Origin of the sequence: Pseudomonas graminis, from assembly GCF_004364335.1 — a bacterium.
Taxonomy (GTDB): Bacteria; Pseudomonadota; Gammaproteobacteria; order Pseudomonadales; family Pseudomonadaceae; genus Aquipseudomonas; species Aquipseudomonas graminis_D.
On sequence record NZ_SOCR01000002.1, the window covers coordinates 461,019 to 518,689 of the forward strand.

General features: G+C 59.0%; 46 protein-coding genes and 5 pseudogenes (2 of these 51 cut by a window edge). 19 read left to right on the top strand and 32 right to left on the bottom strand.

Annotated features, from left to right (window positions below; all coding sequences use genetic code 11):
• The 8 genes from sucC to sdhC all read right to left on the bottom strand — a co-directional run.
• Positions 1–557: the beginning of an ADP-forming succinate--CoA ligase subunit beta gene (gene sucC, locus EC919_RS04520; RefSeq protein WP_004882574.1), read on the bottom strand. Its footprint begins 610 nt before the window's first position; only the first 557 of its 1,167 coding nucleotides appear in the window; its start codon is at positions 555–557; its stop codon lies beyond the left edge, outside the window.
• A 199-nt stretch (positions 558–756) separates the two neighbouring features.
• Positions 757–2,193, bottom strand: a complete 1,437-nt coding sequence (gene lpdA, locus EC919_RS04525) for a dihydrolipoyl dehydrogenase (RefSeq protein ID WP_122538408.1) — start codon at positions 2,191–2,193, stop codon at positions 757–759.
• A 172-nt stretch (positions 2,194–2,365) separates the two neighbouring features.
• On the bottom strand, positions 2,366–3,610 hold the full coding sequence (gene odhB, locus EC919_RS04530) for a 2-oxoglutarate dehydrogenase complex dihydrolipoyllysine-residue succinyltransferase (protein ID WP_133771626.1): 1,245 nt from the start codon (positions 3,608–3,610) through the stop codon (positions 2,366–2,368).
• A 42-nt stretch (positions 3,611–3,652) separates the two neighbouring features.
• Entirely contained in the window at positions 3,653–6,484 is a 2,832-nt protein-coding gene (locus EC919_RS04535; protein WP_065986295.1) for a 2-oxoglutarate dehydrogenase E1 component, read from the bottom strand.
• 269 nt (positions 6,485–6,753) lie between these two features.
• Complete coding sequence (locus EC919_RS04540) at positions 6,754–7,458, bottom strand: succinate dehydrogenase iron-sulfur subunit (protein WP_133771628.1); 705 nt, start codon at positions 7,456–7,458, stop codon at positions 6,754–6,756.
• An 11-nt stretch (positions 7,459–7,469) separates the two neighbouring features.
• Positions 7,470–9,242: a succinate dehydrogenase flavoprotein subunit gene (gene sdhA, locus EC919_RS04545; protein WP_133771630.1), complete on the bottom strand. Its 1,773-nt coding sequence runs from the start codon at positions 9,240–9,242 to the stop codon at positions 7,470–7,472.
• A gap of 3 nt (positions 9,243–9,245) precedes the next feature.
• A complete protein-coding gene (gene sdhD, locus EC919_RS04550) occupies positions 9,246–9,614 on the bottom strand; it encodes a succinate dehydrogenase, hydrophobic membrane anchor protein (protein WP_133771632.1) in 369 nt (122 codons plus the stop codon).
• Entirely contained in the window at positions 9,608–9,982 is a 375-nt protein-coding gene (sdhC, locus tag EC919_RS04555; RefSeq protein ID WP_133771634.1) for a succinate dehydrogenase, cytochrome b556 subunit, read from the bottom strand. The genes sdhD and sdhC overlap by 7 nt, the downstream gene beginning before the upstream one ends.
• Positions 9,983–10,344: 362 nt before the next feature.
• Here sdhC and gltA point away from each other — a divergent pair, with 362 nt between their 5' ends.
• Complete coding sequence (gene gltA, locus EC919_RS04560) at positions 10,345–11,634, top strand: citrate synthase (protein ID WP_037009384.1); 1,290 nt, start codon at positions 10,345–10,347, stop codon at positions 11,632–11,634.
• A gap of 86 nt (positions 11,635–11,720) precedes the next feature.
• Here gltA and EC919_RS04565 read toward each other — a convergent pair whose 3' ends face one another.
• The 9 genes from EC919_RS04565 to EC919_RS04605 form a co-directional block, all read right to left on the bottom strand.
• Positions 11,721–12,329 carry an START domain-containing protein gene (locus EC919_RS04565; protein ID WP_133771636.1) on the bottom strand — a complete coding sequence of 203 codons (609 nt, stop codon included), beginning with the start codon at positions 12,327–12,329 and terminating at the stop codon, positions 11,721–11,723.
• Between the two features lie 45 nt (positions 12,330–12,374).
• Complete coding sequence (locus EC919_RS04570; protein WP_133771638.1) at positions 12,375–12,632, bottom strand: YkgJ family cysteine cluster protein; 258 nt, start codon at positions 12,630–12,632, stop codon at positions 12,375–12,377.
• Positions 12,633–12,727: 95 nt separating this feature from the next.
• Entirely contained in the window at positions 12,728–13,435 is a 708-nt protein-coding gene (locus tag EC919_RS04575) for a translation initiation factor 2 (RefSeq protein WP_133771641.1), read from the bottom strand.
• Between the two features lie 114 nt (positions 13,436–13,549).
• A complete protein-coding gene (locus EC919_RS04580; protein ID WP_122538388.1) occupies positions 13,550–14,989 on the bottom strand; it encodes a PLP-dependent aminotransferase family protein in 1,440 nt (479 codons plus the stop codon).
• 318 nt (positions 14,990–15,307) lie between these two features.
• Entirely contained in the window at positions 15,308–16,123 is an 816-nt protein-coding gene (locus EC919_RS04585; protein WP_133771643.1) for an OmpA family protein, read from the bottom strand.
• On the bottom strand, positions 16,120–16,473 hold the full coding sequence (locus EC919_RS04590; RefSeq protein WP_133771799.1) for a DUF4398 domain-containing protein: 354 nt from the start codon (positions 16,471–16,473) through the stop codon (positions 16,120–16,122). Before EC919_RS04590 ends, EC919_RS04585 begins: the two co-directional genes overlap by 4 nt.
• A gap of 21 nt (positions 16,474–16,494) precedes the next feature.
• Positions 16,495–17,316 carry a substrate-binding periplasmic protein gene (locus tag EC919_RS04595; RefSeq protein ID WP_432213790.1) on the bottom strand — a complete coding sequence of 274 codons (822 nt, stop codon included), beginning with the start codon at positions 17,314–17,316 and terminating at the stop codon, positions 16,495–16,497.
• A gap of 137 nt (positions 17,317–17,453) precedes the next feature.
• On the bottom strand, positions 17,454–18,383 hold the full coding sequence (locus EC919_RS04600; RefSeq protein WP_133771647.1) for an electron transfer flavoprotein subunit alpha/FixB family protein: 930 nt from the start codon (positions 18,381–18,383) through the stop codon (positions 17,454–17,456).
• On the bottom strand, positions 18,383–19,132 hold the full coding sequence (locus EC919_RS04605; protein WP_133771649.1) for an electron transfer flavoprotein subunit beta/FixA family protein: 750 nt from the start codon (positions 19,130–19,132) through the stop codon (positions 18,383–18,385). The genes EC919_RS04600 and EC919_RS04605 overlap by 1 nt, the downstream gene beginning before the upstream one ends.
• A 583-nt stretch (positions 19,133–19,715) precedes the next feature.
• Here EC919_RS04605 and EC919_RS04610 point away from each other — a divergent pair.
• A complete protein-coding gene (locus EC919_RS04610) occupies positions 19,716–21,380 on the top strand; it encodes an electron transfer flavoprotein-ubiquinone oxidoreductase (protein WP_133771651.1) in 1,665 nt (554 codons plus the stop codon).
• A 145-nt stretch (positions 21,381–21,525) separates the two neighbouring features.
• Here the strand turns inward: EC919_RS04610 and EC919_RS04615 are convergent, their stop codons facing one another.
• Complete coding sequence (locus tag EC919_RS04615; RefSeq protein WP_133771653.1) at positions 21,526–22,431, bottom strand: AraC family transcriptional regulator; 906 nt, start codon at positions 22,429–22,431, stop codon at positions 21,526–21,528.
• Between the two features lie 178 nt (positions 22,432–22,609).
• Between EC919_RS04615 and EC919_RS04620 the strand changes: the two genes are divergently transcribed.
• Positions 22,610–23,662 carry an NAD(P)-dependent alcohol dehydrogenase gene (locus EC919_RS04620; RefSeq protein WP_133771655.1) on the top strand — a complete coding sequence of 351 codons (1,053 nt, stop codon included), beginning with the start codon at positions 22,610–22,612 and terminating at the stop codon, positions 23,660–23,662.
• A 98-nt stretch (positions 23,663–23,760) separates the two neighbouring features.
• Here the strand turns inward: EC919_RS04620 and EC919_RS04625 are convergent, their stop codons facing one another.
• Positions 23,761–24,393, bottom strand: coding sequence for an AlgP family protein (locus tag EC919_RS04625; RefSeq protein WP_243842202.1), 633 nt, complete (start codon positions 24,391–24,393; stop codon positions 23,761–23,763).
• Positions 24,394–24,611: 218 nt separating this feature from the next.
• Entirely contained in the window at positions 24,612–25,415 is an 804-nt protein-coding gene (locus tag EC919_RS04630; protein ID WP_133771657.1) for an IclR family transcriptional regulator, read from the bottom strand.
• A 1,283-nt stretch (positions 25,416–26,698) separates the two neighbouring features.
• Between EC919_RS04630 and EC919_RS04635 the strand changes: the two genes are divergently transcribed.
• Both EC919_RS04635 and EC919_RS04640 read left to right on the top strand, forming a co-directional pair.
• The gene (locus EC919_RS04635; RefSeq protein WP_133771659.1) at positions 26,699–29,701 is read left to right on the top strand and encodes an autotransporter serine protease; all 3,003 of its coding nucleotides are present in this window, start codon (positions 26,699–26,701) and stop codon (positions 29,699–29,701) included.
• 150 nt (positions 29,702–29,851) lie between these two features.
• The gene (locus tag EC919_RS04640) at positions 29,852–32,962 is read left to right on the top strand and encodes an autotransporter domain-containing protein (RefSeq protein ID WP_133771661.1); all 3,111 of its coding nucleotides are present in this window, start codon (positions 29,852–29,854) and stop codon (positions 32,960–32,962) included.
• Positions 32,963–33,230: 268 nt separating this feature from the next.
• On the opposite strand, the pseudogene EC919_RS04645 reads toward EC919_RS04640, so the two are convergent.
• Both EC919_RS04645 and EC919_RS04650 read right to left on the bottom strand, forming a co-directional pair.
• Positions 33,231–33,507 (bottom strand): annotated as a pseudogene (locus tag EC919_RS04645) (MFS transporter); the annotation flags it as partial.
• A gap of 332 nt (positions 33,508–33,839) precedes the next feature.
• Positions 33,840–34,535: an ArsR/SmtB family transcription factor gene (locus EC919_RS04650; protein ID WP_133771663.1), complete on the bottom strand. Its 696-nt coding sequence runs from the start codon at positions 34,533–34,535 to the stop codon at positions 33,840–33,842.
• A 70-nt stretch (positions 34,536–34,605) separates the two neighbouring features.
• On the opposite strand from EC919_RS04650, the gene EC919_RS04655 reads away from it, so the two are divergent.
• Together EC919_RS04655 and EC919_RS04660 are read left to right on the top strand one after the other, a co-directional pair.
• A complete protein-coding gene (locus EC919_RS04655; protein WP_133771665.1) occupies positions 34,606–35,856 on the top strand; it encodes an MFS transporter in 1,251 nt (416 codons plus the stop codon).
• Positions 35,857–35,988: 132 nt separating this feature from the next.
• Positions 35,989–36,263: pseudogene (locus EC919_RS04660) on the top strand (N-acetyltransferase family protein); the annotation flags it as partial.
• Here EC919_RS04660 and EC919_RS04665 read toward each other — a convergent pair.
• Positions 36,262–36,765 carry an NTF2 fold immunity protein gene (locus EC919_RS04665; RefSeq protein ID WP_347876976.1) on the bottom strand — a complete coding sequence of 168 codons (504 nt, stop codon included), beginning with the start codon at positions 36,763–36,765 and terminating at the stop codon, positions 36,262–36,264. The pseudogene EC919_RS04660 and the gene EC919_RS04665 overlap by 2 nt on opposite strands.
• Before the next feature lie 252 nt (positions 36,766–37,017).
• Here EC919_RS04665 and EC919_RS04670 point away from each other — a divergent pair, with 252 nt between their 5' ends.
• The gene (locus tag EC919_RS04670; protein WP_133771669.1) at positions 37,018–37,212 is read left to right on the top strand and encodes a hypothetical protein; all 195 of its coding nucleotides are present in this window, start codon (positions 37,018–37,020) and stop codon (positions 37,210–37,212) included.
• A gap of 49 nt (positions 37,213–37,261) precedes the next feature.
• Positions 37,262–38,617, top strand: coding sequence for a HEAT repeat domain-containing protein (locus EC919_RS04675; RefSeq protein WP_133771671.1), 1,356 nt, complete (start codon positions 37,262–37,264; stop codon positions 38,615–38,617).
• A 79-nt stretch (positions 38,618–38,696) separates the two neighbouring features.
• Here the strand turns inward: EC919_RS04675 and EC919_RS04680 are convergent, their stop codons facing one another.
• Positions 38,697–39,140 carry a GNAT family N-acetyltransferase gene (locus EC919_RS04680; RefSeq protein ID WP_133771673.1) on the bottom strand — a complete coding sequence of 148 codons (444 nt, stop codon included), beginning with the start codon at positions 39,138–39,140 and terminating at the stop codon, positions 38,697–38,699.
• A gap of 542 nt (positions 39,141–39,682) precedes the next feature.
• On the opposite strand from EC919_RS04680, the pseudogene EC919_RS04685 reads away from it, so the two are divergent.
• The 4 genes and pseudogenes from EC919_RS04685 to EC919_RS04700 form a co-directional block, all read left to right on the top strand.
• Positions 39,683–39,865 (top strand): annotated as a pseudogene (locus EC919_RS04685) (transposase domain-containing protein); the annotation flags it as partial.
• A gap of 29 nt (positions 39,866–39,894) precedes the next feature.
• Positions 39,895–40,533, top strand: coding sequence for a DUF2625 family protein (locus tag EC919_RS04690; protein WP_133771675.1), 639 nt, complete (start codon positions 39,895–39,897; stop codon positions 40,531–40,533).
• A gap of 109 nt (positions 40,534–40,642) precedes the next feature.
• A pseudogene (locus EC919_RS04695) lies at positions 40,643–40,750 on the top strand (IS3 family transposase); the annotation flags it as partial.
• 644 nt (positions 40,751–41,394) lie between these two features.
• Positions 41,395–42,111, top strand: coding sequence for an SDR family oxidoreductase (locus EC919_RS04700; RefSeq protein ID WP_133771801.1), 717 nt, complete (start codon positions 41,395–41,397; stop codon positions 42,109–42,111).
• Between the two features lie 273 nt (positions 42,112–42,384).
• Here EC919_RS04700 and EC919_RS27340 read toward each other — a convergent pair whose 3' ends face one another.
• The 3 genes and pseudogenes from EC919_RS27340 to EC919_RS04710 all read right to left on the bottom strand — a co-directional run bounded on the left by EC919_RS27340 (position 42,385) and on the right by EC919_RS04710 (position 44,488).
• A complete protein-coding gene (locus tag EC919_RS27340) occupies positions 42,385–42,750 on the bottom strand; it encodes a hypothetical protein (protein WP_243842203.1) in 366 nt (121 codons plus the stop codon).
• Entirely contained in the window at positions 42,747–43,157 is a 411-nt protein-coding gene (locus EC919_RS27345) for a hypothetical protein (protein ID WP_243842204.1), read from the bottom strand. Before EC919_RS27345 ends, EC919_RS27340 begins: the two co-directional genes overlap by 4 nt.
• An 879-nt stretch (positions 43,158–44,036) precedes the next feature.
• Positions 44,037–44,488, bottom strand: a pseudogene (locus EC919_RS04710) (thiol-disulfide oxidoreductase DCC family protein).
• Between the two features lie 128 nt (positions 44,489–44,616).
• On the opposite strand from EC919_RS04710, the gene EC919_RS04715 reads away from it, so the two are divergent.
• The 4 genes from EC919_RS04715 (at position 44,617) to EC919_RS04730 (ending at position 50,950) form a co-directional block, all read left to right on the top strand.
• Positions 44,617–44,892, top strand: a complete 276-nt coding sequence (locus EC919_RS04715) for a hypothetical protein (RefSeq protein WP_133771677.1) — start codon at positions 44,617–44,619, stop codon at positions 44,890–44,892.
• Between the two features lie 64 nt (positions 44,893–44,956).
• The gene (locus EC919_RS04720) at positions 44,957–47,395 is read left to right on the top strand and encodes a TerB N-terminal domain-containing protein (RefSeq protein ID WP_133771679.1); all 2,439 of its coding nucleotides are present in this window, start codon (positions 44,957–44,959) and stop codon (positions 47,393–47,395) included.
• Complete coding sequence (locus EC919_RS04725) at positions 47,392–48,687, top strand: ATP-binding protein (RefSeq protein ID WP_133771681.1); 1,296 nt, start codon at positions 47,392–47,394, stop codon at positions 48,685–48,687. Before EC919_RS04720 ends, EC919_RS04725 begins: the two co-directional genes overlap by 4 nt.
• Positions 48,662–50,950, top strand: coding sequence for a DEAD/DEAH box helicase (locus EC919_RS04730; RefSeq protein WP_133771682.1), 2,289 nt, complete (start codon positions 48,662–48,664; stop codon positions 50,948–50,950). The genes EC919_RS04725 and EC919_RS04730 overlap by 26 nt, the downstream gene beginning before the upstream one ends.
• Positions 50,951–51,176: 226 nt before the next feature.
• Here the strand turns inward: EC919_RS04730 and EC919_RS04735 are convergent, their stop codons facing one another.
• A complete protein-coding gene (locus tag EC919_RS04735; RefSeq protein WP_133771684.1) occupies positions 51,177–51,998 on the bottom strand; it encodes an NADPH-dependent oxidoreductase in 822 nt (273 codons plus the stop codon).
• Positions 51,999–52,114: 116 nt separating this feature from the next.
• Here EC919_RS04735 and EC919_RS04740 point away from each other — a divergent pair, with 116 nt between their 5' ends.
• Positions 52,115–52,429 carry a DUF7693 family protein gene (locus EC919_RS04740; protein WP_133771686.1) on the top strand — a complete coding sequence of 105 codons (315 nt, stop codon included), beginning with the start codon at positions 52,115–52,117 and terminating at the stop codon, positions 52,427–52,429.
• 206 nt (positions 52,430–52,635) lie between these two features.
• On the opposite strand, the gene EC919_RS04745 is transcribed toward EC919_RS04740, so the two are convergent.
• From EC919_RS04745 to EC919_RS04760, 4 genes are all read right to left on the bottom strand, one after another.
• Positions 52,636–53,949 (bottom strand): MFS transporter, encoded by a 1,314-nt coding sequence (locus tag EC919_RS04745; RefSeq protein WP_133771688.1) that lies wholly within the window; start codon positions 53,947–53,949, stop codon positions 52,636–52,638.
• Positions 53,950–54,238: 289 nt separating this feature from the next.
• Positions 54,239–55,387: a galactonate dehydratase gene (gene dgoD, locus EC919_RS04750; protein ID WP_065986272.1), complete on the bottom strand. Its 1,149-nt coding sequence runs from the start codon at positions 55,385–55,387 to the stop codon at positions 54,239–54,241.
• A gap of 83 nt (positions 55,388–55,470) precedes the next feature.
• Positions 55,471–56,106, bottom strand: a complete 636-nt coding sequence (locus EC919_RS04755; protein ID WP_133771690.1) for a 2-dehydro-3-deoxy-6-phosphogalactonate aldolase — start codon at positions 56,104–56,106, stop codon at positions 55,471–55,473.
• 1 nt (position 56,107) lies between these two features.
• Positions 56,108–57,124, bottom strand: a complete 1,017-nt coding sequence (locus tag EC919_RS04760; protein ID WP_133771692.1) for a 2-dehydro-3-deoxygalactonokinase — start codon at positions 57,122–57,124, stop codon at positions 56,108–56,110.
• 394 nt (positions 57,125–57,518) lie between these two features.
• Between EC919_RS04760 and EC919_RS04765 the strand changes: the two genes are divergently transcribed.
• Positions 57,519–57,671 carry the 5' end (the start) of an acyltransferase family protein gene (locus EC919_RS04765; protein ID WP_166650486.1) on the top strand. 993 nt of this gene lie beyond the right edge of the window, so 153 of the gene's 1,146 nt are visible here — the first part of the coding sequence; the start codon lies at positions 57,519–57,521; its stop codon lies beyond the right edge, outside the window.

A 57,671-nucleotide genomic window follows, 5' to 3' on the forward strand; every position in this document is an offset into this window, starting at 1 on the left:
TTGGCCAGACCGGTGAAGATCTTGGCGAACTGAGTGACCTGCTTGCCTTCCAGACCCAGCTGGAATGCCAGATCGCGACCCTGGAATGGCTGAGCGCCAACCAGTGGATCGATGGTGGCTTTGAGAATCTTCTCAGGCGTGTCGTGAGCGATTTTCTCGATGTCCACGCCACCTTCGGTGGAGGCCATGAACACGATACGACGGCTCGAACGATCGACTACAGCGCCCAGGTACAGCTCTTTGGCGATGTCAGTGCACGATTCAACCAGGATCTTGGTGACCGGCTGACCGTTGGCATCAGTCTGGTAAGTGACCAGACGCTTGCCCAGCCACTGTTGAGCGAACGCAGCGGCGTCTTCCTTGCTGCGAACCAGCTTGACGCCGCCCGCTTTACCGCGACCGCCTGCGTGAACCTGGGCTTTGACGACCCACTCGGTTCCGCCGATCTTGTCGCAGGCTTCTGCTGCTGCTTCCGGGGTGTCTACTGCATAGCCCTTGGATACTGGCAGGCCGTATTCAGCAAACAGCTGCTTACCCTGATACTCGTGAAGATTCATGCTTATTACCGTCTTCGTTAGGTACTGCGCATTCGGTGCTGCTCGTCAAAGCGTGCCGCACCACCTGTGACCGCTTCTCCCGGAGAACGCAAATCAGGCATGAAGCCTGTCCTGCGCTGCCGGGAGTTCGAGTCCAACGGACCTTCCGCGGTAAGCCCTGCGAGCAGGGCCTACGACGGGCGGACCGTCGTGGTTATCTTTAGCGTTTTTTCTTGTTCTGAATGTGGATGGCGCCGCCATTCACAGCCAGTGCCGCTTCGTGCAGCGCTTCGGACAGCGTCGGGTGGGAGAAGACCATCATGCCGATGTCTTCGGCACTGGTGCCGAACTCCATACCGATCGCGCCCTGCTGTACCAGCTCTGCAGCGCCAGGACCAATGACGTGTACACCCAGTACACGGTCAGTCTTGGCATCGGCGATGACCTTGACGAAACCACCGGTGTCATTGGCTGCCATTGCACGGCCACTGGCCGCGAACGGGAACTGACCGACGTTGACTTCCACGCCCTCGGCCTTGAGCGTCTGCTCGGTTTTGCCGACCCAGGCGATTTCCGGGTGGGTGTAGATAACCGACGGGATCAGGTCGTAATTCATCTGGGTCTTGTGACCCTTGATGCGCTCGACAACCATGATGCCTTCTTCGGATGCCTTGTGCGCCAGCATCAGACCACGAACCACGTCACCGATCGCGTACACGCCAGGAACGCTGGTCTCGCACTGCTCGTTGACGAAGATGAAACCGCGCTCGTCGATGTCGACGCCGCTGTCGGCAGCCAGCAGCTCGGTGGTCACCGGACGACGGCCCACGGCCACGATCACGCGGTCGAAGGTGATGTTCTGCTCGCCGTCCTTATCGGTGTAGGTCACGACGACTTCGTCGCCATTGACCTTGGAACCGGTGACGCGTGCGCCCAGCTTGATGTCCAGACCCTGCTTGGTGAAGGTCTTCTGCGCTTCCTTGGCGACGGCTTCGTCAGCGGCCGGCAGGAATTTCTCCAGCGCCTCGAGCACCGTCACTTTGGCGCCCAGGCGAGCCCAGACCGAACCCAGTTCCAGACCGATGACACCGGCGCCGATGACGCACAGGCGCTCAGGCACTGCCGGGAATTCCAGGGCGCCTGTCGAATCTACGATGGTGACCTGATTGACCGGAGCCGGCGGGATGTCGATCGGACGCGAACCGGAGGCCAGAATGATGTTCTCGGCTTCGATGACTTCGGTGGTGCCGTCTGGCTTGGTCAGCTCGACTTTCTTGCCGGCCAGCAGTTTGCCGTGGCCTTGCAGGGAAGTGACGCCGTTGGCTTTGAACAGGCTGGCAACGCCGCCGGTCAGGCCTTTGACGATCTGCGCCTTGCGGCCGATCATGGCAGCGATGTCCATTTTCAGGTCGCTGAGCGAGATACCGTGAACACCGAACTGGTTCTTGGCTTCGTAGAATTTCCAGGAGCTGTCCAGCAGCGCCTTGGACGGGATGCAGCCCACGTTCAGGCAGGTACCGCCGAGGGCCAGCTTGCCCTCTTTATCCTGATACTTCTCGATGCAGGCAGTCGTGAGACCGAGTTGCGCGGCCTTGATAGCGGCCACGTAGCCGCCAGGGCCAGCGCCAATCACTACCACGTCGAATTTCTGGGACATAGAAAAGAGTTCCTCTTTAGCTGCGAGCTTTAAGCCACAAGCTGCAAGCTGATCCGTGATGCTTTACAGACGAGTTGCAGCCTGTTCATTAGGTTGTTGCGACGACCCAAGCGTCGGCGCCAGGCTGCTGTAACTTGCAGCGTGACGCTTGCGGCTTGCAGCAGTCCTTGAATCAGATGTCCAGCAACAGACGCGCCGGGTCTTCCAGCAGGTTCTTGATGGTCACCAGGAACGTTACGGCTTCTTTGCCGTCGATCAGGCGGTGATCGTAGGACAGCGCCAGATACATCATCGGACGGATGACGACCTGACCGTTGATCGCCATAGGACGCTGCAGAATATTGTGCATGCCCAGGATGGCCGCTTGCGGCGGGTTGACGATCGGGGTCGACATCATCGAACCGAAAGTACCACCGTTGGTGATGGTGAAGGTACCGCCAGTCATCTCGTCGATGGAGAGCTTACCGTCACGGGCTTTCTTGCCGAAGGTGGCGATGCCGCCTTCGATTTCAGCCAGGCTCATCTGCTCGGCGTTGCGCAGCACCGGAACCACCAGGCCGCGATCACTCGACACGGCAACGCCGACGTCGGCATAACCGTGGTAGACGATGTCGGTGCCGTCGATCGAGGCGTTGACGGCCGGGTAGCGTTTCAGCGCTTCGGTCGCTGCCTTGACGAAGAACGACATGAAGCCCAGGCGTACGCCGTTGTGGGACTTCTCGAACAGGTCCTTGTACTTCGAGCGCAGCGCCATGACTTCGGTCATGTCGACTTCGTTGAAGGTGGTCAGCATCGCCATGTTCGACTGAGCTTCGACCAGACGCTCGGCAACCTTGGCGCGCAGACGGGTCATCGGCACGCGCTTCTCGGTGCGGTCGCCAACGGCAGCCACAGGAGCAGCGGCGGCAGCAGGCTTGGCGGCAGGTGCAGCGGCCGGAGCGGACTTCTTCGCTTCGATGGCAGCAACAACATCTTCCTTGGTCACACGGCCGTCTTTGCCAGTGCCTTTGACGCTGGACAGGTTGATGCCGTTTTCTTCGGCCAGCTTGCGGGCAGCGGGAGCGCCAATGGCGTCTTCGTCACCAGAAGCAGCGGCAGGTGCAGCGGCAGCCTGGGCAGGTGCAGCAGCGGCAGCCGGCGCTGGAGCCGATGCAGCGGCAGCAGGAGCGGCAGCAGCGCTGCCCTCTTCGATCGAGCCCAGCAGCTGGTTCGACAGGACAGTGGCGCCCTCTTCGGCAACGATTGCGCCCAGTACGCCGTCAGCTTCGGCCAATACTTCCAGCACGACCTTGTCGGTTTCGATATCAACGATCAGGTCATCACGCTTGACGGCGTCGCCCGGTTTTTTGTGCCATGTGGCAACGGTGCCGTCGGCAACGGATTCCGGGAAAGAGGGGGCTTTGATCTCAATAGCCATTATCTGTAATTCCTTTAATTCGGTTTCTAGTGCGCGAAGGCGTTAAACGGAGAACGCGTCTTTCAGCAGTTTTTCCTGCTGTTCAGCGTGCATCGAAGCGTATCCACAAGCGGGTGCAGCGGAAGCATCACGGCCGGCGTACTCGAGAACGAGGTTGCGGTTGTGGTTGCCGATGCTGCGGCGCAGGTGGTGCTGACTGCTGTACCAGGCGCCCTGGTTCATCGGTTCTTCCTGACACCAGACCACGTTGGTCAGGTTGGTGTACGACGCAATCGCGTCCATCAGGTCGTCTTCCGGGAACGGATAGAGCTGCTCGAGACGCACGATGGCGATGTCTTCGCGGCCTTCGGCACGGCGTTTTTCCAGCAGGTCGTAGTAGACCTTGCCGCTGCACAGCACCAGACGCGTGACTTTCGCGGCGTCGAGGGTGTCGATTTCCGGAATGACCGTCTGGAACGAGCCATGGGCCAGATCTTCCAGGGTCGACACGGCCAGCTTGTGGCGCAGCAACGACTTTGGCGTCAACACGATCAACGGCTTGCGCAGCGGACGGATTACCTGACGGCGCAGCAGATGGTAGATCTGAGCCGGAGTGGTCGGTACGCAGACCTGGATGTTGTGCTCGGCGCACAATTGCAGGTAACGCTCAAGACGTGCCGATGAGTGCTCCGGGCCCTGCCCTTCGTAGCCATGGGGCAACAACATGGTCAGACCACACAGACGGCCCCACTTGTGCTCGCCACTGGTGATGAACTGGTCGATCACGACCTGTGCACCGTTGGCAAAGTCACCGAACTGGGCTTCCCAGATCACCAGCGCATTGGGCTGAGTGGTCGAGTAACCGTATTCAAACGCCAGCACGGCTTCTTCCGACAGGAACGAGTCGTACAGGTCAAAACGAGGCTGACCGGCGTACAGGTTCTGCAGAGGCACATAAGTCGCGCCGTCTTTCTGGTTGTGCAGCACGGCGTGACGGTGCGAGAACGTACCGCGGCCGACGTCCTGGCCAGTGATGCGCACCTGATGGCCTTCAAACGCCAGCGTGGCGTAGGCCATGGTTTCGGCGTAACCCCAGTTGATCGGAAGGCCACCGACTTGCATCTTCTGGCGGTCTTCGTAGATTTTCTGGACCTGACGCTGAACCACAAAACCTTCCGGCACTTCCATCAGCTTGGCTGACAGTTCCTGCAGGGTCTTGAGATCGAAACTGGTGTCATGACGTGCGGTCCACGCGTGACCCAGGTACGGACGCCAATCGACGAACAATTCCTTGTTCGGCTCCTTGACCAGGCTTTTGACAACGTGCATGCCGTTGTCCAGCGCGTTGCGGTACTCGTCTACCTTGGCCTGAGCGGCTTCGGCGTTGAGGATGCCGGCGGTGGCCAGCGCATCGGCATACAGCTCACGGGTGGTGCGCTGCTTGGCGATCTGCTGGTACATCAGCGGCTGGGTGCCACTTGGCTCATCGGCTTCGTTGTGGCCGCGACGACGGTAGCAGACCAGATCGATGACCACGTCACGCTTGAACTGCATGCGGTAGTCGATGGCCAGCTGGGTCACGAACAACACGGCCTCCGGATCATCGCCATTCACATGGAGGATCGGCGCCTGAATCATCTTGGCAACGTCGGTCGCGTACTCGGTGGAGCGCGAGTCTTCCTGCTTGCTGATGGTGAAGCCGACCTGGTTGTTGATCACGATGTGAATCGTGCCGCCCGTCTTGAAGCCGCGGGTCTGCGACATCTGGAAGGTTTCCAGCACCACACCCTGACCGGCGAACGCAGCATCACCGTGAATCGAGATCGGCAGCACTTTCTCGCCAGTGGCGTCGTTACGACGGTCCTGACGGGCACGCACCGAACCTTCGACCACAGGGGAAACGATTTCCAGGTGGGACGGGTTGAACGCCATCGCCAGGTGGACTTCGCCGCCGGTGGTCATCACGTTGGACGAGAACCCCTGGTGATACTTGACGTCACCGGAACCCAGCTCGACCTTCTTCTTGCCTTCGAACTCGTCGAACAGGTCGCGCGGGTTCTTGCCGAAGGTGTTGACCAGCACGTTGAGACGGCCACGGTGGGCCATGCCGATGACAACTTCCTTGGTGCCGTAGGAACCGGAGCGCTGAATCAGCTCGTCGAGCATCGGAATCAGGCTTTCGCCGCCTTCCAGACCGAAACGCTTGGTGCCCGGGTATTTGGTGCCCAGGTACTTTTCCAGCCCCTCGCCCGCTGTCACACGCTCGAGCAGGTGGCTCTTGATGTCGGCGGAATAGGCAGGACGTCCACGCACGCTTTCGAGGCGCTGCATGAACCAGTTGCGCTGGTTGGAATCGACGATGTGCGTGAACTCGGCGCCGATGGTGCGGCAATATGTCTGCTGCAACGCTTCGACGATTTCGCGTAGGCTCGCTTCTTCCTTGCCGATGAACAGGTCGCCGGCACGGAATGTGGTATCGAGGTCAGCGTTGGTCAAACCGTAATGGTTGATCGACAGGTCAGCTGGCGCAGTACGCTTCCACAGACCCAGAGGATCGAGTTGCGCACCCTGATGGCCGCGCATACGGAATGCCTGGATAAGTCGCAGCACTTCAACTTGCTTCTTTTCATGCTCGCTGCTCACGCTGCCGGCAGAGACCGGTTGGGCGCGGCGCTGGTTTTTCCCCAGCAACACAAAATGATCGCGAACCGTAGAGTGCGATACATCGGTGGCAGTGCTGCCGTCAGCCGGCAACGTCTGAAAATAGGTGCGCCACTCTTCTGGCACAGCGTTAGGGTCGTGCAGGTAGAGCTCGTAGAGCTCTTCCACATAGGCAGCGTTACCACCGGAAAGGTGGGCGCTGTTCCACATGCGCTGCATCACGCTTTCTTGCATGCTTGGTCACCCTCGATTAGGGGACACCATCGGCGTCGATGCCAGCGCAAACTTGAAAAGTCCATGTGCAGCGACTTCAAGTCACTAGGGATCACGCAGATAGTCCGGGTACCAGCCCGGATGCCCCTGCTGGTTTCATTTCTTCAAAATAAGAGCTGAAGCCATACGACAACTGCTCAGGTTAAAACTACGGCGCCGGTTGAAGCCTGCGCCGTAGCGTTTACGGGTGCTGCAGTAGCGGGTGCTGCGGTGTTACAGATGCGGCAAACTCAGACACCGCTTGTGAGCAACATGTTGCGCACGTGACCGATGGCCTTGGTTGGGTTCAGGCCTTTCGGGCAGACGTTGACGCAGTTCATGATGCCCCGGCAGCGGAAAACACTGAACGGATCATCCATCGACGCCAGACGCTCCTGCGTCCGGGTGTCACGGCTGTCAGCCAGGAAACGATAGGCTTGCAGGATTGCAGCAGGACCCAGGAACTTGTCGGGGTTCCACCAGAAGGACGGGCAGGACGTCGAGCAGCAAGCGCACAGAATGCACTCGTACAGGCCGTCGAGTTTCTCCCGCTCTTCCGGGGTCTGCAGACGTTCGATGGCCGGAGCCGGCGTGTCGTTCTGCAGGAATGGCTTCACCTTCTCGTACTGCTTGTAGAAGATGCTCATGTCGACGGCGAGGTCACGGATGACCGGCAGGCCAGGCAGCGGGCGAACCACCAGCTTGTTGCCCTTGACCACGGCCGACAGCGGCGTGATGCAGGCCAGACCGTTCTTGCCGTTGATGTTCATGCCATCGGAACCGCACACGCCTTCGCGGCACGAACGACGGTACGAGAAGCCTTCGTCCTGCTCTTTGACCAGAGCCAGGACGTCCAGCACCATCAGGTCTTTGCCACCGGTGTCGACCTGGAAATCCTGCATGAACGGCGCGGCGTCCTGATCAGGGTTGTAGCGATACACACTGACTTGCAACATGGCGGTCACCCTTAATAAGTCCGAATCTTAGGTTCAAAAGTCGGAACAGTTTTTGGCGAGAAGTTCACGGCACGCTTGGCTACGCGCTTTTCACCCGGGAAGTACAGGGTGTGGCACAGCCAGTTCTCGTCGTCGCGATCTTCGAAGTCTTCGCGGGCATGAGCGCCACGGGACTCCTTGCGATGCTCCGCGGCGATCGCCGTTGCTTCAGCGACTTCCAGCAGGTTCTGCAGCTCCAGCGCTTCGATCCGGGCGGTGTTGAACGCCTGGCTCTTGTCGTTGATCTTGACACTGGCAATGCGCGTGCGCAGGTCAGCCAGCTGAGCAATGCCCTTCTGCATGTATTCGCCGGTACGGAACACACCGAAGTAGTTCTGCATGCAGCTTTGCAGTTCTTTGCGCAGGGTGGCGACGTCTTCGCCCTCGGTACGCGAGTTCAGGCCATTGAGGCGAGCCAGCGCGACATCAATGTCGGTCTCGGAAGCGCGACGGTAGTCGACGCCTTCGTTGAGCGCCTGCTCCAGGTGCAGACCGGCAGCACGACCGAACACCACCAGATCGAGCAGCGAGTTGCCGCCCAGACGGTTGGCGCCGTGAACCGATACGCACGCCACTTCACCGACCGCGAACAGGCCCGGAATAATGGTGTCGACGCCGGCGGCGTCCTGTGTGATCGCCTGACCATGAATATTGGTGGCAACGCCGCCCATCATGTAGTGGCAGGTCGGTACGACAGGGATTGGCGCAACGGCCGGATCGACGTGAGCGAAGGTCTTGGACAGTTCCATGATCCCTGGCAGACGACTGTGCAGCACTTCTTCACCGAGGTGATCGAGCTTGAGCATCACGTGGTCGCCGTCAGGACCGCAACCATTGCCGGCGATGATCTCTTTCACCATTGAGCGAGCCACAACGTCACGACCGGCGAGGTCCTTGGCGTTTGGCGCATAGCGCTCCATGAAACGCTCGCCGTGCTTGTTGATCAGGTAACCGCCTTCACCACGGCAGCCTTCAGTGACCAGTACACCTGCGCCAGCGATGCCGGTCGGGTGGAACTGCCACATTTCGATGTCCTGAACCGGGACACCTGCCCGCAACGCCATGCCCACGCCGTCGCCGGTGTTGATCAGTGCGTTGGTGGTGGAGGAGTAGATACGGCCGGCACCGCCGGTGGCCAGTACAGTCGCGTCGGCGCGGATGTAAGAGGTTTCACCGGTTTCGATGCAGATGGCGATGATGCCGACGAACGCGCCGTCCTGGTTTTTCACCAGATCAACTGCGTAGTACTCGTTGAGGAATACGGTGCCGGCTTTCAGGTTGGCCTGATACAGGGTGTGGAGCAGCGCGTGACCGGTACGGTCGGCAGCCGCACAGGTACGTGCAGCCTGACCGCCCTTGCCGAAGTCTTTCGACTGGCCGCCGAACGGGCGCTGGTAGATGCGGCCCTGCTCGGTACGGGAAAACGGCAGACCCATGTGCTCGAGCTCGAACACGGCTTCCGGGCCAACGGAACACATGTATTCGATAGCGTCCTGGTCACCGATGTAGTCGGAGCCCTTGACGGTGTCGTACATGTGCCAGCGCCAGTCATCGTTCGGATCGGCCGAAGCGATTGCGCAGGTGATGCCACCCTGAGCGGAAACGGTGTGGGAGCGAGTCGGGAAGACCTTGGTGACGACAGCGGTCTTGTGACCGCCCTGAGCCAGCTGCAGTGCGGCACGCATGCCTGCGCCACCGCCGCCAATGATAATGGCGTCGAATGAAAGCGAATTGATGTTAGCCATGAATCAGATACCCCAAAGAATCTGCACACCCCAGACGAAGTAAGCGAACATCGCAATGCCGCACACCGCCTGGAACAGGAAACGCACCGCCGTCGCGGACTTACCCAACGCCATCGGCGTCAGGTAGTCAGTCGCGATGGTCCACATGCCAACCCAGGTGTGAGCCGCCAGTGCAACAAGGGCCAACAGACTGAAGATGCGCATTGCGTTATGGGAGAACAGCGCGTGCCACGTGGCGTATTCGAGGCCAGGGTGCGCGATCAGGTACCCGATCAGGAAAATGAAATAAGCCGCGAGTACGACGGCGGAGACGCGTTGCGCCATCCAGTCATACAGGCCCGAACGAGAAAGGTTGGTGACGTTGGTTACCATATCCACACTCCTGCCAGAACGATCACCACCACAGACACGGCGATAACGATCTTAGAGCCCAGCTTGCCGCCTTCCAGCGTCTCGCCGATGCCCGAGTCCATGATCAGATGACGGACACCCGCCACCAGGTGATACAGCAGTGCGGACAGAAGAGCCCAGATCACGAACTTGGCCAGCGGACTGGTCAGCCCCGCTTTCACCGACGCGAAGCCTTCCTCGGAGTCGAGCGACAGGTCCAATGCATAAAGCATGATGGCAATGCCGACGAAGAGGATGACACCGGAAATACGGTGAAGGATGGACGTGTAAGCAGTGATAGGGAGTTTGATGGTCCTTAGGTCTAGGTTTACAGGTCGTTGGCTTTTCACGGCTTTTTTTCACACTGAAGAGCCCTAACACTCAGGGCAAGTTGTTGGGAAGTGTACTGGTCAGGTACCCACTACCCAGGAAGTGACCAACCCCGTTGAATCGGGCCTGAAAGCCCCTGGCGGTCGGACGCCGAGTATAGACAGTTAGCCAACTAATGACAACGCGCAGACCCTGTCCCAAGGGTGGATTGCTTTAGCCCGATAATTGGCGTAAATGGCCCGTAATTTCGACGAAAACCATGGGTTAAAGCCTTCTGCCACAAGACTTTTGGCAAATTGACTTTAGAATTTATCTCACTATAGTGATGCGGGCCCTGCGTGGGGGGTCTGTCTGATGATTTGAAGCATAATTAGGAGGCCACATGGCTGATAAAAAAGCGCAGTTGATCATCGAGGGCGCAGCCCCCGTCGAGCTGCCCATTCTGACCGGCACCGTTGGTCCCGATGTTATCGACGTACGCGGCCTGACTGCCACCGGACGCTTCACATTCGACCCAGGCTTCATGTCCACCGCTTCATGCGAATCGAAGATCACCTACATCGACGGTGACAACGGCATTCTCCTGCATCGCGGCTACCCGATCGAACAGCTGGCCGAGCAATCGGACTACCTGGAAACCTGCTACCTGCTGCTTAACGGCGAACTGCCAACCGCCGAGCAAAAGGCCGAATTCGTCGTCACCGTGAAGAATCACACCATGGTGCACGAGCAACTCAAGACCTTCTTCAACGGTTTCCGTCGCGACGCCCACCCGATGGCCGTCATGTGTGGCGTGGTCGGTGCTCTCTCGGCGTTCTACCACGATTCCCTGGACATCAATAACCCGCAGCACCGGGAAATCTCCGCGATCCGCCTGGTCGCCAAGATGCCGACACTGGCCGCGATGGTTTACAAGTACTCCATGGGTCAACCCATGATGTACCCGCGCAACGACCTCAGCTACGCCGAAAACTTCCTGCACATGATGTTCAACACGCCGTGCGAGATCAAACCGATCAGCCCGACGCTGGCGAAGGCCATGGACCGGATCTTCATCCTCCACGCCGACCACGAACAGAACGCCTCGACGTCCACCGTGCGCATGGCAGGTTCGTCGGGCGCCAACCCGTTCGCCTGCATCGCAGCGGGTATCGCCGCACTCTGGGGTCCTGCCCACGGTGGCGCGAACGAAGCCGTGCTGACCATGCTCGATGAGATTGGCGATGTGTCCAACATCGACACCTACATCGCCAAGGCCAAAGACAAGAACGATCCGTTCAAGCTGATGGGCTTCGGTCACCGGGTTTACAAGAACCGCGACCCGCGCGCCACCGTGATGAAACAGACCTGCGACGAAGTCCTGCGCGAGTTGGGCATCACCAACGACCCGCAGCTCGAACTGGCCATGCGTCTCGAAGAGATCGCCCTGACCGATCCTTATTTCATCGAACGCTCGCTGTACCCGAACGTCGACTTCTACTCAGGCATCATCCTCAAGGCAATCGGCATCCCGACCAGTATGTTCACCGTGATTTTCGCCCTGGCGCGAACCGTCGGCTGGATCTCTCACTGGAAGGAAATGCTCTCCAGCCCTTACAAGATCGGCCGTCCACGCCAGCTGTATACCGGTGAAGTGTCCCGCGACATCGTTCCGCTGGCCGAGCGCAAGTAACTCGACAGCAACCGCGAAGACGCAAAAAAAGGCTGCCCTCGGGCAGCCTTTTTGGTGTGTGGCTTTAGCGTCGCAAGCGGAACCGATCAGTTCTTCTCGGCTCGTTCCTTCAGCGCTTTAAGCGTGTTGAACGGCGCATCCACCACGAACTTGTTCGCCAGCCAGGAGGGCACGCTGCCGCCAGGCTCGGTGTGCACCTGATAGGTGACCTCGGTCAGGTTGTCGCCCTTGGGCACGAACTTCCAGAACCCCTCAACCTGCGCCACCCGCACAAACCCCTTCTCTTCCGGGATGTACTTGGGCTCGCCTTCCAGCTCGCGGGTGACGCTGCCATCTGCGCCTTCCACCGTCGTCACCTTCAGCACCGAATCCCGGGGCGTGACCGGCCACGGCGTGTTGAACTGGGAATAGGTCCAGGTCTTGTCGCCCTCGTGTTTAAGGATCTTCTGCAGCTTGCACTCGTGGATCCACGCGCAGGCGGCGGCCACGTCTTCCTGCAACGCCTTGAGCTTGCCAATACCCGCCTTGATGGTCGTCACGCCCTGATAGGCCTTGTACTGCGAACCGGGCACCTCGCTGAGCGAGACTTTGATACCGTCCTCGTTCTTCGCGACTTTCCACTCCTCAGCCTGGGCTGAAGCCGCCACCCATACAGTCAATCCCAATCCGAAAGCAAAGCGGTACAGCGAACTCATAGGTTGTTCCTTATTGTTGAAGTTCAGTCGTACCCCGGCCGCGATTCACGCCACCGAAGTCATCTTTTCCCACCAGCCAATCAGACGAATCGCATCCTCGGGGCCAGTGCCACACACCTCAGGCTCAGCTGAAAACTGACCACACACCGCCGGTCTCCCCGGCTGCCCGAATATGCCGCAGAGCATGTCCACCGACAAATGCAGACAGCGCATGCCCGCAGGTTTGCCGTTGGGCATGCCGGGTATCGGTGAGGTAATGGACGGCGCGATGCAGCAAGCGCCGCAGCCTGGACGGCATTCCATGAAAAGAACCTGTGAGGCAGTGAGGACGATGGCCGGATCTTACGCGCTAAAACACACGTTTGAAAATCTGGCGACGGGACAGCGTAATAGGTGCATCACTTCTTAAATGTGAAATCCAGTGCGGCGCCTTCCACGTCCTTGCGCGCCTCGTTGCGCAACTGGAGGTCCATTTCGTTGCTCAGCAGACGGCCTTGCATCTGGAAGTCCGGGTCGGCGTTCGCATCAGGGAACATCTTGGGCAGCAACGGCTTGGCGCCCGGGGACTGGGCTCTGGACTTCGACGCCGCGGTGATCACATTAGCCGGCGGGGTCAGTTGTTTGACCATCTCGGGCGGCAGGCTAAGGTCCAGCGGGACTTTGTTCAGCTTGGTTTCCTTGACCACCTGAGACGCCGATTTGCTCTTGCTGACCACCGGGGCACGCCGGGCGACTTCGGCATTATCCGCTTTAAGCTTGGCGGATTTGGCGTTGGCGCCTGGGGCCCTATCCTCGGCAGTTTTGACATCGGTGACTGTCCGCGGCGCTCCACCCGATGCCTTGCCCGACGCAACAACCGGCACGGTCGTGATATTCGGCGTTAGTGCATGGACCGCTGGAGCGTCCGCAGCAGGCTTGTCCGCCAGCGCAGGAGCGGGCTCGGGCTCTGAGGCGGGCTTCGCTGCTTTAGCAGCTTCGGCTGGCGCAGCGGTACCCGCAGCAGGCGCAGAGGCGGTGGCTTTCGCCGGTGGAGCGGGCGTCTTATCGGCATCACAGGCGCTCAGCAACACCAGCAACATCACACTTATACAACGCAGTGATTTCATAGTCTGAACGGCAGTCAGTAAGACAGGGACCATATGCTGGCCCTTTGCACGGCGGCTGACAAGCTGGCTTGTCCGCCTCCCCCGATAGTATTGAAAGCTGGTGACATTACGAGTTCACCAGGATTGCCCGGCATCCTGGCATAACTGCTTGGCCAGCATGCCCACGGTCATCAACGCCCTCTCCGCTTCACGGTTCCACGGCAGCCCGCAGTTCAGGCGAATGCAATGGTTGAACTGCTCGGTGTTACTGAAGATCAGGCCCGGCGCGATGCTGATGCCCTGCTCCAGCGCGCGCACGTGCAACTCCTGGGTGTTCACCCGTCCCGGCAGACTGATCCACAGAATGAACCCGCCCGCAGGCCGGCTGATCTGCGTGCCTTCGGGAAACATCTGCTGCACCGCCAGTTGAAACGCGCTGAGATTCTTGCGGTGCTCCTGACGGATAAAGCGTAAGTGCCGGTCATACCCGCCGTTTTCAAGGTAGGACGCTACTGCCATCTGCGTCACGCTGCACGCTGAGTGGGTGCTGAAGGTTTGCAGGCGCTGGATTTCCGCCTGGTATTTCCCGGCAATCATCCAGCCGATTCGCACCCCCGGCGACAGGGTCTTGGAGAAGCTGGAGCAGTAGATGACATGGCCCAGCCGGTCGAAGGCCTTTAACGCTTTGGTCTTGTTCTGCTCGTACATCAACTCGCCGTAGATGTCGTCCTCGATGATCTGAATGTCAAAGTCCGACGCCAGGCGCAGCAGGTGTTTCTGCCGCTCTTCCGGCATCGTGCTGCCCAGCGGATTGCTCAGACGCGACGTCATCACCAGCGCCTTGATCGACCACTGATTGGCCGCCAGTTGCAGCGCTTCCAGACTGATACCGGTGTTGGGGTCGCTGGGGATTTCGATGACTTTCAGGCCGAGCAGATCGGCCAGTTGCAGCAGGCCGTAGTACGTCGGGGATTCTGCCGCGATCAGGTCGCCCGGGCTGGTCAGCACCCGCAGCGACATCTGCAGCGCATCGACGCAGCCGTGGGTGATCACCACTTCCGAGGGATCGATTACCACGCCGGCGTCGCGCATGCGAATGGCCACCTGCCGACGCAGCGGCTCGAAGCCGGGGCTGAACATGTAATTGAACGCCCGAGGGCTCTGAAAGCGGGTGACCTTGGCCAGTTGCTGATGCAACGCGCGCAGGGGTAAGTAATCGATATGCGGCACCGCAGCGCCGAATGCGAACACCCCTTCCCGCCGGGCCTCGACCAATACCTGTTGAATGATGCTGGCGCGGGTGACCAGGCCGGGGCGCTCCACCCGAGCAATATCGGGGGTCGCCGCGGTGAGGGCCGGGGTTTGATGGACGTAGTAACCGGACTGCGGCCGCGCGCGGATCAACCCCTGATCTTCAAGGTTGGCGTAGGCCTGCAGGACGGTGGCATGACTGACGTTGAGCTGGGAGCTCATCTTGCGCACCGAGGGCACGCGCTCGCCTGGCTGATACACGCCCCGGCGAATGTCTTCGGCCAGCTGCTGGGCGATGCGTTGGTACAGCAACAGACTGGTCATTTCGCGTCCCTCGATCCCATGCTCTGATCATGTGTGCGGCGATCAACATGGAAGGATCACCGGAACAGTTCAGAAGTGTACGGTGACAGTTCCTGTTCCGGCTAGAGGGTGCGTTGTTTGAATAGTGAGATTGACTGCCTGGATAGGTTCTGTAGGAGCCGGCTTGCTGGCGAATCCGGCAGATCACGCGTCCTCTATGGCGTGTGATCAAATGCGTTCGCCAGCAAGCCGGCTCCTACAGACTGCGCGGCCGCAAAACCCTGCAAGGCCGACAAAAACACGACACGTTGAAAAGCCAGGCCGGCGCTGCCATTCCTCTCAACGGGGCGGGCTGAGGTGGCCCTTGTCGTCCGAGAAGACAATTTCCACACGGCGGTTCTGTGCACGACCGCTTTCGGAAGTGTTTGCGTCCACCGGGTACTGATCGCCGTAACCTTCGACCTGAATGCGGTCTTCCTCGATGCCCAGATCAGACAGCACGTCAGCGACGGACTGTGCCCGGTCTTTCGACAGCGCGAGGTTTTCCTGAGCGTCGCCGGTGCTGTCGGTATAGCCCTCGATCCGCACCACGCGCTTGGGATTGAATTGCAGGAACTGCACGACCTTCAGCACCGTGCGATTGGCCGAGCTTTTCAGTTCGGCGCGGCCGGTATCAAAGAGCATGTCGCCGAGTGTCATCACCAAACCGCGCTCGTTCTGCTGCGTCGACAGGCTGATCACTTGATCTTCGGCCCACTTGCCCTGTTGCTGCGCGCCGGCCAGCTTGGCTTCACGCAAGGCCAATTGCAGGCGTTGACGTTCCAGCTCCAGTCGCGCGAGCTTTTCCTGATTCAGCAGCAGCTTGCTGTGCTCCCGGGCGATCGCGCTGTAGCGGCTGCTCAGGTACGCGTAATGACTGACGTCGTCAGCGCTGCCGATATAGCTCGACAGGCGCTCGGCCCGGCCCAGCAGCTCGCCGGCGCGAATCACATCCTTCGGCGCGCTGCGCAAGACGTTGGTGTCTTCCTTGACCTTCTGGTAATCGGCAATGGCGCCCTGCAACGCCTGGTCACTGTTCTGATGGCCGGCGCAGCCGGCAAGACCGGCACTGGCCAGCAACAGGCCGACACTGAGGCTTCGCGCAACGGTATTCATTGGCCAGCCCCCAACTGCTTGCGCAGACGCTCGAGGCGGGTGTTGACCTGAGCCACCTGCGCTTCGCTCTTCTGCGTCAGCACACGGGCTTCGGCCAGACGCGCGTCCAGCTCGGCCTGTTCCGCCTGCATGCGTGCATCCTTGTAGGACTTGTCCGCGATGTCGGCGCGGGCCTGGGTCAGCTTCGTCTGCGCTGTCACCAGGTCCGGCTCTTCATCGGTAGCGCCGACCGCTGTGGCCTGGGCGACAGCCTGCTCGGTGAGTTTGAGTTGTTCGGTGGGCGCCGGGTCGTTGGCACAGCCGACGAGGGCGGCGAGCACGACAGCGGCGAATACAGGCTGGATTTTCAAAAGAAAGCTCAAAACACATTCCTACTGATGGAGGGCGCTACCGGACTGCTGCAACTGAATTTTCCACAGGTCCAGATTGCGCGTGACGGCTTCACTGGCGCGACCGGAAGCCGCCAATTCTGTCATTTTTTTCGCCAGCTGTCCGCGCAGCCATGGATCGTTGCAGGCAGAGTTGAACGACAGCGCCAGATAAAAGCCCGGGCGATCGAGGGGCATGGGCTGGGTTTGCAGGTCTTTGGCGATGTCCAGCGCCTGGGTCACTGCCATCCCCGCATAGCGACCGGCAAGGACGAACTCGACCTGCCCTGCCGCCAGTGTCTGAAAAGCCTGAGGGAGACTGGCCTGCTTCTCCAGCTTCAAGTGCGCCTTGATCGCCTCATCGAACCCAACGGTTACCCGGGTCTTTTCAGACATGGCGCCGGGATGGCTCTGCAGATCGGCCAGCGAATTGAAGGGCTGCTCATGGCCGTTTCGAGTCCAGACCATGATTTCGTTCTGGGCGATGGGCGGATGGACGAAATCCAGGGATTCCAGCTCGGCGCTGTTGAGTGGCGTGTCCGCCAGCATGTCCATGCGCCCGCTGCGCACTTCTTCCAGTGCCTGACTGCGCTTGCCGCCATACAGCAGCTCGACCTTGACGCCGATCTGCTGCGCGACCTCCTTGAGTAGGTCGGCATTGGCGCCCATCAGGTGTTTCGGGTCCTGGGGGTCGCGCCACAGGTACGGCGGCGCGTCCGGGCTGCCGGTGACGATCAACCGGTCACACTTGCCCGCCGACCAAGCCAGCGACGGCAGCAACAGCAACCCGCCCAGCAGTGAAGCCAGCGTCTGCTTTGGCGACAACATGACAACGTCCTTTTTGAGCCCATAAAAAACCCCGCCAGCTCCGACTGCTTCGGCGCTGACTCATCGAATGAACGATGATCAGCGCTGGCGGCAGCCCGAACGAACGGGTTCTCTTTATAAGTCAGGGAAGTGGATTAGACCAGCTTCTCCAACTCGGGGATCGCTTCGAACAGATCCGCCACGAGGCCATAATCGGCGACCTGGAAGATCGGCGCTTCTTCGTCCTTGTTGATCGCAACGATCACTTTGGAGTCCTTCATGCCGGCCAGATGCTGGATCGCGCCGGAAATGCCGACCGCGATGTACAGCTGCGGCGCGACGATCTTGCCGGTCTGCCCGACCTGCATGTCGTTGGGCACGAAGCCTGCGTCGACGGCCGCACGGGAAGCACCAACGGCCGCACCCAGCTTGTCAGCCAGGGTGTACAGGTGCTTGAAGTTGCCGCCGTTCTGCATGCCGCGGCCGCCGGACACGACGATCTTGGCAGCGGTCAGCTCAGGACGGTCGGACTTGGCCAGCTCTTCGCTGACGAAGGACGACTTGCCGGCGTCATGGGCTGCGCTGACGGCTTCAATCGAAGCAGAACCGCCCTCGGCCGCCACCGCGTCAAAGCCGGTCGCACGAACCGTGATGACTTTCACGGCAGCCGACGACTGAACGGTCGAAATAGCGTTACCCGCATAGATCGGGCGCTTGAAGGTGTCACCGCTTTCCACCGAGATGATCTCGGAGATCTGATCGACGTCCAGGTGCGCCGCGACACGCGGCAGGATGTTCTTGCCATTGGAAGTCGCAGCGGCCAGCACATGGCTGTAAGCCGAAGCCAGCTCGACAACCAGCGGGGCAACGTTTTCGGGCAGCTGGTGCTCGTAGGCGGCGTTGTCAGCCACGAGGACCTTGGACACGCCTGCGATTTTTGCAGCTGCTTCGCCGACGGCAGCGATGTTATGACCGGCGACCAGAACGTGGATGTCACCACCGATTTTTGCGGCAGCGGCAACGGTATTCAGAGTGGCGGGAGCGATTGCGCCGTTTTCGTGCTCAGCGATAACCAGGGTCGTCATCAGATCACCTTCGCTTCGTTTTTCAGTTTATCAACCAGTTCAGCAACCGACTTGACCTTGATGCCTGCGCTGCGGGCAGCCGGGGCTTCAACTTTCAGGGTCTTGTTGGTGGACGCCGTCGAAACACCCAACGCATCAGGCGTCAGCACTTCGAGGGGCTTCTTCTTGGCTTTCATGATGTTTGGCAGCGACGCGTAGCGCGGCTCGTTCAGACGCAGGTCGGTGGTGACGATGGCCGGCAGCCTGAGGGAGACGGTCTGCGCGCCGGCGTCGATTTCACGGGTGACGTTGACGCTGTCGCCGGACACCTCGACTTTGGAGGCGAAGGTGCCCTGGGCATAACCGCTCAGCGCAGCCAGCATCTGGCCGGTCTGGTTGTTGTCACTGTCGATCGCCTGCTTGCCGAGAATGACCAGCTGCGGCTGCTCTTTATCGACAACGGCCTTGAGCAACTTGGCCACGGCCAGGGAGGTCAGTTCGTCAGCGGATTCCACGAGGATGGCGCGATCGGCACCCAGTGCCAGCGCGGTACGCAGTTGCTCCTGAGCGGTGGTCGGGCCGATGGAAACGACAACGATCTCGGTCGCAACGCCTTTCTCTTTCAGGCGGACGGCTTCTTCTACCGCGATTTCGCAGAAGGGGTTCATCGACATTTTAACGTTGGCGAGATCGACGCCGGAGTTGTCCGCTTTGACGCGAACCTTGACGTTGTAGTCGACCACTCGTTTGACAGCTACAAGAACCTTCATGGATTCCTCGTTTCTCTCCGGTGAAAAGAAATCGCCAGGCCTTGCCCGGCGATGGGTACTCGTCAGTGTAAAGAACACCTGTGAAAACAACGTATTCGCGGTTGCTGAATGCTCATGTCAGCAAAAGCGGCCACGCCAGGGCGGCAATCCAAGCCAGACGTTGATCGCCCGTGTAAACTGCAGCGCGCCGCCGGCGTAGTACTGGTGGTGGTGCTGACGGTGGCGCGGGGGCGCTGCTCACGTTGCTTTTACCGGTGTTCTGCTACCGACGGTCTGTGCGCCGCTGTAAAACAATCCGGGGCTGACGAACGACCCGGCGCGAGCGCAAAACCGCCCGTATCTTGACCGCAACGCCGGGTCGGGTCAATACGACATAAACGCCAGTCACAAGCCGTCTCACCATGATTTATCAGGGTTTCGGCCGATTCAAACAAACGTTTGTATTGGACCTGCGAGGTGGTGTAGATATAATGCGCGCCTTCAAGATGACACCCGGGCTGAAGACCCTCCCGGTGTCGGTTTTAGCCATCTATAAAAATACGCCTAAAAAATACGCCGTTGAGCCTTGAGTAGGAGATAGCCTGTGGAACGCGAATTTATGGAGTTCGACGTCGTCATCGTCGGAGCCGGGCCCGCCGGGCTGTCTGCCGCTTGCCGCCTGAAACAGAGAGCCGCTGACGCCGGTCAGGAAATCAGCGTCTGCGTGGTGGAAAAAGGCTCCGAAGTCGGTGCTCATATCCTCTCCGGTGCGGTGTTCGAACCCCGCGCCCTCAACGAGCTGTTCCCCGACTGGAAAGCCCTCGGCGCACCGCTCAACACACCCGTCACACGTGACGACATCTATGTGCTGACCGGCGCCGATGCCAGCCAGAAAGTGCCAGGCGCGTTCGTGCCCAAGACCATGCACAACGAAGGCAACTACATCATCTCCCTGGGCAACCTGTGCCGCTGGCTGGCGCAGCAGGCCGAGAACCTCGGCGTGGAAATCTACCCGGGCTTCGCGGCTCAGGAAGCGCTGATCGATGAGAACGGCGTGGTGCGCGGGATTCTTACCGGTGATCTGGGCGTCGACCGTGAAGGCAATCCGAAAGAAGGCCTGTACACCCCCGGCATGGAGCTGCGCGGCAAGTACACGCTGTTCGCCGAAGGCTGCCGTGGCCACATAGGCAAGCAACTGATCAACCGTTTCAACCTCGACAGCGAAGCAGACGCCCAGCATTACGGCATCGGCCTGAAGGAAATCTGGGAAGTCGATCCGGCCAAACATCAGCCTGGTCTGGTGGTGCACACCGCCGGCTGGCCGCTGGAGGTCATGGGCACCGAAAACACCGGCGGCTCTTTCCTTTACCACCTGGAAAACAATCAGGTCGTGGTCGGGCTGATCGTCGACCTGTCCTACGCCAACCCGTACCTGTCGCCCTTCGATGAATTCCAGCGCCTCAAGCACCACCCGGTCCTGAAGCAATACCTGGAAGGCGGCAAGCGCATCAGCTACGGCGCGCGCGCCATCTGCAAGGGCGGGCTGAATTCGCTGCCGAAGATGGTCTTCCCCGGCGGCGCGCTGATCGGCTGCGACCTGGGCACGCTGAACTTTGCCAAGATCAAGGGCAGCCACACCGCCATGAAGTCGGGCATGCTCGCCGCGGAAGCGGTGGCAGATGCGCTGTTCGCCGGCAACGAGGGTGGCGATGCGCTGAACGGCTACGTGGAAGGTTTCAAGGCCAGCTGGCTGCATGAAGAGCTGTTCGCCAGCCGTAACTTCGGGCCCGCTGTTCACAAGTTCGGCGCGATCTTCGGTGGTGCGTTCAACTTCATCGACCAGAACCTGTTTGGCGGCACGATCCCCTTCACCCTGCACGACACCACGCCGGACTACGCGTGCATGAAGCTGGCGGCCGACTCGAAGAAGATCGACTACCCGAAACCTGACGGCAAGCTGAGCTTCGACAAGCTGAGCTCGGTGTTTATCTCCGGCACCAACCACGAAGAAGAGCAGCCGTGCCACTTGAAGCTGAAGGATCCGAGCATCCCGATCAGCGTAAACCTGCCCAAGTGGGATGAGCCTGCTCAGCGGTACTGCCCGGCGGGGGTTTACGAGGTGGTGACCCAGGAAGACGGCGCGAAACGCTTCCAGATCAACGCGCAGAACTGCGTTCACTGCAAAACCTGCGACATCAAGGATCCGTCGCAGAACATTACGTGGGTAGCACCGGAAGGCGCAGGCGGCCCCACCTATCCCAATATGTAAATTGTAGGAGCGCGCTTGCCCGCGATGGCGGTGTATCAGTCAACTCATCATCGACTGACAAAACGCAATCGCGGGCAAGCGCGCTCCTACAGGTTCCATTGCGCCGCATTCTTTGCCGGTAGCCCTTATGGTTTCAGCCTCACCCTCACGCTGATACCTTCAGCCGCTCGCCCTCTTCCCCCGGATTGCGCTCGAAGTAGCGTTTGTACTCGCGGCTGAATTGCGATGTGCTCTGGTACCCGACCCTGTGCGCCACTTGCGCCACCCCCATACCCTCGCCGATGAGCATCTGCTGTGCCTTGAGCAGCCGCACGCGTTTGAGGTACTGCACCGGCGACAGCAAGGTGCTGCGCTTGAAATGCTCATGAAAGGTCGAGGCGCTCATATTGGCGCAGCGCGCCAGATCCTCGACGCTCAAGGCCTGATCGTAATGGTCGCGCAGGTGCTGCAGCGAGGCTGCAATGCGCGCGAAGTGGCCGGTCTGTTCGACCAGTGCCCGCAGCACTCCAGCCTGTGGACCACGCAGCGCGGCGTACACCACCTCCCTGACCCGAGCCTGCCCCATCACTTGCGCGTCCAGCGGATCGTGCAGGCAGCGCAGCAGCCGCTCGACACTCTCGCGCATCGGCGCATCCAGCTCGGCGGACGTCATCGATTCCGGCGTCTGCGCCTTGACCTTCACATTGGGCGCCTCGCCCATGGCCTGCACCAGCTCGCCCAGCAGCGCGCGATCGATGGACACCGCGACGCCATACATGGGCGCCTGGGCCGTGGCGAAGGTTTCGCACATGAACGGCACCGACAACGCCTGCACCAGGTAGTGACCGGCGCCGTATTCCAGCGTACGTGGGCCCAGGCGCGCGAGCTTGCTGCCCTGGGCGATGATCACCAGGCTGGGTTCGTAGATCTGCGGGCTGCTGGCGACGTAGTAATCCCAGGACATCGCCTGCACGCCCGGCACGAGGGTGTCGACGAAACCCGGGCGCGGCGCCAGGGGCTTGATGAGGGAGACCAACTGGGCGTTGGCGTCGGAATGGGAAAGAGGAGACATGGGCAGCCATACAGAGGATTTGACACCGCCATCATCGCAGATCAGCTGCGCGCCGCCCTACTGTAAATGTGAAATCCGGAGGATCAGGCATGACAGGCGGAGGAATGACCATGGCCGGAGATGCCCTCGCTGCGGACAATGCACCGCCTCAACCGTTATCGTTTTTGCGAGGTTCTTCATGTACACAGCCATCGGTTACGCCGCCCAGTCCTCAACCGCTCCCCTCGCCCCCATGACGTTCAGCCGCCGCAGCCCGCGGCCGGACGACGTGGCCATCGAGATTCTCTACTGCGGCGTCTGCCACTCCGATATCCACCAGGCGCGCAACGAGTGGGGCATCGCCGTGTACCCGCTGATGCCGGGCCACGAGATCGTCGGCAAAGTCACCGAAGTCGGCGCCAACGTCAGCAAGCACAAAGTCGGTGATCTGGTCGGCGTCGGCTGCATGGTCGATTCCTGCCGTCAGTGCGAAGCCTGCGCCCGGGACCTTGAGCAGTATTGCCTCGAAGGCGCGACCATGACCTACGCCACGCCAGACCGCGTCGACGGCAGCAACACCATGGGCGGCTATTCCAACAGCATCGTGGTCAGCGAGCACTTCGTCGTGCGTATCCCGGAAAAACTCGACCTGGCCGCCGCCGCACCGATCCTGTGTGCCGGCATCACCACCTACTCGCCGCTCAAGCACTACGGCGTCAAGGCCGGTGACAAGGTGGGTGTGCTGGGCATGGGCGGCCTGGGCCATATGGGCATCAAGTTCGCCAAGGCCATGGGCGCGGAAGTGACGCTGTTCACCCGTTCGGCGAGCAAGGCAGAAGAAGGTCGCCGTCAGGGCGCCGATCACGTGATCGTTTCGACCGACGCCGAGCAGATGAAAGCCGCTGCCGGTCATTTCGACTTCCTGCTGGACACCATTCCGGTGCAGCACGACCTGAACCCCTACCTGGAAACCCTGCGTTTCGACGGCGTGCACATCCTCGTCGGTCTGATCGAACCCGTCGACCCGGCGCTGCATGCCGCCAACCTGGTGATGAAGCGCCGCGTGCTGGCGGGCTCACTGATCGGCGGCATCGCCGAGACTCAGGAAGTGCTGGATTTCTGCGCCGAGCACGGCATCACCTGCGACATCGAGATGCTCGATATCAAGAACATCAACGAGGCGTACACCCGCATGATTGCGGGCGATGTGAAGTACCGTTTCGTGATTGATATGGCCACGTTGAAGGCCTGATCACCGGTTCGCCCCGCGCAATGCGGGGCGAACGGCGACCCTACTACAACGAGCGCTCGAGCCACTCCGGCTGGAGCGCCGATTCAGCATGAGGCGCCTCATGCTGAATCGGGTGCAGCGCTGGCCTCGGCGATCCCATGGGCCAATGGGGCAACCTCGCCTGGGGCATGCTTGCGTGCCTTGACCACCGTCACCGTGGGCTTGGCGACCACCGCATTAGCAATGGCTTTCAGTGCTGTTGCCTGCTTCGCAGCGCGCAGGCTCGCGGGCGAAGGCTTCACCGCCGACGGGGCGGCCACTTCCATCTGTGCGGCTGGCGAGCTACCTCCGTCTTCGCGCTGGCGCAGCATTTCGCTGGCAACTTCACGTACCTTGCCTACCCCCTGCAGCAACGTGAGACTTACGTGAATGTCGTGCTTCAAGTGGCTGATGTAGTGCCGGGTCTCATCGATCTGAAGTTGCAACTCAACCAAAGCTGCCTCAAGCCGTGAGAGAGTGGCCCGCAGCTTCGTCTGCTTTTTCCGTTTTGCGTTTGGCGTGTAGTCGAGACGGTCCCGCTGCTTGCCAAGCTTTTTTTCCACCTTGTTGCGCTTTTTTTCGAACCTGGAAAGCTTCTTTTCAGCATCAGCGAGGGCTTGTCCACAGGCTTGCTCAAAATGCTCCAGCAAAATGGTGGTGAGTTCCTGAAGCAGCAGCAGCGGTGTGAGCTGTATTTTTTTTCGACTCGCCATAACATCCCCCCTTTTCGAATCAAGCGTGCCTTGGCCGGACGGCCCATGGCCTCTGAACAGTTAAGACCGCGGGTCGGGGTTATGGTTGGGCCGATCACGGACCGATTTCTCTATCTCCTCACCTGCAGGCGCTTTCCGGGTTTTCAACTGCCCGTGATTGCCGTCCGGCGCTTTAACGTTTCGCCCGTTTCCCCCCTCCTGCTCTGCGCAGTGACGCCCTACCCACCCAACTCCGCCGACAGCCGTGCCGCCGCGTCCTTGATGATCGGCACCAGGTCGGCCATCTTTTCCAAAGGCATGTACGGCACGGTGCTGGCGATACTGATGCCAGCGACGATCTGTTTGCTGGCGTCACGCACCGGCGCCGCCACACAGCGGATCGACGGCTCGTTGTCTTCCAGATCGAATGCATAACCGCCCCGCACGTACTCGTGCATGCGCGCCTGCACCTGCTCCCAGGTCTGCTCTTCATGGGCCGGCCACAGCGGGTTTTTGCCGGTGGTCGGCACACTGATTTCGTACAGCCGTTGCCATTCGCTTTCCGGACTGTCCAGCAGCAACGCCTTGCCGATGCCGGTACGCGCCAACGGCATGCGATGGCCTACCCGCGAACGCATCTCCGGACCATTGCGGCCGGGATTCTTGTGCAGGTACAAGACCTCGTCGCCATCGCGCATCGCCAGGTGCACGGTGTCGCCGGTGAGCGCCGACAGTTCGTCGAGAAAGGGTCTGGCCAGCACCAGCAGCGGCACTTCTTCCTGGGCCTGAAACCCCAGCTCGATCAACCTGGGCCCCAGCACGTAACCCGTTTGCGGCAACACTCGCAGGTAACGCTCCTCCACCAGACAGCTGGCGAGCCGGTGGGTGGTACTGCGGGTGGTGCCGATCAGCCGGGCGATTTCCTTGAGGTCGCGAGCGCCGCTGGCGACCGCATGAATCACGCCCAGGCCGCGAATCAGCGTTTGCGTGCCGGTGGGTGCAGGGTCTTTGCCAGTGACGGCGGTGTCGGATGCATCTTGCATGGCGCGCCTTATCGAATCAGAAAACCGGCGACATTATCGTCGCGAGCCTTGAAGCCTGCCAGCGCTGCACAGCATCTGCACAAAATCTGCTCCGCGTCTGCACAGGCTCATGACAACTCGATGCGTTCCACCTCGCCCGCCAAGAGGATGTAGGACACGCCCCAAGCAGCGCCAGAACGGCGATGTCAGTGAGCGCCAGCGCAAAGCAATCACCCGACGCCAGCAGGCCTGACTCCATGACTCATATAGCAAACGATGCCCCGGCGAAGGTTCAAGTTCAACAAGCTCCGTAGAAGCCTGTGTATGTAAGGGCATGAAAAAACACCGCACGGAAATCCATGGCCGGGGGCGGCTGGATATCTCAAGGGCGGGGTGCAATACAACACTGCAGGTCATTCCGAGGTAGCAGTCGACACTGGACTGAACAGCTCGAATGTTCACGTCATGACCCAGGACGCCACAACTCGTGAAACTTTGTGGCGTGTCCTATGATTGCTCGGTCAACAAAAAAATGGGCATCACCACCTAATCCAGTGTGTTTTTGCCATTCGCTTGCGATGTAGTTCCCGGCGCTTACGAAGTATCGCTTGCCGTGGCCAGCACTGATGGAAGTTGCGCCATCAAAACAAGTGCGCCAGCGGACCGTTTCGCACTTGTGCGCCCGAAGCCCATTACTGCTCATAACGCAAGTGCCGCAGGGTAAGCCAGCAGCCAGAAGTCGCCGAAGTCGCCGAAGTCCCAAGGTTCTCTTACGCCAAGTTACTGGACATGGCGCACTACAACATAAGGGCTACAGCCCATGCAGCCAGAATGATCATCTCCAAGCGCCCCACTGATCTGGGCGCCCGGCATCACCTTGTCAAATACTACAACTGCGCGGTTACGGCGTGCTCAGAGGCTCGACTGGCGGAGAATGGCATCGTGGCATGGCTAAGTAATGGCTCAGCTAACGTTCCCGCTATTTATTACCTGAATACCGCCTTATTACATATCCCGCGTAGAACCTGTGACCAGCGGAGTTCGCCAAGAGTCCTGAGCTACATCAATTAAAAACGGCTGCTTTTTCGGCAACGGAACTAAAAGGCCACTACCCCGCAATGCACCTTAGTTGTGCCTTGACCTTCCCGATGCCTCATCACAGCGCCTTAAGCCTAATTACCTGCGTGGTTTCTAGCCGTTGGCTTTGTATCAAAACTGAAACAAATGAGTTGCCATACCGTCCAGAGCGGACTATTTTCTTACGGCGCTCACTAGGGAGCTAATAAATAAAAAGGTGTGCAGGGATGCGAAGGTTCAAGCCGTCCAATGCTGTCCGTTATTCCGTTAAACCCGCAACCACTACCGCACTTTGCGCGTTGTCTTTTACCTTTGGCTGCTCGGCTTATGCCGACTATGCAGAACAGGGGAAGTTAGGCGACGCAGCCAGTTGGCGCTCGGAAGAATTTCAGAGCGACTGGGGATTGGGCCGCATTCAGGCCGACCAGGCCTATGCGGCTGGTATCACCGGCAACGGCGTCAAAATCGGCGCGATGGACTCAGGATTCGACCCCTCACATCCCGAAGCCAGCCCTTCCCGCTACCATGCGGTAACGGCCAACGGCACCTATGTGGATGGTTCGCCCTTCAGCATCACGGGTGCCATCAACCCTAATAACGACACCCACGGCACGCACGTAACCGGGACCATGGGCGCGGCCCGTGATGGCGTTGGCATGCATGGCGTGGCGTACAACGCGCAAATCTACGTGGCCAACACCAACCAGAGCGACAGCTTCCTGTTTGGCCCGAACCCAGACCCGCAGTACTTCAAGGCGGCCTATGGCGCGCTGGCCGATGCCGGTGTGCGGGCGATTAACAACAGTTGGGGTAGCCAGCCGCCGGATGTGACCTACGCGACGTTGCAAGGCGTGCAGGCCGCCTATGCCCAGCATTACAACCGGGGCACCTGGCTGGATGAAGCGGCTGACGTGTCGCGCAAGGGCGTGATCAACGTCTTCAGTGCGGGCAATACTGGCTATGCCAACGCCAGTGTGCGTTCTGCGCTGCCGTATTTCGAGCCAGACCTGGAAGGCCACTGGCTGGCGGTGTCTGGCCTGGATAGTGCCAATGCCCAGCGCTACAACCAGTGCGGCATTGCCAAATATTGGTGCATCACCACACCCGGGAGGCTGATCAACAGCACCGTGCCTGGCGGCGGCTATGCGCTCAAGTCCGGTACGTCCATGGCCGCGCCCCATGCCACGGGCGCATTGGCACTGGTGATGGAGCGCTACCCGTACATGAACAACGAGCAGGCCTTGCAGGTGCTGCTCACCACCGCGACCCAGCTCGATGGTTCGGTCACCCAGGCGCCCAATGGGGCTGTAGGCTGGGGTGTCGTCAACCTGGAGCGGGCCATGCGCGGCCCAGGCCAGTTGCTGGGCACCTTCGATGCCACCCTGGGCGCCGGCCAGACCGATGTCTGGAGTAACGATATTTCTGATCGGGCGTTGATCCAGCGTCAGGCCGAGGACACTGCTGAACAGGCCGCCTGGCAGCAAACCCTGGTCAGCAGAGGTTGGCAGAACGGCGTGGCCAGCACCGCCAGCCAACAGGACCAGACCGACTACGCCGTGGGCACCGCCCGTGCGGCGGCAGCGGCTCAGCGCCAGTACGAAGGCAGCCTGATCAAGTCCGGCGCGGGCCGGTTGATCCTTGAAGGGAACAATACCTATCGCGGCGATACCCAGGTCAACGGGGGTGTGCTGTCGGTCAATGGCTCACTTACGTCCGCCGTGCAGGTCAATGCGGGGGGCACCCTGGGCGGCAATGGCCAGGTCGGTAACCTCACCGCGTTGAGCGGCGGACAGATTGCGCCGGGTAACTCCATCGGCACCTTGCAGGTCAACGGTGATTTAACCTTCGCGCCGGGCTCAACCTACGCGGTAGAGCTTTCGCCAACGGCCAGTGACCGCATTGTGGCCACCGGCAGTGCCACGGTGTCGGGGGCCAACATGACCCTGGCCCTGGACCCAACGCCGCTGGCCTTGAATGCCACGCCTGGCCAAACCCTGGTTGGCCGCCAGTACAACGTATTGCAAGCCGCCAATGGCGTGAACGGGCAGTTCGCTGCGGTCACCTCCAGCTACGCTTTCCTCGGCGGCCGGTTGGACTACGCCGCTAACGGCGTTGCGCTGAATATCGAGCGCACGGCGGCTTTCGACAGCGTGGCGCAAACCCCTAACCAGGCAGCAGTGGCCTCGGCCGCCGAGCAATTGGGCGCGGGCAACGCGGTGTATGAAAACCTGCTGCTCGCGCCAAGTGCCGCCTCGGCTCGGGAGAGCTTTCAGCAGCTGTCGGGGGAGATCTACCCGGCAGTCGCCACGCAGTTGATCAACGACAGCCGTTATGTACGTGATGCCGTTGGCGAGCGCCTGGGCGCCAGCGTGTTCGGTGCCGATGCCACTACCGCAGCGCAAGACAATGTGTGGTTCAAGGCCTTGGGCGCGTGGGGCAAAACGGATTCCCGTAGCGATACGGCTGGCTATACCTCGTCGATTAGCGGCGTGCTGGCGGGCGTCGACGGCAATGTCGGTGAAGCCACGCGCCTTGGCCTGGTAGGCGGCTACAGTGACAGCTCGGTCAATATGGGCTCGGGTACCCACTCCCGTGCATCGGTAGACAGCTACCATTTGGGCACCTACCTGGGTCATGAGATCGGCGCCTGGCGCCTGACCCTCGGCGGCGCCTACAGCTGGCACCGGATCGATGCCAACCGCGATGTACAGGTCGGCGGCGCCAGTGGCCGGGAAAAAACCAAGCACAATGCGCAAACCGCACAGGTATTCACCGAAGCGGCATACCGTATTCAGTTGCAGCCCGCAGTGCTTGAGCCCTTCGCTAACCTGGCCTATGTACACCTTGGCACTGATAACTTCACCGAGAAGGGAGATGCCGCAGCGCTCGCCTCCGGCAGCGATACCCGCGAAGCCGTGCTCGGGACGTTGGGTGTACGGGCGCTTAAAACCATCGCAATCAATGATCATCAGAAGCTGGACCTCTCCGGCAGCCTGGGCTGGCAGCACAACCTGAGCGACACCGATTCAGAGCAGCACATGGCCTTTGCGGCAGGCGGCAGTAGTTTTGGCATCGAAAGCTCGCCCCTGGTGCGTGACGCGGCCCTGGTGGGTGCCCATGCCCGCATGGCGCTGAGCCGTGAGGCCAGCGTTAGCCTGGACTACAACGGTCAACTGGCCAGCCGTGAAAAAAGCCACGGCATTGGCTTGAGCCTTAACTGGCAGTTCTAAACGCAAAGCGGCAGGGCGAGCCAGGCCTTCGCCCTCCGCTTTCATAAAGCTGAATGTTTCAACCTACCCATTGTTGGAAAAGAACGACGCGGACGCCAAGGCGGCATTCGCGCGGGGTTTTGTGTGCGCTAACTAAGGACAGTTGTATTTATGAAAAAGCCATCCACCACTCGACAGCTTGCTGTCAGCTCCATTCGGCACGCTATTGGGCAAGCCCATCGCGCTTCTTGCGGCGCCCTGGCCTGTTACCTGGCCACCCTCGGTGTAGCCCAGGCTGCGCCTTACGTAGAAGCCGGCCAGACCGGGAATGTCGCCAGTTGGCGCAGCCCGGAGTTCACTGCCCAATGGGGCCTGGGCGCGATCAACGCCGACCAGGCCTACGCGGCCGGTTACACCGGCAAGGGCGTGAAGTTGGGGATTTTCGATCAGCCGGTGTACGCACCGCACCCGGAATTCGCCAGCCCGGACAAAGTGATCAACCTGGTAACCAGTGGCATTCGCGAGTACACCGACCCCTATATTCCGGTAAAGGCCGGCGACGCCTTTCGTTACGATGGCACCCCTACCCCTGACTCCAACGGCCGGCTGGGTAACCACGGCACCCACGTAGGTGGCATCGCTGGCGGCAACCGTGACGGCGGGCCCATGCACGGCGTGGCTTTCAACGCCCAGATCATCAGCGCCGACAACGGCGACCCAGGCCCGGAAGACGGCATTGTGCTGGGCAACGACGGCGCGGTTTACCAGGCTGGCTGGAACGCGTTGGTCAGCAGTGGCGCGCGCATCATCAATAACAGCTGGGGCATTGGCATTACCGACCGCTTTGACCAAGGCGGTCGCGACCCGGCCTTTCCGCACTTCACCGTGCAGGATGCGCAGCTGCAGTTCAATCAGATCCAACAGATCCTCGGCACTCGGCCAGGGGGCGCTTACCAGGGCGCCATCGATGCCGCGCGCAGCGGCGTGGTGACCATTTTCGCCGCAGGCAACGACTACAACCTGAACAACCCGGACGCCATGGCCGGGCTGGGGTATTTCGTGCCAGAGATCGCCCCCAACTGGCTGACGGTTGCTGCCCTGCAGCAAAACCCCAACGCCACGGCCGCCGGCGCCACGCCTTACACCTTGAGCACCTTTTCTTCTCGCTGCGGCTACACGGCCAGCTTCTGCGTGTCGGCGCCAGGTACGCGGATCTACAGCTCCGTGCTTAACGGCACCAGCTTGCAAGACTTGACCGTGGGCTGGGCCAACAAAAACGGTACCTCCATGGCCGCGCCCCATGTGGCGGGCAGCATGGCGGTACTGATGGAGCGCTTCCCCTACATGACCGGCGCACAGGTGGCCGACGTGTTGAAAACCACTGCCACCGACCTCGGCGCGCCTGGCGTGGACGCGCTCTATGGCTGGGGCATGATCAACCTGGGCAAAGCCGTCAACGGCCCGAGCATTTTCGTCACCGAGGCGGATATTCCGGCTGAGTTTCGTATCAGCGGCGCCTATGGCGACAGCCAGTTCGTTGCCAACCTGCCGGGGGTAGGCGCGTTGGTCGATGCCGGTAAACCGACCCAGCGCCTCTGCAGCGGGCCACAATGCGGGCGGGACACGTGGAGCAACGACATATCCGGGCATGGCGGCTTGACCAAGACAGGTATCGGTACCTTGGTGATGACCGGCGCCAACACCTACAGCGGCCCAACCCTGGTCAATGAAGGGCGCCTGGCGATCAATGGTTCACTGGCCTCGGCAGTGACCGTCAACGACACCGGCATACTGGGCGGCAACGGCCGGGTCGCGTCCCTTGTCGCCAACCGTGGCGGTACGGTAGCGCCGGGCAATTCCGTGGGCACCTTAAACGTGGCGGGCGACCTTAACCTGGCGCCCGGCGCTGTGTATGCGGTGGAGTTGTCGCCCACTGGCAGCGACCGCATCATCGCCGGCGGACAGGCTACGGTCAGCGGTGCGACCATGGCCCTCTCGCTGGAAAACGGCGCCGGCTTCAGCACCAGCGAGGTCAACAGCCTGATCGGCCGGCAGTTCAGCGTGCTGCAAGCCGCGGGCGGCGTGCAGGGCCAGTTTGGGTCGGTGCTGGATAACTACGCTTTCCTGGATGGCAACCTGGCCTATAGCGGTACCGGCGTTGCCCTGGCCCTGGAGCGCAACGCGGACAGCTTCGCCAGCGCTGCGCAAACCGCGAACCAGGCCAACGTAGCAGCGGCCGCCGAGCAATTAGGGGCCGGTAATGCGGTGTACGAAGAGCTGCTGTTGAGCCCAGATGCTGCGACCGCTCGGCGTGCCTACACCCAGTTGTCCGGCGAAGTGCATCCGGCCATCACCACTCAGTTGATCAACGACAGCCGCCAGGTGCGCGATGCCGTGGGTGATCGCCTGCGCGTCGACGGGCTGTACGACCAGCCCGCGGCGGGTGTTGAAGGCAACAACCTGTGGGTGAAAGGCCTGGGCGCCTGGGGCAAGAACGCTGGCAGCAGCGACAGCGCCAGTTCAACCTCATCCCTGGGCGGCCTGCTCGCCGGTGTGGACGGCCTGGTGGCTGAGCACACCCGGCTGGGCGCCATGGTCGGTTACAGCGATACCTCATTAGGCATGGGCGACGACACCCATTCCAGCGCCTCGGCCGATAGCTACCACCTGGGTGCCTATATTGGCCACGAGGAAGGGGCGTTGCGCCTGACCGCGGGGGCATCCCATAGCTGGCACCGCATCGACGTCAAGCGAGACCTGCAACTGGGCACCTCGACCGACCGCCTGAAGGTCAAGCGCGACGCGCAATCGACCCAGGTGTTCACCGAAGCGGCCTATCGTCTGAACCTGCAGCCTTTGGCTCTGGAGCCCTTCGCCAACCTGGCCTATGTGCACTTCGATAGCGACAGCTTTACCGAGAAGGGCGGCGCCACGGCGCTCAAGGGGAATGACGACACCCGCGACACCATGCTATCCACGCTGGGCGTGCGTGCCGGTAGCCGGTTCAACCTCACCGATACCCAGAAGCTGGACGTCTCAGGTACGTTGGGCTGGCAGCATAACCTGAGCGATACCTCAGCCGAGCAGCACCTGGCCTTTGCCAGCGGGGTGAATACCTTTGCCGTGCAAAGCGTGTCCATGGACCGGGACGCCGCCGTCGTGGGCGCCCGCGCCAGCCTGGCTTTGAACCGGGATGCGCGGATCAACCTGGACTACAGCGGCCTGCTGGGCGCCCGGGATAAAACCCACGGCGTAGGCCTGTCGCTGAATTGGGAGTTCTAACCGCAAGCGCTGCCTGAAAGCCTGCGGAAGCTTAAGTGCTCTCGCCAGATGCGACAAACCGGAAGGCAGGGTCTACTTTGACCCTCCAACCGGTTCAGTAGCTATCCGGTGGAGCGCCTGAGGATCTGCTCGAAAGATTGCTCTCTTTGATGCAGAGAACCTCTCAAGCCCGGTCTTGACCGGGCATTGACGGCTTCTTTGCCTCTCTCAAGGAAACGTTCGTCACGGGCAAGTGATTGACGTCCCTCATTACGTATCGACAGGGTCATTACAGCTCGATGCGTTCCACCTTGCCCACCAACAGGATGTAGGACAACGCCCCGAGGAACGCGAGAACGGCGATGTAGGTGATCGCCGGCGCAAAGGAATCACCCGACGCGAGGAAGCCGATCACGATCGGTGGCGATCGCCGCCAGGTTGCCGATCAGGTTAAACGTACCGCCGGTTAGCCCCAACAGCCGCGCCGGGGCGAGGGTCGACACCAGCGACCAAGTGATCGACGCCAGACCGTTGCCGAAGAAGGCCAGCGCGAGGAAGGCGATCACCTCAGAACATTCTTGAATCCCACGGTTCTCCACCTTGCCGGTGAGATTTGTAGCTGTCGATTTTCCAATCTCCTGCTTTTTTTTAACAAGACGAAGAGATATTCATCCTGAAAGTTCGTCTGCGATGTAACAAATACTTCGGCTCGGGCTTTCGTTTTAATCTCCACCAGGATTTCCGTTGGATTTAGATGGGAAGCCAAAGCTCCCAGGGCCCTTACCGCCTTAGACCCGACGCGTTTCAGTGCAGTAATGGTCAAACAGAGTAACCGTTCGGGAACGTCACTTACCAAATCGATTGAGTTAAGCCTAGGGGTGACAAAACCTAAACCTAGTCAAGCCCCCAACTGGATATCAAACGCGCTCGCCAGGCGCTTGCGGCCTTTGGCAGTGACTATCAATGCACGCGAATCCAGGGTATGCACGAGCCACTTGTCCCGCACCATATGGCCCAGCAACACCGCGCCGAGGGTGCCCCCTACATGGGCGCAGCGCTGGCTCCAGTCGAGACAGGGAAAGGCAAAACGGCGCCGAGCCTGGGTGTCGGAAGTGAGATCCATGCCCATTTGGGTCAGGTGCTCAATGCCCTTGGGGGTCAGTCCATAGTCGCCCTGCTCTTGGCACATCAACTCGCCCACCAGCAAGGCATCGTGCAACATGACACCCACCTCCCCGGCCAAATGGTCGTAGCAGGTGCGGGCATGGCGCAGATGGCAGGGGGTGGAGGGTTTGAACGCCGGCACCTCGAATGAAGTAATTGACAACAGCCCTTCCAATGCCTTGGCGACATCGGCACTCGCGAGCTGGAAGTACCGATGCTTCCCTTGGGAAACCATCGTCACCAGCCCTTGCTCCAGCAGTTTCTGAAAATGGCTGGACGCCGTGGAAGGGCTCTTCTGCGCGACTACAGCCAACTCGGTGGCCGTACGGGCCCGGCCATCCAGCAAGCAGCACAACATGCGCGCCCTGGCAGGATCGGCAATCGCCGAGGCGACATTGGCCAGGCGCAATTCCGATTGCTCAACATCCATTGTTCGATGCTCCTCGAAGTGAAACCGTCACCTCAAGCATAACCTATGAGCCAACATGGAGGAGATGGCGATGAAGAACACCCGTTTTTTTGGAAAAACTGTACTGACGTGTACGTTCATCCTGGCAATGGTCGGCTGGGGCATAGGTTTTTACGGGCCACCCATTTACATGCAGGCCGTCATGGAACGCACCGGATGGCCGATCGCCCAGGTATCGGCAGCCGTTACCCTTCACTTCCTCAGCGGCACACTGGTCATTGCGAACCTGCCACGGATTTATGCCCGCTTCGGCGTGCCTGCCATTACGTTGCTTGGCAGCATCGTATTGGGAGTCGGGGTGAATATCTGGGCTCAGGCCAACCAGCTATGGGTGTTGTATGCCGGCGCCATCTGCTCGGGCATCGGCTGGGTCACGCTGGGTGCCGCCGCCGTCAACACATTGATCGCCCCCTGGTATGTCAAGGAGCGGCCCAAGGCCCTTGGCAAGGCATACAACGGTGCCAGCATGGGCGGGGTAATCTTCTCGCCCCTATGGGTGTTTTTGATTGAGCGTTTTGGCTTTGGCACGGCGGCGCTGGTGGTCACCATCATCGCCGTGGTGCTAATGGGCATCTTCGCCTCTCTGGTCTTCAACAAAAGCCCGCAAAGCCTGGGCCAGCATCCCGACAACGAAGCACTGCCGGAACCCATCGCAACCAGCGCCATCGTCGCACCCTGGACTGCCGCACAGACCCTCAAGTCAGCGAAGTTCCGCACCCTGGCCGCCGGTATGTCGCTGGGGCTGTTCGCGCAGATCGGCTTGATCGCACACCTGTATTCGATCCTGGTAGGACGCATGGGCGCCCATAACGCCTCATTCGCCATGGGCCTTGCCACGGCCAGCGCAATGGGCGGTCGTTACCTCGCCGCACGGCTGATGACCCAGGGCATCGACCGTCGTCAACTGGCCTGCCTGGGCTACGCCATCCAGATGCTCGGGACGCTGATGCTGCTCGGCCTGGACAGTCACCCGGCAGTGGCGTGGGTGGCGGTGTTGCTGATCGGTTCAGGCATCGGAAACGCCACCTCCCTGCCACCGCTGATCGCACAGACCGAGTTCAGCCGCGAACAAACCGCCAAGGTGATCGCGTTAATGGTGGCGATCAGCCAAGCCACCTATGCTTTTGCCCCAGCGTCTTTCGGACTGGTTCGCTCAAGCTTTTCGGATCCGGGCGATGCAATCATCGCCCTTGTGGTGGCTGCCGTGGTTGTACAAACCCTGGCGATCCTGTCGTTTTATCTCGGTTCTACCGCGCGCCCATTCGGTAAAATCGTCTATTGACGCCATCCTCCGGCCAGGCAGTTACGCTGCCTGCCACCCCTGTCCTGCCTTGGATCTAGTCCCCAGTAAGCACCCGGTGAAGGCGCATTGCATTAGTCCACGCTGTGATCATCAAGTGTTCAGGTTCCCAATATGGAATGCCAGATTCGCCCCGCAACGAGCGAAGATTCGGCAGCGTTCAGTCGAGTGGTGATCGCTGCTCTGCGTGAGTCAAATTCACAGGACTACCCACCTGATGTCATCGCTCAAGTTGAGCGGAGCTTTACTCTTGGGGCCGTCAGCGTACAGCTCACTGAGTGCACGGTTTTCGTAGCCTTGCTGGACGAAAATATTGTCTGCACTGCAAGCCTCATGAAGATGTCGTCAGAAGTGTTTTCGTTGACCCTGCACATCAAGGTGGCCCGATTATAATATTCTTGAATCCCACACTTCTCCCCCGTACCGGCGGGATTTATAGCTATCGATTTTCCACTCCCCTGTTTTTTTCAAAAACACGAAGAGATATTCGTCTTGAAATCTCGTCTGCGTTTTAACCAATACCTCGGCTCGGGTTTTGGTTTTGATCTCTACCAGAGTTTCCGTTGGATTTTCGACACCGTTAAATTTAGACGGGAAGCCAAAGCTCCTAGGGCCTTTACCGCCATAGACACGGCGCTTGTCAGTGCAGTAATGATCAAACAAAGGCTCAATACGCTCACCGAAGATCTCAAACCAATCGGTTCCCGCAACGTAGTGGTACTCATCGCCAGGATATGTCTGCCGCAGCGCTTCATCCTCCTCCTTATGCTTGGCGTAAATATCACTTTCGATCGAGTTCCATCTCGCCCCGAATTCGCTGACACGCATTGCTAAATGTGACTTAAGCGAAATTTCATCCATTTTATAAGCTCCAAAATTTCTATAAGGCATCGCTGCCTTGAACGTCGCCGTCTTTCGACTCTAGGTTTCCAGCTTAGAGAGCGGCGCGCCTGGTAGCTATCGCGGCTTCTGAGTTGGCTTCATCACTGATGCACTACGGCAGTATTAAACGCGCGAATAACTCGAGTGCACGCTACAGGGTCGTGGTCTCGGGGGGAGTAGTCGAAACGCCTGCTCGCCGGGGCTAGGCAGCACGATTCAGTCACCTAATCTGCGACCACCGCACCCCAATTGAGAGTCTTTATGAAAAATCAATTCTCGATCATCATTCCTGGTCACCACGAAGAATGCTTTGAAGCTTTTGGAGACAAGCTTACCCAAGCGATGCTGGACAAGGTCGACGGGATTAAAGGTGCGTGGATCGTTCTCGTCCCAGCCAATGACGATTTGACGATTGATGTCGTTTACCCTTCAACCGCTCAGCGCCAAGGCTGGTAGAGCTTTAACGCCACTCACTTGATATTCAGAAGTACCCGAGGATAAAAGCGTGACGTTTATAAGCGACTGGTTGATGCGACTGCAAAGCCGCCAAGCAGCTGTCTCAAAATGGGAGGCTCAACGACGAGACGAAGCGGCACAGCTGATTCTCAATGCTGAAGAAAAAGGCGACTGGATCGGTTTAACCAATCACAGCAATGGCTTCATTCGCGAAGTGGCCGTCAGGGCGCTATGCGCTGAACCTTGTCCCGAAGCATTGGAGGCACTGATTGAGCGGTTGAATGATTGGGTACCACAAATTCGCGATCTGGCAGCGCTAGGGCTCAATCATTATCTCTCGCCGTTGCATGCCAAGGACTTGTTGTACGCGCTCGAACCGCTCCTCGCACTTGCCTCCCGCGACAGGACAGATCACGGCGGAACGCTGTCAGCGGTTCGCAAGGTATTGCAGTTGGCCGAGAGCAACGATGAGGTCTACGCGAACTTTCTTGCGCGACAAAGCAAAGCCGCCCGGTACCTGTTTGCATTGCTGCTGGAAAGCGAGCAGGACATTGAGACTCTTCTGCGGGACGCGCTTGGCCATCGAGAACTAACCGTGCGCCTTCTAGCCGTGGACGCGTGCAAGAACCTACCCCATGAGCAAGCACTTCCTCTGCTAAGCGAGGCCCTTCAACGGCCTGGCGCCATGGTACGAGTAAGCGTCCTGCGGGCCCTGCTACCGATGCTTGCGAACCCACAACAGTTGTTAAGCACGATGTTGCTGGATCCCTCACCGGCCATCCGTACCCTGACGCGCTGGGCAGCGGCACGTCACGATATTGATGCGCAGGCAGTCCTGGAAGAACGGCTTAAGGGGGAATTCCCGCTAAAGAAACGCGACTGGCTCGGGGTCCTGGGACTGGCAGCGGAGCTTGATATCGAGATCGAATCACAATGGCTAACAGCTGCAGCAAGATCCTCTTACGCCTCCGTGCGCCAAGCCACCATGGGTCGGTTAGGCGATGACCAACTGATCGAGCTTCTCGTGGCGCTGGACGATCTATCAGACCGCGTCTTTTTCGCTGCAGTGGCGCAAATGGACAAGCTGCCTTGGGCTTCACTTCATGCTGGTCTAAATACAAAGCTCGACAGAGATTGGCATGAATTGCAAAGCGTTCGCCGGCATGCGCTTATGGGGTTGCGACCCAAATGGCAGCAAGTCGCCTACCTGCTCAAGCGGCTCGCTATGGAGCCTGTCGCGCGGTCATATTGGGCGAGGCAGATCGACCTGTGGTGCGATAGGCAATATCAGGTTGTTGATCCGGTTACGCCGAAAGCCGAGCGGGTTGAGCTGATAGACAATCTGCGACAACTCGCATCGATGGGCGTTATTCGCAAGGCCAGCTTTGCGCAGGTCTCGGGATGAAATGGGCCTCCCGTGAGGAGCATGTGTAGCAAACCAAGCGCAAGCTTCCTGTCTGGAGCATCGACGCCGCGGAGACACGTCAAACACAGCGCTCATACGTAAGATAACCGTGTGCGCCGGTACCTGTGTGTACAAAGCCAAACCGCTCATACATCAACCTTGCAGGGTTGTCTGCTCGCACACTCAAGCGCAATTGACTAAACCCCTGGTTCTTGGCATCCAGCGCATACGCTGCCAACAACGCTGTTCCAACACCGCTGCGCCTACAGTTTGCATCTACATTGATTGTGCAAAGCTCAGCGTAATTGTGCTCCTGAGTCCAAAGTGAATAACCTGCGAATTGATCGCCCATGACCGCTATGGTTAGCCGATCAAAATTCTCCACCCAGCGTGTCAGGTGCTTCTCAAATTGGAAGTTCCAGGAAGCCTCGTGTTCGGGCTCCCAAGAACGGATATAGCTCTGCTCTCCTCGGTAGATGGCCGGGAGATCGGTGACAACTGCTTGTCTCAGTATGAGTTTCATTTCCAGCTCTTGACCCAACGTGAGCGGACAGTATCGCCCGTCTGACCTATCGAGCTGAACTCATCGAGGTCAGCGGCCGGCGGAGCATCTGCCCGATTCTGCTGTACGCATGATGATGAGCATCTGCCAACAATTGGCGTACTACCGCTATCATAAGCGCATTGCCAGCCTTCGGGCGCTTAGGGCAGGTGCTCTATCTATATGTAGATGGCAACGACAACGACGCTGTCGAGGCAGAGCTTGTGGCTGCATTCAATGGTCTCGTTTCCGAATGGTCAGAGCTGGGGGCACTCCTCGTGAACCAGAAACAGGAACGCGATGAGAGCGCATTGGGGATTGATTTGCCCGATTGGTCTATTGGGTTGAACCTTCCTATTGAGAACTATGGCATCGAGCAGGCCAGCCGCTTGATTCTTTTTGCGCAGAGGCTCGCTGTATCTACGGGTCGAGAGTTCGTATTAGGTGTTTTTATCGCCCAGGGTATTAGTCAAGATGTGGTTTTTCTTGATGCGCATTCAGGGGAACACGGACGCTCCATTCTTTGGTTGTTCGCCGGGTCTCTGCGCAGTGGCAAATGAGAGGCAGCGATCATGAGTCTGATCCAGTCGGCGCGCATGAATGGGTATGATCCATATGCCTATCTCAAAGATGTGTTGATGCGGCTGCCGACGCAACGGGCTAGCGAGATCGAACAGTTGCTTGCGCATCAATGGATGTCCGTCTGACTTAGAATCTTGCTATCAAGGATTGACTAATGAAATGCATAGAAGATTTGGTTGAAATTAATGACCCAGCCATGATCTACATACGGGAGATGCTGGAGCAGGCCGAGCGCCCCTACGACTTGCTTCCCCCCTCACCTCAAAACACCAGCGTTCTCCTGCAGCTACAGGTAACGACCAAGTCGACTTTGGGGGCTATAGCATTTGAGACTGGCGGGATACTTACTGATCATGGCTGGCTTCGGATCCTTGGTTCAGGTCATCAGAAACTCACAAGAACCCTCGCGGGATGGAGCGAGGGACGGGCGCAAGGGCATCTGCTGGTTGCAGATGACGCGGCAGGTGGATGCTTTTCCATCAACGGGGGCGGCTTGGGTGATGATTTGGGAGCGGTGTACTACTGGGCGCCCGATAACCTGCTTTGGGAGCCATTGGGCATAGGTTACACCGCCTTCTTGGAATGGGCTGTGAGCAATCGTACGGCGGCCTTCTATGAGGGCCTGCGTTGGGAATCCTGGCGCGAAGACATTCAGCGTGTGAGCGGTGATCAATGCGTATCTTTCTACCCATTCCTATGGACGCAAGAGGGCTCAGTGGCAATAAGGGCGCGTAGGGTTGTCAGCATGGCTGAACACTACGATTTGAACTGCACATTAGCCGGCCAGTTGTAGGCCCCCGCGATCACTCCTAATTAGGTAATGTAGGCCGGCAGCGAGTCAAAGTGCGCTGGTAACGCACAGACATTTCAAAGTTTAAATGTTTAATTACTGGGCGCTTACCGATTACATTGAAATGTCCTACAACGTAAAACGTCGGCATAATTTCAACAATCGGCTGTCGCCGGTAGAGTTTGAAAAACGTTATGCCATGAGCTTGAAAGGTGTCTAGAGAATCCGGGGCAAGATGTCAAATGTGGTTCTAAGAGGATGCAAATCGGGCGTCGAGCCAGAGTAGCCGTTTTTGTGGCTCAACGTAGCACCAACCTATGAACTTGGTTCATGAGTGAAGCTAGCTTCGAACCTTGCAGCTTGCATGTTGGTCGCAAAAATCTGTGCCAGATCATTATTCGCCTGCTCTACTCCTTGCAGTGACCACGCTTTATTTGATGCTTGGTACAGTATTTTTTGTCGTCACCATGCAGCCATTTGTCTTGCTGCTCTTTTTCCCAGGGTGACAGACAAGAGTTGAAACCGCGTCCCCACCCTTGCCAGTAGCGTCCTTGAAGATGAGCCCGGGCGTCGGCATCTCGCGCCTCATATCCGGAACCCTTCTCACGAGCTCCGCACCCGCTCCGAAACCCTTCCCCATAGGCCCCGGTTAGAGGAGTTGTCTGAAACCACGCACACCCAGTCAGACACAACATTACAGACATGACAATCCTGATACCGAGGAACCGTTTGGTCACAAAGCACTTCCGTAGAGCGAGAGAGGTAGAAGCTGATGCCTACGAATGAGATCACAATGACATCACTTTGTTCGCCGAGAGGTCTGTGCTATCAGGATATTTGATGTCGGAAAATAAGAGGGTAAAGATGAACAACACCCGAACTGCATTGGTGACAGGTGCAACCAAAGGGATAGGTCTTGCGCTGAGCTATCTTCTGAAGGAGTCGGGGTGGCATGTGGTTGGCATCGCCAGGCAACCAATCGACGATTTTCCCGGCACATTAGTCCTATGTGATTTAGCCGACGTCCAGCAGACGGCTGAGATGCTTCGGAATCTGTTAGAGCGCACTGCTATTGATGCCGTCGTCAATAATGCAGGTATAGCAGGTCCACAGAGCCTGGAAAGCCTTGACCTTGAGACATTGCAGAACGTTCTTGACCTAAATGTGAGGGCCTCGGTACAGGTCACTCAGGCTTGCCTGCCATCCCTCAAGCAGTCCTCAGCAGGACGCATAGTAAATGTTTGCAGTCGAGCCATTTTCGGAGCACGAGATCGAACAGCTTACTCCGCCGCCAAAAGCGCTTTGGTTGGCATTACCCGTACTTGGGCGCTTGAATTGGCGCCCACCGGAATCACGGTAAATGCTGTCGCTCCTGGCCCTATAGAAACCGAGCTTTTCCGAGCCACCAGGCCAGTAGGTAGCGATGCTGAGCGTCAAATACTTTCCACGATTCCGATGCAAAGACTGGGAAATCCATCAGAAGTTGCCGCTTTGATTACCTTCTTGCTAAGTGAGGGTGCGTCCTTCGTGACGGGCCAAGTGTTCAGCGTCGACGGCGGAGGAAGCCTAGGAGGCAGGTAGCGACCCAATCAGCCAGTCCTGAGGACATGGGCTAGTTGGCGTATACCAAGGTACTGCCGATTCGACATGAACGTGCTTCTGCTGTTGAGGCAGCAAAGGCAGGCATCGAAGCGATCTTTCTGGAACATCGCCCTAAGCCTTATACGGCAAGGACGGTGAAGATCTTAAAGACCGACTGCCGACGAATTGTGAGACTACTTCGCTTACGTGAACGGCCCTACGCCAATGCTGCTTTCTTGTCCGGCCACGTTCAATGACAGTTGCGTGCCGTACTCAGACCGGATCTCCACGAGTATCATTAAACGTCTCCTTGTCAAAATTCAATATTGCGTCCATCAAATCTTGAGCACTACCCGTACCTTCAGCGGTATGTGTCTTGTAGTTGAAATCTAGTGCAATCCAACCCTCCAGCTTCGCCTCATAGCTATTAGGATATTGTGCCTGCTCGATAGCTGGTAAATCCTTGTAATTTTCCAGTGCTGCAGTAAATAATTTCGTCAGCTTCCCGGTTCCGTTATATTCCGCCATTGCATTGGCAACAACTTTCTGCCGCCAAGCGGATTCCCGATCGAATGACTCACTAAACGCGGCGCGGCGTTCATTAGTCGTAAAACTCCCACTGTCATCATAGATAATCATGAGAGCTGATCGCTAGTCATGCCCGCAAATGGGTTCTTGCCACTACCATTTACAAATAGGGTTGCGTTGCCCGCGCGTGCCAATAGCTCAGGGTCCTGAGTGCCAGGCACTTCTGCATCATGTACTTTTTTGTTGGCAAAATAACCATCACCGGAAATCTTGCTCAAGAGCTCGCTGGCTTTTGAGCCAAGCTCTTTCCTGCTCAAGCTCGAATCCCTTGCCGCCGCGCGCGCTGCACTTTCACTCAGCTGCAGAGAGAGTGAAGAAAGGCTACTGGTATCTTTCTGACTGTCAACGGCAGCGTATTCAGTTGCCACCTGACTTTTCGCCAGTGATGTAGTTTGGCTAGCTGTCACATTGGAAACCTGTGAGCCAGAAAGCACATTCGAGTTTATTGAAACGACCAAGATAACCTCCTCCCTGTAATTAGCCATTCCTGAATACTTGGCAAGTCAATCATTATCGGCAGCACTCAAAGAAACTGTAATGCTTTACGATGAGTGAAAGAACAAAACTGTCGCTGGCCCAGCGGCACCCGACCAATAGCCAGCCATCCGTTGGTTACGGATTTATTTTTACAATTTGGCAGCCTGCTACTGAGCGTAAAGGGGCTGCTACGGGTCGAAAGCGGTCAGGCACGACCCGCTGCTTTCGACCCATTGCAGCCAGTCGGTAACGAAGGACCACTGGCAGCGATCACCCCCTTATGCCGCTCATGCGGAATTGACCCAACTGATGGTGCAACGCTGACAAGTCTGTTCAAGGGCCAACAGCTTGAGTCGACGAAAACTGTGCGGCGGGCTCAAACGCGCTACGACGGCGACATGAATGGGGGTAGTTCGAGGAAGGGGTGCAGAGACACTACGAAATGAATATAAATCTGCTTACAAACTCTCGATGGACGTAGTGATGGCCGATTGCTAGCTTCCGCAAATTACCACTGCGAGTGCTGCCATCTTGGCCCCAGTCAACGTCAAGCTCCCCTATCTGCGTCTAGGCTACCTATTATGCGGCATCGCCCTCACTTTACTTGGCATCGGCGGCCTGATCGTGCACTCGTGGCTCGTTGGCGGGGCGTTGGGGACTATCGGATTGACTGCCTTGGGAATCGCCGCGTATCCCAGTCGGGAGACCTTTTACCGAATGTGGAATGATGGCGCCTGGGTGGACTTGGCAAATCTCGTGGTGCAAGTATTGGAGTTTTTGACCTCCTGAGCCGGCAGTTAGATGGTGTTATTTCGCCCGCAAGTTTTTGGTTAAAGGGACTGCGGACCTTTATGGGGGCGTCATGGCTGCCTCTTTAGAAAGCGACGCTCATGATCTTGAGTTGGCATCAGGCAGACATCGTATTGACCGAACAACCGATACCGGTTGAGCGCGATACGGTCATAAACCCAGTCCCGCAGCCAGCGTGGGAATACCTTCAGCACTTGAAGCAGGGGCCAAGGGGCCGGCAACCGACTGATGACCTCAAAAAACGCATCCGACCTCACCCAGTAGTGATGATCACGGATAACGCCATCGTATCGAACGTATCGACTGGTAACCCTGCCCAAGCCAGCAGCGCCTGACCTTCCTCGGATTGAACGGTGGCAAGCCGGACAAGGTGGCCGTGATCATACCGGATCAAAAACTTCGCCCAGCCGTTACACAGCTTACAGACCCCGTCGAACAAGACGACGGTTTCATCAGGCGCCAGATAGGGTGCGGGGGTGGGACGAGTCAGCGACGCAGGCATAGGCAGGACTCTAGGGCGATACAGTGGCGTCATTCCAGGCGGCAGCGAATGCGTCACTGAACTGTTGATCCATACAGTATCTGGAGCTACTCTAACCGGAGAACATACGTACTCCTGGCGGCAATTTTATGACCCACCCCACTCAATCCATAGCTCACACCGCTTTAGACCGTGGTATGCCCACCGAGCTCGAAAGCTACCAGCATCAGTGTCTGATGCTGTTGGACGAGCTGCAGGAAGCCTGGTCTGACATCCGAAGGTTGAAAGCTGATGCACATACCTTGATAGCCATGAACGAAGGCCTTAAGGCAGAGCTCAAGGCTTTGAAGCTCGAGGCAGCAGCGCAATCAATGGAGGGTGATGTCGCGTTGGTCGGGACGTCAGCTGGACAGCAAGCGCGGTGATTGGCGTCCGGTGAGAAAATGCAGATACTGCCACCAAGCCAGCCCATCATGATGGAAGCACTTAATGGCAAGGAAGCAAAAAAGCAGCCCAGACATGGCGGCCATGGCGACCTTGATATTCATATTGGTCGTGCTCATCGTAGCTGTACCACCCCGAATGCGGCTCTTGGTCGCGCTTTTGGCGGGGATCGCTGGCTTCATCTGGCTAGTAAAGAAGTCTATTAGAGCGTCATCAACCGGCCCTCCTCGCCCGAAGAATACGATCCTCTCCGACTCAAAAGGTCAAACTACAACCTTGTCGAATAACGAGTTCAAATCAGAAATCAGTCGTGAAGTGAGCAACGCTAACGGTGCTCACTCGGATTTCCATGTGGTCAGGGTGAACTCGCCTGAGCAGCAGTTCACGATCCCCAAGCCCAATGATGTTTTTCCGCAAGCTCGATGGATTGGCAAGGATGAAACCATCACCGTCAGCGGCCATGTTCTTCAGGGTGGCATGGTCTATTTTGCTGAAAAAGCAGATCGCACGTTCAAACAAGAGCCCTCGCTGATCAACGGCCAGCTGCCTGTACAAGCTGCGCATGTGGATCTAACCGAAAAGATCACCGGCTACTGGCCCAGTTACAGCGGCATCTCACCTGCAGCCCGGCGTGGCTACCTGCAATGGCTGTCCGGAGGGCGAAGTACACCCGATGTGGATATTGGCTACGTCTTCATCTTCTTTTACGGGCTTGAACGTCGGGCGGTCGTTGATTCGCTCACGGACGATGTAGCGCGCGCTGAGCTCCCCACCCTCGTCAGAGAGGTCAAGCGTCTAAGGATGCTTTACGGTGAGAACGCGTCATTTCGAAACTACGCGTTGAATTTGCTCAATCACATCCAGCTCATGGATGTGAAACCGCAGATGTACTTAGGAGCACCGCCTCGTTTCGAATCGACCGACGTTGAAATGCCGATGTCGCTGCGGCTGGCATTGGGGCAAATGGCCCAGGACAAGCATCCTTTAAATGCTGCGTGGGCGTTGGCATGGGCAAAGTCAGACCCAAACATCAGCCGACGCACCTCAGTAAGCAGATGTGCGGATCAGTTTGAACAGCTGTTCGTGGCGCAGTATTCCACCCGTTATCCAAACGGTCTTGTGCTCAACCAAAACAAGACCATGCTTAAAACGAGCTACCGCTCAGCCTCTTCTCGCCTGGGTGTTCCCGACATGGCGCTGGGCGACATACCGGATGTTTCCGTTACGTCGGCAACGCGCAAAAAGCTCCAGGCCATAGTCGATGAATGCACCTTTATCCTCGCCCCATACAGTAGATACCTGGGTCGCAATCCTGAAGGGGCCTCCGATCTGGAGGGTATTTTGCAGCTGCCAGTGGCCCTCTGGCCGTCTGCAGCAAAGGATGTGATCGCTGATCTGCAGCGGCAAGTCGGCGAGGAGCATCTGGTCATGACCTTCGAGGTTCTTGCAGGACGGTTTGGATCTGCAGGCGCTCTCCCGCGCGGAACAATCGTCGCCTTGGCGAGAGCATTCGAGTCCTTGAATATCGGCTTTGAGCCGGACGTACTGTCCGGCAGCCGTACTCCCAAGAATCTGGACACGATCGTATTGTTCGCGGCAGGTGACGATGATGCGAGCGTACGGACAACCTTGGACTACCACGCCGCAGTAGTGACGCTGGACTTAGCAAGTGCGGTCGCGGCGGCAGATGGGGAAACCTCCAACAATGAGATGGCCCTGCTGGGAAGGCATATCGACTCCTGGACTCATCTTGGGATAACTCTTCGCAAACGGCTCCAAGCCCACTTGCAGATCCAGATTCTGCAGCCACCTACCCTGGCGAGCCTGAAGAAAAAGCTAAGCCCTCTGAACGCCGATGCCAAACGCGCCATGGCCAGGTTTCTCGCTCATCTCGCTCAAGCTGACGGAAACGTTTCGCCGCAGGAAGTCCGGCTGCTGGAACGCGTCTATAAAACACTGGAGCTTGATCCACAGTTGCTTTACGGAGACTTACACGGCGCAGCCCTCACCCCTGGTAAAAATGTCTCCACGGCGCCGAGATTCGGTGCCGTGCCTGGTTTCCACCAAGACGCTGAGATGCCACGCAATTCTGACGCAACCCAAAGCTTCAATCTGGACATGGATAAAATTGCGCAGCTCCAGCGCGAGACGGCAGTGGTGTCAGCGTTGCTGGCCGAGGTATTCAGCGATGAATTTCCAGAACCGCCTGCCATCGTGGACAGCCTCAAAGATCAGCCCACTGACCATGCAGCGACCGTACATGGGCTCGACACAGAGCACTCGGCGTTTCTGCGAATGATCGTGTCACGCCGCGAATGGAGCCGCCAAGAGCTGGAAGATGTGGCCACAGATATGGAGCTCATGCTGGATGGCGCTCTTGAGCAAATCAACGACATGGCGTTTGAGCGGTTCGACATGCCCGTCTCTGAGGGGGATGACCCCATCGAGATCAACCCGGATATCCTGGAAGAATTAGCCCTATGAGCACGATACGCCCAAAGGATCGCGATGCGGTCATCCAGTCATTGCGAGCCGGTGTAGTCCCTCGTGCGGGCCAGCATCTTATTCAGGTGGGTCGAGCGGGTGAGCTCGACGCCCTTCTCAAAGATATAGATCGGCTCGCCGACGGCGGCTCCGCCTTTAGGATTGTTGTAGGCGAATATGGGGCCGGGAAAACCTTTTTCCTTAACCTTGTCCGGGGCATTGCGATGGAGCGAAAGCTGGTCACAATGCACGCCGATTTAAACCCGGATCGCCGGCTGCATGCTTCAGGCGGACAAGCACGCTCACTGTATGCAGAGCTTGCTAAAAACATGTCCACCCGGACGAAACCGGACGGTGGTGCGCTGCAGGGTATCGTTGAAAAATTCATTTCTCAGGCAAAATCGGAAGCGAAAACCCGAGGCGTCGAGAGTGAAGTCGTGATTAGAGAATTCCTCGCCGATCTCACTGAGATGGTGAACGGCTACGACTTCGCTGACGTCATTGCCAAGTACTGCCAAGGGTTTGAACAAGGCAACGAGCAGCTCAAGGCGGATGCCATCCGGTGGCTTCGGGGCGAGTTCACTACCAAAACAGATGCACGTGCGGCGCTCGGTGTCCGAACCATCATTGATGACGCATCGGTCTACGATCAGTTGAAGTTGCTGTCGCGGTTCGTACGCCTGGCGGGGTTTAGCGGCCTCATGATTTGCCTGGACGAGCTCGTAAATCTATACAAGCTCGCGAACACTCAGGCACGCAACGCCAACTACGAGCAGATCTTGCGGATTCTGAATGACTCCCTGCAAGGCTCGACCGAGGGCCTTGGCTTCGTCCTCGGCGGTACGCCTGAGTTTCTGATGGACACCCGGCGTGGACTTTATAGCTACCCCGCCTTGCAATCCCGGCTTGCCGAAAACACGTTCGCCAAATCTGGATTGATCGACCTGTCGGGGCCGGTCATCCGCTTAAGCAGCCTGACTCCCGAAGACTTCTACGTACTGCTTCAAAAGCTGCGTAACGTTTATGCCTACGGTGACCCGGGCAAATACCTGATGCCTGACGAGGCGATCCCTGCGTTCATGGCGCACTGTAACCAACGGTTGGGTGAGGCCTACTTCCGCACTCCACGCACAACCATCACAGCCTTCATCAACCTGCTCGCGGTATTGGAGCAGAACCCTGGAGCGGACTGGCGCGCCTTGGTGGGGGCCGTTCAGGTTGCCCAGGATGAGGGTGGCAAGCAGGATTTAAGCGTTGAGGCAGACGATGAGCTCACAACCTTCAAACTCTGAATCCTCATCTTTCGAGCGCCTGCACCCCGACATTCAACAGTGGGTCTGGGCCCAGGGATGGACAGCGTTAAGGGACGCACAGGAATGGGCAATTTCCGCGCTGGTGGATGCTGATCGGGATGTGATTATCGCCGCCTCAACAGCTGCGGGGAAAACTGAGGCCGCATTCCTGCCCATCCTCACTAACCTGATGGAGCACCAAGACCCAGCTGGGGCCGTCCTCTATATCAGCCCACTAAAGGCACTCATCAACGATCAATGGGACAGGCTGAGTCGACTCTGTGAGCAGTTGGATCTTCCTGTCGTCGCATGGCACGGGGATGTGTCTGCCAGCAAAAAGCACAAGTTTCTCAGGTCTCCTAATGGCGTCTTGCTGATCACCCCAGAGTCCCTTGAGGCGCTGTTCGTCAACAGAGGCTCCAGCCTGATGGCCCTGTTCCAGAACCTGCGTTACATCGTGGTCGACGAGCTGCATGCCTTCATTGGCAGCGAGCGTGGCAAGCAGCTCCAGTCATTGATGCAGCGAGTCGAGCTTGTAGCCGGAAAAACCCTGCCGAGAGTCGGCTTGTCCGCCACGCTGGGAGACATGTCGCTGGCGAGCGAGTTTCTCAGGCCCGGGCACCCAGAGCGGGTGCAGGTGATTGAATCGAAATCATCTGGCCAGAATCTTCAGGTGCAAGTGCGCGGCTATATGATGCCGCCGATGCAAAAGTTGCGTGCTGTCGAAGTACCGAATGCCGACCCTGATCAGAACCGTGAGGAAGAGGAGGAAGAAGACGAGTCCGGCTCCAGGCATGCCATCGCCGCACACATGTACAAGGTGCTGCGCGGCAGTAACAATTTGGTTTTCCCGAACAGTCGGCAGGAGGTGGAGTGGTACGCAGACCGCCTACGTCGCCTCTGCGAAATCAGCGGTATGCCCAACGAATTCCTGCCTCATCACGGCAGCCTTTCGAAAGACCTTCGAGAAGACACGGAGCGTGCGCTCAAAGCAGGCACACCTCCAGCAACCGCCGTCTGCACCACCACCCTGGAGCTTGGAATAGACATCGGCAACATCAAGACAGTTGTCCAGATAGGTTCGCCTCCATCGGTTGCAAGCCTGCGTCAACGCCTAGGCAGGTCAGGCCGCCGCAACGACGAACCCGCCACTCTCCGGGCCTACTGTCAGGAACGGGAGCTGACTGACCAGTCTTTATTGTCAGACCTGCTACGCCAGAACCTCGTCCAGAGCATCGCGATGATCAGGCTACTGATTGGCAACTGGTTCGAGCCGCCCAGGGCTGAGGGTTTGCACGCCTCGACTCTGGTGCAACAGATTCTGTCAGTGATCGCACAGCAAGGAGGCGCCAGCGCTGCTCAACTGTGGGGTGGTCTTGTTGGAAGCGGGACATTCAAAAGTATTTCCAAGACTGATTTCTTCTCCCTACTGAAAGGTCTCGGCGAGAAGAAATTGATTGTGCAAGACAGCTCAGGTTTGTTGCTTCCAGGGGAAGTCGGGGAACGGCTGATCAACCACTACGAGTTCTACAGTGCTTTCACCAGCGACGAAGAGTTCAGGCTGGTACGGGAAGGCAAACCGCTTGGCTCGGTACCTGTCAGCAGGCCTCTGATGAAAGGCCAGCGAATCATCTTTGGTGGCCGGCGCTGGCGGGTACTCGATGTCGATATTGAAAAAAAGGTGATCGTCGTCACTGCTGCACGGGGCGGTCAGCCTCCACAGTTCGATGGCCTTGGTGCGATGGTGCACGATCATGTCCGCGAGGAAATGCGAGCCGTACTGACCGAAACGACGCCCTGCCCCTTCATCGACAGCAAGGCGCAGGAATTGCTCAGCGAGGCCCGGAAGTCATTCTTTTCACTGGGCTTGGCAAACAAATTCACCTACGGCTCTGACTCGAAAACTCATCTAGTGACTTGGCGTGGTGACCAAACCAACGACGCTCTGGTACTCATGTTCAACCACGTAGGAATGGCGTGCGAGAGCTCAGGCCTTGCGTTGTCGGTTGGCGGCTCACAAAAGAATGTCGCTGACGCGCTCGCCAAGATCGCTGAGCTAGACCCGGACGACATCGAATCACTGCTGGAAGGCGTCGAGAATCTCATCAAGGAAAAATGGGACTGGGCATTGCCACGCTCGCTGCTCATGAAATCCTATGCATCGTCTCAGCTCAACTTCAAAGGCGCGGTCGAGTTCGCAACGTTGTTCAGTACTCGGTGGCTTCACGGTGGAAGCACGTTTGAAAGCACAACCGTTCACTAGCATCAGTACTCGATTACTGAAGGCGATGGCTGCGGATAAAGCGTGTGCGCTTGGGGTTAACGAGGGTGGGAAGTTTGGCGACTCGAGCGACCGAAAGCGTTTCAAGCGTCGCGCTCTCACCGCCCTCACCTGGCTCCGCCATGCCTTCGTGGTGCCGATCAGGCGGAGCCCCTACCCATGACAGGGCGACCTCATCGCCACGCTTTCGCTTATGACGAACAACGGGTTAACGAAGACCGAAACACATTCGCAGCATCTGTTCAACAAGTCGTTCGCGGCCATGAAGATTAGCGACGCTGCTTAACCGATTGACGACCTGCTCCGACCAGCCCGATGCCTTCATGCCCTCGCGCTGATAGAAAGCCCCTAAGCGCTGGTCGTATTCGGCGATCGCTTCAGGCTCTTGATCAACTGAGTATGTTTCGTAATGAAGAACCGCGCTCTGAGGAAGCCTCGGCTTGACCTTGGCCGGCAATTCCTTGAAGGGATAACCGACACAAAGGCCGAATACGGGGTAGACGTGTGGAGGCAGTCCAAGCTCCTTCGCAACGCCCTCGATGTCATTGCGGATGGCGCCAATGTACACACTTCCAAGCCCCAGGGATTCGAGCGCCACGACCGCATTCTGCGCAGCCAGGGAAGCATCAATCGTTCCGAGCAACAGGCTTTCGAGGTAAGGAAGTGCTTCCAGTTCTGCATGCTGCTGCTCGGCGACGCGCGTGACTCTGGACAAATCGGCAAGCCATACAAAGAACAGAGGCGCTTGTCGGATATAGGCCTGATTTCCAGCGAGCGCGCTGAGTCGTGACTTTCGATCAGCATCCTGTACAGCGACAACGCTCCAGACCTGCAGGTTTGACGAGGTTGACGCAGATTGCGCGGCGGCGATGAGCGTCTGGACTGCGCCTTCAGGCAATGGCTCTGCAGTAAATGCGCGGACGCTGCGATGGTCGAGGAGTTGATCGACGATATCGTTCCAGGCGAGGAGCGCTGATGCAGCTGGCTCACCATAGCGAGCCGCCATCTTTAACTGGTTGTTGGTAGTCATGAACACTCTCCAAAAGGTGAGCGGAGGCTATCAAATCGATGCCTGCGCCGCATGCCTCAGCAAGAAATCTTCATGCACCCACTCCTCGAAAGCCAGAGCCACGAAGGTATGTCCGTTTGCCTGCAAACCCACTCACCGCGCGCGAAACCTATCAAGTCCTGCGGGAAATCGCCCTGGGGGTGCGATCGATGCGCCGCATAGGCGAACACTCGTGGGGAGATATTTACTGCGGCCTGATGACAGTCGAAACCGATGGGTGGGTGATCACGTTTTACAACGATTGCGACACACTCGATTATTGCGACAGCTGCCACAACCCGGAAGGCAGGGCTTATACCTTTGACTCCTCCAAACGGTTCGGTACTGATCCGGTGGAGCTGCTGAGGACGTGGGAACACCGCGAGCTCGAAAGGTTGCTCTCTTCGATGTAGACAAACTTTCAAGCACGGTCTTACCTGGAGCGCTCGGGCCAGGTGGTCCTCGGTGACAATTTAAAAAGCAACATCAGCCCGAACGACCTGCGACTCCAGGAAAGAGTAAATATGCGCCCTGAGCGCAGCTCCCAAGGAAGCGCACTCAGGTAAAGGTTCGTCACGGGCAAGTGATTGACGTCCCTCATTACGTATCGACAGGGTCATCACAACTCGATGCGTTCCACCTTGCCCACCAACAGGATGTAGGACAGCGCTCCAAGCAGCGCCAGAACAGCGATGTAAGTGATCGCCGGCGCAAAGGAATCACCCGACGCCAGGAAGCCGATCACGATTGGGGTGGCGATCGCCGCAAGGTTACCGATGAGGTTGAAGGTGCCCCCGGTCAGTCCCAACAGCCGCGCCGGGGCGAGGGTCGAGACCAGCGACCAGGTGATCGACGCCAGGCCGTTACCGAAGAAGGCCAGCGCCAGGAAGGCGATAACCAGCGGGGTTGAGTCGACGTAGTTGGCGCCGATGATCGAGGTCGAGATCAGCAGACCCGCGATGATCGGCGTCTTGCGGGCGAAGCCGACGGTGTGGCCGCGACGGATCAGCCAGTCGGAGAAGAAACCCGAGCAGAGCACGCCAACGAACGCCGCGAGGAACGGCAGCGACGCCAGCAGGCCGGACTTGATGAAATCCATGCCGCGGTATTTGACCAGGTAGGTCGGGAACCAGGTGAGGAAGAACCACAGCGTCGAGTTCAGGCAGAACTGGCCCAGGTAGATGCCCCACAGCTTGCGCTTGGTCAGCACGATGCCGAGGTCTTGCCAGCTGAAACCGCTTTCGCGTTCCGAGGCATCGGTCTGCATGTCGACCAGGCCGCCGCCGTCCTTGATCAGGTCGATCTCGCCCTGGTTGATGCCTTTGAAGTCACGCGGTTCGCGATACACCATGTACCAGATCGCCGCCCACAGCACGCCGACGCCGCCGGTGGCCACGAAGACCATGTGCCAGCCGTACCGGGTCTGCAGCCACGCGAGCACCGGGGTCAGAAACGCCAGGCCGACGAACTGGCCGGAGGTGTAAAAGCCGACGGCGGTGGCGCGTTCCTTTTCCGGGAACCAGGCGGTGACGACCCGGCTGTTGATCGGATAGGCTGGGGCCTCCAGCGCGCCGACGGCCATGCGCAAAATGAACAGGCCGATGAAGCTGCCAACGAAGCCGAGGAAAATGGTCGCGATGGACCACAGCGCCAGCGCCACGGTGTAAAGGATGCGCGGCGGCACGCGATCCACCAGCCAGCCGCCGGGCAGCTGCATGGCGGCGTAGGTCCAGCCGAAGGCGGAGAAGATCAGGCCGACGTGCACCGGGTCGATGCCCAGCTCGCTGGTCAGTGCGGGCGCGGCGATGGAGAGATTGCTGCGGTCGAGGTAGTTGATCACCACGGTGATGAACAGCAGCACCATGATGAAAAAGCGTTTGCGGGTCGGCGTGGCGGTGGTCGCCCGCGCCTGGGTCACAGTCTGTGTGCGCATGGGAAGTGCCTCTTTTTATGGTTATCTGAGGTCTGGAGTTTTTTGCAGGCTTTGTTGCGATTGTTCCCACGCTCCGTGTGGGAACACCGCGGCCGACGCGGAGCGTCGGGAAATGCATTCCCACGCAGAGCGCAGGGGCGATCAGCATGCAGCGGCATGAACACTGCTCTGTAGGAACCAGCTTGCTGGCGAACGCAATTCATCATTCACCAACGCAGCGCCTGACCCACCGCGTTCGCCAGCAAGCCGACCCCTCCAGGTTCAACACCTGTCAGTCAGCACAGGGCAATCACCACTCGGCAAAGCTGCCGTCGGCGTGGCGCCAGATCGGGTTGCGCCAGCGGTGGCCGATGGCGGCGCGTTCCTTGACGTACTCTTCGTTGATCTCGATGCCCAGGCCCGGCCCGTTCGGGATCTTCACCATGCCCTTGTCGTAGTCGAAGACTTCCGGGTTCTTGATGTAGTCGAGCAGGTCGTTGCTTTCGTTGTAGTGAATGCCCAGGCTCTGCTCCTGAATGAACGCGTTGTAGCAAACGGCGTCCAGTTGCAGGCACGCGGCCAGCGCGATCGGGCCCAGCGGGCAATGCAGGGCCAGCGCCACGTCATAGGCTTCGGCCATGTTGGCGATCTTGCGGGTTTCGGTGATGCCGCCGGCGTGGGAAGCATCCGGCTGGATGATGTCGACGTAGCCTTCGCTCAACACGCGCTTGAAATCCCAACGGGAGAACAAACGCTCGCCCAAGGCAATCGGCGTGCTGGTCAACGGCGCCAGTTCTTTCAGCGCTTCGTAGTTCTCGCTGAGCACTGGCTCTTCGATGAACATCAGCTTGTACGGGTCCAGCTCTTTCATCAGCACCTTGGCCATCGGCTTGTGCACACGACCGTGGAAGTCGACGCCGATGCCAACGTTCGGGCCCACCGCATCACGCACGGCGGCAACGTTGGCCAGGGCCAGATCGACCTTGTCGAAGGTGTCGAGGAACTGCAGCTCTTCGGTGCCGTTCATTTTCACCGCGGTGAAGCCACGCTCCACCGCTTCTTTCGCTGCACGCGCGGTGTCAGCCGGACGGTCGCCGCCGATCCACGAATACACCCGAATCTTGTCGCGCACCTGGCCGCCGAGCAGGTCGCTGACCGACACGCCCAGTGCCTTGCCCTTGATGTCCCATAGCGCCTGGTCGATACCCGCCAGCGCGCTCATGTGAATGGCGCCGCCTCGGTAGAAGCCGCCGCGATACAGCACGGTCCAGATGTCTTCGATGTTGCGGGGGTCTTTGCCGATCAGGTAGTCGGACAGCTCCTCAACCGCTGCGGCCACGGTGTGGGCGCGGCCCTCGACCACAGGCTCGCCCCAACCGGTGACGCCCTGGTCGGTCTCGACTTTCAGGAAGCACCAGCGCGGCGGAACGATGTACGTCGTGAGTTTGGTGATTTTCATGTCTTGTCTCTCTTATTCAAAAACACATGCTGTTAGCGCACTTGCTCAAAAACACAGCCTCGATGGCGCAACGAGCGGGTCATTCACTGATTGTTGGCAGGCTTGTGCTGGTTCCAGGCGTTCACGTAGGCCTTGGCGCTCTTGGCGACGTCGTCGGCGCTCATGCCGGGCTTGAACAGCCCCGAACCGAGGCCGAAACCGGACACGCCGGCGTCGAGGAACACTTTCATGTTGTCCGGGGTGATGCCGCCCACCGGAATCAACGCCGTGCCGGCCGGCAATACCGCCAGCCAGGCCTTGACCACCGCAGGGCCCATTTGCTCGGCCGGGAACATTTTCAGCACGTCGGCGCCTTCGGCCAGCGCGGCGAAGGCTTCGGTCGGCGTCGCCACGCCCGGGGACAGGAACAGGCCTTCGGCCTTGGCCGCGCGCAGCACCTTGGGATCACTGTGGGGCATGACGATGACCTGGCCGCCGGCTTCCTTGACCTGGCGCACTTGCTCCGGCGTCAGCACCGTGCCCGCCCCGATCAGGCAATCGGCGGGCAAGCTCTGACGCAGCAAGCGGATACTGTCGTACGGCTGCGGGGAATTGAGCGGCACTTCGATGACGCGGAAACCGGCGGTGTACAGGACATCACCGATGGCCGGCGCTTCTTCGGGGCGCAGGCCGCGCAGAATCGCGACCAGGCCGTTTTGCACGAGGGCTTGCTTGAGCATGTCAGTTCTCTACATGAAGGGGCCGGGCAGCGGCCGAAGAGGAAGATTGAATCAGACCGGCCTGCACCGCCACCTGCCAGAGGCCACGCTCGGTGGCCTGCTCCGCCAGGGTCACCTGGGCAAAACCGTTGGCATCAAGGGCGCGCCGGTAGCGGGCGATCAGGGCGTCGCTGCCGATCAGGATCACGGCGGGCAAATTTGCGTCGGTCTGGCGCAGCAATTGCGCCAGCGCGACGATTTCATGGCCGATCAACAGGCCGGAGAGGTAATCGGATTGCGCGGTGCCGGACAGCACGCCGGTCAAGCCGAGGGTCCGGCAACTGAAGATGGTCGACAGCGGACCCGCCGCGCCGTTGGCCGACCGCGACACCGCCACGCCTCGGTCGAAGGCTACAGCGTCGAACGTGTCGCTGCGCTGCATCGTGCGGCCGAGAATGGTATGGCTGGACAGCGCGGCGTAGACCTCGCCGGTCATGAAGGTATCGAAATGCTCGATTCGGCCGTTCACCGCCCTCACCCACTTCGAGTGGCTGCCGGGCAGGCCGATCAACAGGGGTTTTGTGGCTTCGCGGGCGGGCAGCGAGTCGAGAATGCCGAGGACCTGGGTTTCTTCGCCGCGCATCACGTTGGGCAGCTCGGAACGCTGCAGGATGCCGGGAATGATGTGAACGTCGACGCCGCGCACGCTGCGCACCGTGACCAGCGCAGAGCTAAGCGCTGCGACGCTGGCGGGCGTCTGCTGATAGACCGCCTCGCGCCAGCCCTGGGCGCTGCCGACCATGCCGCAGGCAATCACCGGCAGCGTCGGTTCGGCGTCTAGCCAGTCGCCACAGGCTTCGTCAAACGCCAGTTCGAATCCGTTGGAAACCTGCTGCCCGCTGATCGAACGAGGTGTCGATGGCAGCTGCATGATGCCCGCGCTGAGCGAACGTTGTTCCAGTACCCGGCCGTGTTCGCCGAGTCGATACGCGCGAAGGGAGGTCGTCCCCCAGTCGAGCGCGATCAATTGCGCCTGCATGGCTTCACCTGATTGTTATTAATGAGTGAATGCGGAGCGGACTATAAACCGGTTGCGCTAATAATCTCAATATATAACGCGCAATCCCATATATCGGGATTTACCGTTTTCGGGCAGGGATATTTCGACGATTACCTGTTCCGAACGGATTTGCGGTTCGGGCATACTGATGCCCGTCGCTGGCAAAACTTTCACGAACACCGTGTTAGCTTTTGAACCCAGCCTGCGGCGCGTCACCTTCTGTTTTTCATACTGCTCCTACCACTCATCAGCCTCAGCGCCGAAGGTGGTAACTTTTCTGTATGCCCCACCCTTTCGCTCTCTGCCCTGCACGCCTGCCGGCGCCTGTTCGCGTGCCCGCACGCTTAACTCATCTGAAACAAGGATCCTCAAGATGAAGCGATTCCCCGTGCTCGACAGCCTGCGCGGTCTCTGCGCCCTGACCCTGATTGTTCATCACTCGCACATCGAGCGAAGCATCACGGAGCTGTCGTTTTTCCGTAACGCCAGCCAGTTCGCCGGTCTGTTCTTCGCCTTGAGCGGGTTT

Bases quoted from the DNA above. Each gene is read 5' to 3' on its own strand.
- EC919_RS04600 (WP_133771647.1), bottom strand. From the start codon at position 18,383: ATGACGACCCTGGTTATCGCTGAGCACGAAAACGGCGCAATCGCTCCC.
- EC919_RS04755 (WP_133771690.1), bottom strand. From the start codon at position 56,106: ATGCTCAAGCAAGCCCTCGTGCAAAACGGCCTGGTCGCGATTCTGCGC.
- EC919_RS04700 (WP_133771801.1), top strand. From the start codon at position 41,395: ATGAACAACACCCGAACTGCATTGGTGACAGGTGCAACCAAAGGGATA.
- EC919_RS04665 (WP_347876976.1), bottom strand. From the start codon at position 36,765: ATGCCTTATAGAAATTTTGGAGCTTATAAAATGGATGAAATTTCGCTT.
- EC919_RS04585 (WP_133771643.1), bottom strand. From the start codon at position 16,123: ATGAATACCGTTGCGCGAAGCCTCAGTGTCGGCCTGTTGCTGGCCAGT.
- EC919_RS04760 (WP_133771692.1), bottom strand. From the start codon at position 57,124: ATGCAGGCGCAATTGATCGCGCTCGACTGGGGGACGACCTCCCTTCGC.
- dgoD (WP_065986272.1), bottom strand. From the start codon at position 55,387: ATGAAAATCACCAAACTCACGACGTACATCGTTCCGCCGCGCTGGTGC.
- gltA (WP_037009384.1), top strand. From the start codon at position 10,345: ATGGCTGATAAAAAAGCGCAGTTGATCATCGAGGGCGCAGCCCCCGTC.
- EC919_RS04535 (WP_065986295.1), bottom strand. From the start codon at position 6,484: ATGCAAGAAAGCGTGATGCAGCGCATGTGGAACAGCGCCCACCTTTCC.
- sdhA (WP_133771630.1), bottom strand. From the start codon at position 9,242: ATGGCTAACATCAATTCGCTTTCATTCGACGCCATTATCATTGGCGGC.
- EC919_RS04575 (WP_133771641.1), bottom strand. From the start codon at position 13,435: ATGAAATCACTGCGTTGTATAAGTGTGATGTTGCTGGTGTTGCTGAGC.
- EC919_RS04625 (WP_243842202.1), bottom strand. From the start codon at position 24,393: ATGGCGAGTCGAAAAAAAATACAGCTCACACCGCTGCTGCTGCTTCAG.
- EC919_RS04735 (WP_133771684.1), bottom strand. From the start codon at position 51,998: ATGACTACCAACAACCAGTTAAAGATGGCGGCTCGCTATGGTGAGCCA.
- EC919_RS04715 (WP_133771677.1), top strand. From the start codon at position 44,617: ATGACCCACCCCACTCAATCCATAGCTCACACCGCTTTAGACCGTGGT.
- EC919_RS27340 (WP_243842203.1), bottom strand. From the start codon at position 42,750: ATGATTATCTATGATGACAGTGGGAGTTTTACGACTAATGAACGCCGC.
- EC919_RS04540 (WP_133771628.1), bottom strand. From the start codon at position 7,458: ATGTTGCAAGTCAGTGTGTATCGCTACAACCCTGATCAGGACGCCGCG.
- EC919_RS04630 (WP_133771657.1), bottom strand. From the start codon at position 25,415: ATGCAAGATGCATCCGACACCGCCGTCACTGGCAAAGACCCTGCACCC.
- sdhD (WP_133771632.1), bottom strand. From the start codon at position 9,614: ATGGTAACCAACGTCACCAACCTTTCTCGTTCGGGCCTGTATGACTGG.
- EC919_RS04580 (WP_122538388.1), bottom strand. From the start codon at position 14,989: ATGACCAGTCTGTTGCTGTACCAACGCATCGCCCAGCAGCTGGCCGAA.
- EC919_RS04565 (WP_133771636.1), bottom strand. From the start codon at position 12,329: ATGAGTTCGCTGTACCGCTTTGCTTTCGGATTGGGATTGACTGTATGG.
- EC919_RS04620 (WP_133771655.1), top strand. From the start codon at position 22,610: ATGTACACAGCCATCGGTTACGCCGCCCAGTCCTCAACCGCTCCCCTC.
- EC919_RS04650 (WP_133771663.1), bottom strand. From the start codon at position 34,535: ATGGATGTTGAGCAATCGGAATTGCGCCTGGCCAATGTCGCCTCGGCG.
- lpdA (WP_122538408.1), bottom strand. From the start codon at position 2,193: ATGTCCCAGAAATTCGACGTGGTAGTGATTGGCGCTGGCCCTGGCGGC.
- EC919_RS04725 (WP_133771681.1), top strand. From the start codon at position 47,392: ATGAGCACGATACGCCCAAAGGATCGCGATGCGGTCATCCAGTCATTG.
- EC919_RS04720 (WP_133771679.1), top strand. From the start codon at position 44,957: ATGGCAAGGAAGCAAAAAAGCAGCCCAGACATGGCGGCCATGGCGACC.
- EC919_RS04570 (WP_133771638.1), bottom strand. From the start codon at position 12,632: ATGGAATGCCGTCCAGGCTGCGGCGCTTGCTGCATCGCGCCGTCCATT.
- EC919_RS04655 (WP_133771665.1), top strand. From the start codon at position 34,606: ATGAAGAACACCCGTTTTTTTGGAAAAACTGTACTGACGTGTACGTTC.
- EC919_RS04635 (WP_133771659.1), top strand. From the start codon at position 26,699: ATGCGAAGGTTCAAGCCGTCCAATGCTGTCCGTTATTCCGTTAAACCC.
- EC919_RS04605 (WP_133771649.1), bottom strand. From the start codon at position 19,132: ATGAAGGTTCTTGTAGCTGTCAAACGAGTGGTCGACTACAACGTCAAG.
- EC919_RS04640 (WP_133771661.1), top strand. From the start codon at position 29,852: ATGAAAAAGCCATCCACCACTCGACAGCTTGCTGTCAGCTCCATTCGG.
- EC919_RS04680 (WP_133771673.1), bottom strand. From the start codon at position 39,140: ATGAAACTCATACTGAGACAAGCAGTTGTCACCGATCTCCCGGCCATC.
- odhB (WP_133771626.1), bottom strand. From the start codon at position 3,610: ATGGCTATTGAGATCAAAGCCCCCTCTTTCCCGGAATCCGTTGCCGAC.
- EC919_RS04745 (WP_133771688.1), bottom strand. From the start codon at position 53,949: ATGCGCACACAGACTGTGACCCAGGCGCGGGCGACCACCGCCACGCCG.
- EC919_RS04615 (WP_133771653.1), bottom strand. From the start codon at position 22,431: ATGTCTCCTCTTTCCCATTCCGACGCCAACGCCCAGTTGGTCTCCCTC.
- EC919_RS04690 (WP_133771675.1), top strand. From the start codon at position 39,895: ATGAAATGCATAGAAGATTTGGTTGAAATTAATGACCCAGCCATGATC.
- EC919_RS04730 (WP_133771682.1), top strand. From the start codon at position 48,662: ATGAGCTCACAACCTTCAAACTCTGAATCCTCATCTTTCGAGCGCCTG.
- EC919_RS04670 (WP_133771669.1), top strand. From the start codon at position 37,018: ATGAAAAATCAATTCTCGATCATCATTCCTGGTCACCACGAAGAATGC.